The sequence below is a fragment of the Apibacter sp. B2912 genome (assembly GCF_009827835.1).
Lineage (GTDB): Bacteria > Bacteroidota > Bacteroidia > Flavobacteriales > Weeksellaceae > Apibacter.
In genome coordinates this window covers 576,716-634,386 of the sequence record NZ_WINV01000002.1, presented here as the reverse complement: position 1 = coordinate 634,386, position 57,671 = coordinate 576,716, and the positions used below count along the sequence as shown (strand labels likewise).

46 protein-coding genes (2 of these 46 running past the window's edge) are annotated in these 57,671 nt (G+C 29.1%); 16 read left to right on the top strand and 30 right to left on the bottom strand.

Annotation, left to right across the window (positions count from 1 at the left end):
* A protein-coding gene (locus tag GFV01_RS06070; protein WP_160565590.1) for an OstA-like protein crosses the window boundary here: on the bottom strand, positions 1–216 show its beginning. Its footprint begins 1,443 nt before the window's first position; 216 of the gene's 1,659 nt are visible here — the first part of the coding sequence; its start codon is at positions 214–216; its stop codon lies beyond the left edge, outside the window.
* The gene (locus tag GFV01_RS06065) at positions 217–669 is read right to left on the bottom strand and encodes a Fur family transcriptional regulator (RefSeq protein WP_105297069.1); all 453 of its coding nucleotides are present in this window, start codon (positions 667–669) and stop codon (positions 217–219) included.
* 367 nt (positions 670–1,036) lie between these two features.
* On the opposite strand from GFV01_RS06065, the gene msrA reads away from it, so the two are divergent.
* From msrA to GFV01_RS06050, 3 genes are all read left to right on the top strand, one after another.
* Positions 1,037–1,615, top strand: a complete 579-nt coding sequence (gene msrA, locus GFV01_RS06060) for a peptide-methionine (S)-S-oxide reductase MsrA (RefSeq protein ID WP_255448174.1) — start codon at positions 1,037–1,039, stop codon at positions 1,613–1,615.
* Positions 1,616–1,871: 256 nt separating this feature from the next.
* Positions 1,872–3,332, top strand: a complete 1,461-nt coding sequence (guaB, locus tag GFV01_RS06055) for an IMP dehydrogenase (RefSeq protein ID WP_160565588.1) — start codon at positions 1,872–1,874, stop codon at positions 3,330–3,332.
* Positions 3,333–3,409: 77 nt separating this feature from the next.
* The gene (locus GFV01_RS06050; protein WP_105297090.1) at positions 3,410–3,997 is read left to right on the top strand and encodes a hypothetical protein; all 588 of its coding nucleotides are present in this window, start codon (positions 3,410–3,412) and stop codon (positions 3,995–3,997) included.
* Positions 3,998–4,145: 148 nt separating this feature from the next.
* Here GFV01_RS06050 and GFV01_RS06045 read toward each other — a convergent pair whose 3' ends face one another.
* Positions 4,146–5,324, bottom strand: a complete 1,179-nt coding sequence (locus GFV01_RS06045) for an MFS transporter (RefSeq protein ID WP_160565586.1) — start codon at positions 5,322–5,324, stop codon at positions 4,146–4,148.
* Positions 5,325–5,607: 283 nt separating this feature from the next.
* Between GFV01_RS06045 and trmB the strand changes: the two genes are divergently transcribed.
* Positions 5,608–6,279, top strand: a complete 672-nt coding sequence (trmB, locus tag GFV01_RS06040) for a tRNA (guanosine(46)-N7)-methyltransferase TrmB (protein WP_160565584.1) — start codon at positions 5,608–5,610, stop codon at positions 6,277–6,279.
* A 141-nt stretch (positions 6,280–6,420) separates the two neighbouring features.
* On the opposite strand, the gene GFV01_RS06035 is transcribed toward trmB, so the two are convergent.
* A complete protein-coding gene (locus GFV01_RS06035; RefSeq protein WP_160542374.1) occupies positions 6,421–6,690 on the bottom strand; it encodes a F0F1 ATP synthase subunit epsilon in 270 nt (89 codons plus the stop codon).
* Between the two features lie 8 nt (positions 6,691–6,698).
* On the bottom strand, positions 6,699–8,213 hold the full coding sequence (gene atpD, locus GFV01_RS06030; RefSeq protein ID WP_160565582.1) for a F0F1 ATP synthase subunit beta: 1,515 nt from the start codon (positions 8,211–8,213) through the stop codon (positions 6,699–6,701).
* Positions 8,214–8,244: 31 nt separating this feature from the next.
* Between atpD and GFV01_RS06025 the strand changes: the two genes are divergently transcribed.
* Positions 8,245–9,273 (top strand): bifunctional riboflavin kinase/FAD synthetase, encoded by a 1,029-nt coding sequence (locus GFV01_RS06025; RefSeq protein WP_255448947.1) that lies wholly within the window; start codon positions 8,245–8,247, stop codon positions 9,271–9,273.
* Positions 9,274–9,314: 41 nt separating this feature from the next.
* Here the strand turns inward: GFV01_RS06025 and GFV01_RS06020 are convergent, their stop codons facing one another.
* The 4 genes from GFV01_RS06020 to porU all read right to left on the bottom strand — a co-directional run bounded on the left by GFV01_RS06020 (position 9,315) and on the right by porU (position 16,063).
* Positions 9,315–9,869 (bottom strand): FKBP-type peptidyl-prolyl cis-trans isomerase, encoded by a 555-nt coding sequence (locus tag GFV01_RS06020; protein ID WP_160565580.1) that lies wholly within the window; start codon positions 9,867–9,869, stop codon positions 9,315–9,317.
* Positions 9,856–10,869, bottom strand: coding sequence for a bifunctional oligoribonuclease/PAP phosphatase NrnA (locus GFV01_RS06015; protein WP_160565578.1), 1,014 nt, complete (start codon positions 10,867–10,869; stop codon positions 9,856–9,858). Before GFV01_RS06015 ends, GFV01_RS06020 begins: the two co-directional genes overlap by 14 nt.
* A gap of 88 nt (positions 10,870–10,957) precedes the next feature.
* A complete protein-coding gene (gene porV / locus GFV01_RS06010; protein WP_105297060.1) occupies positions 10,958–12,118 on the bottom strand; it encodes a type IX secretion system outer membrane channel protein PorV in 1,161 nt (386 codons plus the stop codon).
* A 66-nt stretch (positions 12,119–12,184) separates the two neighbouring features.
* Complete coding sequence (gene porU, locus GFV01_RS06005; RefSeq protein WP_160565576.1) at positions 12,185–16,063, bottom strand: type IX secretion system sortase PorU; 3,879 nt, start codon at positions 16,061–16,063, stop codon at positions 12,185–12,187.
* A 148-nt stretch (positions 16,064–16,211) separates the two neighbouring features.
* Here porU and gldJ point away from each other — a divergent pair, with 148 nt between their 5' ends.
* The 3 genes from gldJ to GFV01_RS05990 all read left to right on the top strand — a co-directional run bounded on the left by gldJ (position 16,212) and on the right by GFV01_RS05990 (position 21,351).
* The gene (gldJ, locus tag GFV01_RS06000; protein ID WP_370513732.1) at positions 16,212–17,882 is read left to right on the top strand and encodes a gliding motility lipoprotein GldJ; all 1,671 of its coding nucleotides are present in this window, start codon (positions 16,212–16,214) and stop codon (positions 17,880–17,882) included.
* A 77-nt stretch (positions 17,883–17,959) separates the two neighbouring features.
* The gene (locus tag GFV01_RS05995; protein ID WP_160565574.1) at positions 17,960–18,475 is read left to right on the top strand and encodes a Smr/MutS family protein; all 516 of its coding nucleotides are present in this window, start codon (positions 17,960–17,962) and stop codon (positions 18,473–18,475) included.
* Positions 18,476–18,507: 32 nt separating this feature from the next.
* On the top strand, positions 18,508–21,351 hold the full coding sequence (locus GFV01_RS05990; protein ID WP_160565572.1) for a M1 family metallopeptidase: 2,844 nt from the start codon (positions 18,508–18,510) through the stop codon (positions 21,349–21,351).
* Here the strand turns inward: GFV01_RS05990 and GFV01_RS05985 are convergent.
* Both GFV01_RS05985 and dctA read right to left on the bottom strand, forming a co-directional pair.
* Positions 21,323–22,498, bottom strand: a complete 1,176-nt coding sequence (locus GFV01_RS05985; protein ID WP_160565570.1) for a cysteine desulfurase family protein — start codon at positions 22,496–22,498, stop codon at positions 21,323–21,325. The genes GFV01_RS05990 and GFV01_RS05985 overlap by 29 nt on opposite strands.
* A 468-nt stretch (positions 22,499–22,966) precedes the next feature.
* Positions 22,967–24,268 (bottom strand): C4-dicarboxylate transporter DctA, encoded by a 1,302-nt coding sequence (dctA, locus tag GFV01_RS05980; RefSeq protein ID WP_105297054.1) that lies wholly within the window; start codon positions 24,266–24,268, stop codon positions 22,967–22,969.
* Positions 24,269–24,589: 321 nt separating this feature from the next.
* Between dctA and GFV01_RS05975 the strand changes: the two genes are divergently transcribed.
* Together GFV01_RS05975 and GFV01_RS05970 are read left to right on the top strand one after the other, a co-directional pair.
* Positions 24,590–25,516 carry a ribonuclease Z gene (locus GFV01_RS05975; protein WP_160565568.1) on the top strand — a complete coding sequence of 309 codons (927 nt, stop codon included), beginning with the start codon at positions 24,590–24,592 and terminating at the stop codon, positions 25,514–25,516.
* A gap of 118 nt (positions 25,517–25,634) precedes the next feature.
* The gene (locus GFV01_RS05970) at positions 25,635–26,978 is read left to right on the top strand and encodes an NCS2 family permease (RefSeq protein ID WP_160542365.1); all 1,344 of its coding nucleotides are present in this window, start codon (positions 25,635–25,637) and stop codon (positions 26,976–26,978) included.
* A 291-nt stretch (positions 26,979–27,269) separates the two neighbouring features.
* On the opposite strand, the gene GFV01_RS05965 is transcribed toward GFV01_RS05970, so the two are convergent.
* Positions 27,270–28,526: a glutamate-5-semialdehyde dehydrogenase gene (locus GFV01_RS05965; protein ID WP_160565566.1), complete on the bottom strand. Its 1,257-nt coding sequence runs from the start codon at positions 28,524–28,526 to the stop codon at positions 27,270–27,272.
* Positions 28,527–29,603, bottom strand: coding sequence for a glutamate 5-kinase (gene proB / locus GFV01_RS05960; protein ID WP_160565564.1), 1,077 nt, complete (start codon positions 29,601–29,603; stop codon positions 28,527–28,529).
* A gap of 259 nt (positions 29,604–29,862) precedes the next feature.
* Here proB and GFV01_RS05955 point away from each other — a divergent pair, with 259 nt between their 5' ends.
* From GFV01_RS05955 to GFV01_RS05945, 3 genes are all read left to right on the top strand, one after another.
* On the top strand, positions 29,863–30,186 hold the full coding sequence (locus tag GFV01_RS05955) for a zinc ribbon domain-containing protein YjdM (RefSeq protein ID WP_105297050.1): 324 nt from the start codon (positions 29,863–29,865) through the stop codon (positions 30,184–30,186).
* 300 nt (positions 30,187–30,486) lie between these two features.
* Positions 30,487–30,894: an Rrf2 family transcriptional regulator gene (locus tag GFV01_RS05950; protein ID WP_160565562.1), complete on the top strand. Its 408-nt coding sequence runs from the start codon at positions 30,487–30,489 to the stop codon at positions 30,892–30,894.
* A gap of 80 nt (positions 30,895–30,974) precedes the next feature.
* A complete protein-coding gene (locus GFV01_RS05945) occupies positions 30,975–31,625 on the top strand; it encodes an NAD(P)-dependent oxidoreductase (RefSeq protein WP_160565560.1) in 651 nt (216 codons plus the stop codon).
* Positions 31,626–31,755: 130 nt separating this feature from the next.
* Here GFV01_RS05945 and GFV01_RS05940 read toward each other — a convergent pair whose 3' ends face one another.
* Together GFV01_RS05940 and GFV01_RS05935 are read right to left on the bottom strand one after the other, a co-directional pair.
* Positions 31,756–32,400 (bottom strand): trimeric intracellular cation channel family protein, encoded by a 645-nt coding sequence (locus GFV01_RS05940; RefSeq protein WP_160565558.1) that lies wholly within the window; start codon positions 32,398–32,400, stop codon positions 31,756–31,758.
* A 179-nt stretch (positions 32,401–32,579) separates the two neighbouring features.
* Positions 32,580–33,068: a hypothetical protein gene (locus GFV01_RS05935; RefSeq protein ID WP_160565556.1), complete on the bottom strand. Its 489-nt coding sequence runs from the start codon at positions 33,066–33,068 to the stop codon at positions 32,580–32,582.
* 760 nt (positions 33,069–33,828) lie between these two features.
* Here GFV01_RS05935 and uvrA point away from each other — a divergent pair.
* Both uvrA and rpiB read left to right on the top strand, forming a co-directional pair.
* Complete coding sequence (gene uvrA / locus GFV01_RS05930; protein WP_160565554.1) at positions 33,829–36,651, top strand: excinuclease ABC subunit UvrA; 2,823 nt, start codon at positions 33,829–33,831, stop codon at positions 36,649–36,651.
* A 401-nt stretch (positions 36,652–37,052) separates the two neighbouring features.
* Positions 37,053–37,514 (top strand): ribose 5-phosphate isomerase B, encoded by a 462-nt coding sequence (gene rpiB, locus GFV01_RS05925; RefSeq protein WP_160565552.1) that lies wholly within the window; start codon positions 37,053–37,055, stop codon positions 37,512–37,514.
* 141 nt (positions 37,515–37,655) lie between these two features.
* Here the strand turns inward: rpiB and upp are convergent, their stop codons facing one another.
* The 8 genes from upp to GFV01_RS05885 all read right to left on the bottom strand — a co-directional run bounded on the left by upp (position 37,656) and on the right by GFV01_RS05885 (position 47,321).
* Entirely contained in the window at positions 37,656–38,315 is a 660-nt protein-coding gene (gene upp / locus GFV01_RS05920; protein WP_160542359.1) for a uracil phosphoribosyltransferase, read from the bottom strand.
* 82 nt (positions 38,316–38,397) lie between these two features.
* Positions 38,398–39,069 (bottom strand): DUF4919 domain-containing protein, encoded by a 672-nt coding sequence (locus tag GFV01_RS05915; RefSeq protein WP_160565550.1) that lies wholly within the window; start codon positions 39,067–39,069, stop codon positions 38,398–38,400.
* 337 nt (positions 39,070–39,406) lie between these two features.
* Positions 39,407–40,609, bottom strand: a complete 1,203-nt coding sequence (locus tag GFV01_RS05910; protein WP_160565548.1) for an NAD(P)/FAD-dependent oxidoreductase — start codon at positions 40,607–40,609, stop codon at positions 39,407–39,409.
* Between the two features lie 85 nt (positions 40,610–40,694).
* Positions 40,695–43,178, bottom strand: coding sequence for an exopolysaccharide transport family protein (locus GFV01_RS05905; protein WP_160565546.1), 2,484 nt, complete (start codon positions 43,176–43,178; stop codon positions 40,695–40,697).
* A 20-nt stretch (positions 43,179–43,198) separates the two neighbouring features.
* Complete coding sequence (locus GFV01_RS05900) at positions 43,199–44,005, bottom strand: polysaccharide biosynthesis/export family protein (protein ID WP_160562684.1); 807 nt, start codon at positions 44,003–44,005, stop codon at positions 43,199–43,201.
* A 25-nt stretch (positions 44,006–44,030) separates the two neighbouring features.
* Complete coding sequence (locus tag GFV01_RS05895) at positions 44,031–45,077, bottom strand: SDR family NAD(P)-dependent oxidoreductase (protein ID WP_160565544.1); 1,047 nt, start codon at positions 45,075–45,077, stop codon at positions 44,031–44,033.
* Positions 45,078–45,082: 5 nt separating this feature from the next.
* The gene (locus GFV01_RS05890; protein WP_160565542.1) at positions 45,083–46,204 is read right to left on the bottom strand and encodes a DegT/DnrJ/EryC1/StrS family aminotransferase; all 1,122 of its coding nucleotides are present in this window, start codon (positions 46,202–46,204) and stop codon (positions 45,083–45,085) included.
* Positions 46,194–47,321, bottom strand: a complete 1,128-nt coding sequence (locus GFV01_RS05885) for a glycosyltransferase family 4 protein (RefSeq protein WP_185150327.1) — start codon at positions 47,319–47,321, stop codon at positions 46,194–46,196. The genes GFV01_RS05890 and GFV01_RS05885 overlap by 11 nt, the downstream gene beginning before the upstream one ends.
* Before the next feature lie 413 nt (positions 47,322–47,734).
* On the opposite strand from GFV01_RS05885, the gene GFV01_RS05880 reads away from it, so the two are divergent.
* On the top strand, positions 47,735–51,349 hold the full coding sequence (locus tag GFV01_RS05880; RefSeq protein WP_160565540.1) for a T9SS type A sorting domain-containing protein: 3,615 nt from the start codon (positions 47,735–47,737) through the stop codon (positions 51,347–51,349).
* A gap of 176 nt (positions 51,350–51,525) precedes the next feature.
* On the opposite strand, the gene GFV01_RS05875 is transcribed toward GFV01_RS05880, so the two are convergent.
* The 7 genes from GFV01_RS05875 to GFV01_RS05845 all read right to left on the bottom strand — a co-directional run.
* Entirely contained in the window at positions 51,526–52,281 is a 756-nt protein-coding gene (locus GFV01_RS05875) for a glycosyltransferase (protein ID WP_160565538.1), read from the bottom strand.
* Between the two features lie 133 nt (positions 52,282–52,414).
* Positions 52,415–53,563 carry an EpsG family protein gene (locus GFV01_RS05870; RefSeq protein ID WP_160556311.1) on the bottom strand — a complete coding sequence of 383 codons (1,149 nt, stop codon included), beginning with the start codon at positions 53,561–53,563 and terminating at the stop codon, positions 52,415–52,417.
* A gap of 4 nt (positions 53,564–53,567) precedes the next feature.
* On the bottom strand, positions 53,568–54,533 hold the full coding sequence (locus GFV01_RS05865) for a glycosyltransferase family 2 protein (protein ID WP_160565536.1): 966 nt from the start codon (positions 54,531–54,533) through the stop codon (positions 53,568–53,570).
* 100 nt (positions 54,534–54,633) lie between these two features.
* On the bottom strand, positions 54,634–55,824 hold the full coding sequence (locus tag GFV01_RS05860; protein ID WP_160556316.1) for a 3-phosphoshikimate 1-carboxyvinyltransferase: 1,191 nt from the start codon (positions 55,822–55,824) through the stop codon (positions 54,634–54,636).
* Positions 55,821–56,147, bottom strand: a complete 327-nt coding sequence (locus GFV01_RS05855) for a nucleotide pyrophosphohydrolase (protein WP_160565534.1) — start codon at positions 56,145–56,147, stop codon at positions 55,821–55,823. Before GFV01_RS05855 ends, GFV01_RS05860 begins: the two co-directional genes overlap by 4 nt.
* A 252-nt stretch (positions 56,148–56,399) precedes the next feature.
* Positions 56,400–57,464: a hypothetical protein gene (locus GFV01_RS05850; RefSeq protein ID WP_160556321.1), complete on the bottom strand. Its 1,065-nt coding sequence runs from the start codon at positions 57,462–57,464 to the stop codon at positions 56,400–56,402.
* 7 nt (positions 57,465–57,471) lie between these two features.
* Positions 57,472–57,671: the end of an MBOAT family protein gene (locus tag GFV01_RS05845; RefSeq protein ID WP_160565532.1), read on the bottom strand. 1,240 nt of this gene lie beyond the right edge of the window; only the last 200 of its 1,440 coding nucleotides appear in the window; the start codon falls outside the window, past its right edge — the gene reads right to left on this strand; its stop codon occupies positions 57,472–57,474.

The following is a 57,671-nucleotide window of genomic DNA, read 5'->3' as shown; positions in this document are numbered from 1 at the left end:
TGCTTCTAAATGAGAAGTTTCGTGTTCTGCTATGACATGTCCTGAATAAACAATATTTCCGTTAAATACATGTTCATTCACTTCTTCCATGTCGGCATTGATAAGATTTATGGGTTTGGGATTATCCTTTTTGGAAGGAGCCGGAGGGGTAACTTGAGAAAATAAAAATACACCTGTGAATATAAAGAAAATAAAAAATATAATTTTTAAATTCATTTACTTGCTTTTCTTTTTTGCGTAAAAATATAAAGAATGACTTTCGATTTCAATATTAAATATTTTTTCTAAAGAATCTTTAATTGTTTGAAGTCTAGGATCACAAAATTCAATAACTTCTCCCGAATCCATCATTAAGATATGATCATGTTGCTTAGCAAAATATGATTTTTCATATAAAGCTTGAAGTCCTTCTCCAAATTGATGTTTTCGGACTAACTTGGCATCTAAAAGAATTTCAATGGTATTATAAATAGTGGCTCTACTCACTCTATAATTTTTTTCTTTCATTCTCATATACAGCCAATCGATATTGAAATGTTCATCCGTTGAATAGATCTCCTCAACGATAGCAAATCTTTCAGGAGTTTTTCTATGTCCTCGATCTTCTAAATATTTTATAAAAACATCTTTAACAATTTCAAAATTTTTATTTGCAGTATCTGTACTCATGTTATAGAATAGGTAATATGCAAATTTAGCAAATTAATTACCTTAATCATACTTTCTTATAACATAATTTAGAATGATTTCCTAAACAAAATAAATATTTTTTTTATGGAATAATTTATTTATTCAAAAAAAAATATAAATAAATCCTTTTGTTTGTCTAAAATATTTAAAAAAAAATAAATTTTAGTACAGTTTTTGTTTAATAAAGAATAATATTAAATACTTAAATTTTTATAACTGTTTTATAAATATGCAACTAGTTCTAACAAATAATATAAAAAAGCAATTATTTATTTTTTTTAATGCTATTAATTTACTTTTGTTTAGTTGTCAGACCAATCAATCACAAGAAAAGAAAACGGATATAATGAGAAAAAAATTAGAGAAAATTACATTAGGAGGAGGATGTTTTTGGTGTTTAAGTCCTTGTTTTGAAATGTTAAACGGTATTACTAAGGTAACGGCAGGATATTCCGGAGGAAAAAAAGAAAATGCTAATTATAAAGATGTTTGTACGGGCACTACGGGACATGCGGAAGTAATTGAAATTGAATACGATCCTGAAGAAATTTCTTTTTCAGAAATATTAGATGTTTTTTGGTTTTTACATGATCCGACTCAATTAAACAGACAAGGAAATGATATTGGCACTCAATATAGATCTGTTATCTTTTATAGAAACGAAGAACAAAAAATTCTTGCTCAAGAATCTTTAAAAAAATCAGAATCTTCTGACTTATGGAAAGGTAAATATGTGACAGAAATAGTACCTTTTAAAGAATTTTATCCGGCTGAAGATTATCACCAAAGATATTACGAACAAAATCCAAATCAACCTTATTGCAGCTATACCATTGCACCTAAAATCCAAAAATTTAAAGCGCGATTTAATTATAAATTGAAAGCAGAATATCAAAAAAGAAATGTGGATAAAAATCAAGCGTAAGAAATTCACAATGTAAAAAAAATGTAGTTAGAATTAATTTAAATTATTTTAATTATAGAAAAAAATATTTATAATTTTAATAAAAATAAATCTAAAATATCTATATCAATTTAATTTATTTTTATAAATAATTAGTCTTTTTATAAAAAATTACGTGTTATTTTATCATGTATTATTTTGATTATATACTTTTTTTAAAAAAAATTAAATTATTTTTTTAGAAAAAAAATTATATATTTGCTTGGCAAAAAACAATATGTCGCTTAGTTCTAAAATTGTAGAAGAAGCTATCACATTTGATGATGTTTTGCTTATTCCTTCTTATTCAGAGATTTTACCTTCTCAAGTAAATTTAAAAACCCAGTTAACTAAAAGAATTCAATTAAACATTCCAATAGTTTCAGCAGCTATGGACACTGTAACTGAATCAGTTTTAGCCATTGCTTTGGCCAGAGAAGGAGGTCTTGGATTTATTCACAAAAATATGCCGATAGATCAACAGGCTGTTGAAGTTAACAAAGTAAAGAGGTCAGAAAACGGCATGATCTCCAATCCCATTACCTTAAGTCGAAACCATACCTTACAGGATGCGCTTATGCTAATGAGAGAATATAAAATATCCGGTTTGCCTGTAATAGAAGAAGATGATACCTTAGTCGGAATAATTACCAATAGAGATATTAAATATCAATCGGATTTAAATCAGAAAGTAGAAGATGTCATGTCCAAAGAACATATTATCACTTCTTCAAAAAATACTTCTTTGGAACAAGCCAAGCAAATATTATTAAATAATAGGATAGAAAAGCTTCCTATTATAGATGATCACAACAAATTAATAGGGTTGATTACCATAAAAGATATTGATAATTTGTTGGAATATCCCAATTCATGTAAAGATTCTGAAGGAAGACTTAGAGTGGGAGCTGGTGTAGGAGTAGGAGATGATACCTTAGAAAGAGTCGAAGCATTAGTAAAAGCGGGAGTGGACATAATTGCGGTAGATTCCGCTCATGGACATTCAATCAATGTATTAAATAAAATCAGAGAAATCAGAGCTTCTTTTCCCGATTTAGATATTGTTGGTGGAAATATAGTTACCGCACAAGCGGCAAAAGATTTAATAGAAGCTGGAGCCAATTCATTAAAAGTGGGTGTAGGTCCCGGATCTATATGTACCACAAGAGTAGTAGCGGGAGTGGGAGTGCCACAATTATCTGCCATATATAATGTCTATGAATATGCAAATCAGCATCATATACCGGTAATTGCAGATGGAGGAATTAAACTTTCGGGAGATATAGTTAAAGCTATATCCAGCGGTGCATCCTGTGTCATGCTGGGATCTTTATTTGCCGGAACCGATGAAGCGCCCGGAGATGAAATTATTTTTCAAGGAAGAAAGTTCAAAAGTTATCAAGGTATGGGTTCAATTTCTGCCATGAAAAGAGGAAGCAAAGATCGTTACTTCCAATCGGGAACAAAAAAATTAGTACCGGAAGGAATTGAAGGGAGAGTTCCTTATAAAGGAAAGTTATCCGATGTGGTTTATCAATTATGTGGAGGAATTCGTGCAGGTATGGGATATTGCGGTACAGAAGATATAGTAAAATTGCAAAAAGAAAGTAAAATGGTTAAAATTTCTTCAGCAGGACTAAAAGAAAGTCATCCTCACGATGTTATAATTACTCAAGAAGCACCAAATTATTCTAATTAAAAAAAATATAATATTTTGTTAAAATTTTGGCATAGGTTTTGTCGTTTACTATGGTGTATAAAAATAATATAATAATTATGAAAAAAGTACTTTTATTGTTTACTATTTTTTTAGGTAGTATAGCAATATCAAATGCACAGATTGTAACTACACCACAAACTTCGGCTAACGTAGGTTCTACACCAATTCAAAAAGGAAGCTGGTTGACCGGAGCAGGTATTACAAATCTCGGCTATGATTTCGAAAACAAAGGATTTTCATTTAATTTAACTCCTAGAGTTGGGTATTTTCTTTCTCATGGAATAGCCGTTGGTGCAGCTATAGATTTCGGGGCAGTATTTCAAGACGATGAAAAACCTATTTGGAACTATGGGGTTATGCCTTTTGTAAGGTATTACTTCCCTGAAGGTGCTAAAGAAACCGGAAGATTTTTTGCTGAAGGTGATGTTGGATTCAAAGGAGCAGCAGTTAACGGAAGCTCAGACAGTGGATTTGCCTTTGGTGTAAATGTGGGTTACGCTCATTTTATTACCCGTTCTGTAGCGTTAGAAGGTACAATCGGATATAACTATGCAGCTGCAATTCAAAATATTAACAACGGAAACAAACAAAGTGGTTTAGGTTTTGGTTTAGGATTTCAAATTTATATTCCACAATCCAAATAATTTAGCTGCTGTTAAAAAAAATTAAAACTCCTAGAAAATAGGAGTTTTTTTTATGAAACAAAGTCAGTTGCCACCGGTTTAATGAATTAAATATTACTAGTTTATTTTATACTATATTTAATTACAAAAGAAATAAACTAACAATATATTATCGTTTTATTGAAAGTAAATGGAATATTAACATTATTATAGCGAAAAAACTACCTACACTAATCACACCGGTCCAATTATAAATTTCAAAAGCATAGGCGGAAATAAAGGTTCCCAGTGATCCACCGATAAAATAACTGGTCATATAAATAGTATTAACACGATTACCTGCTTCCGGGTGATTTGAAAAAATAATAGATTGATTAGTAATTTGGGTAGATTGCACCCCAATATCAATTAATATAATCCCAATAGTTAAACCCAAATAAGAATAACCTCCATAGTAGAATATAATCCATGAAAGTAAAATTAATAATGCAGTAAAAACAAGTATTGTATTTTTATTGAATTTAGATATAACTTTTCCCATGAGGGCAGCAGCCAGAGCTCCAAATGCACCTACTAAGCCAAATTTTCCGGCTATATTACTTGCTGTTCCGTCGCTTAAATGAAAATTTTCTTCAAGATGAAAAACCAAAGGAGTCCAAAAAGCACTTAAAGAAGCAAAACTAAGTCCTCCTCGTAAAGCGGCAGAGCGTAATGATGAATCTGTTTTAAAAAGCTCAACGAGTGAAAGCATTAACTTTTTATAATTTCCTTTAAAATTCGGGTAGATTTCCGGTAAATTAAAATATATCAAAAGATACACAACCCCCATTAATATAGCTGCGATATAAAACATTTCTCTCCATCCTAAAATATCGCCGATATATCCACTTAAAACCCTCGATCCCAATATACCGATGAGTAATCCGCTCATCACAAATCCAACGGCTTTAGGTTTATCTTCCGGAGCTGCCAAAGTTGCAGCCATGGGTATAAACAATTGAGGAATTACAGAAGTAAAGCCTATTATAAAACTTATGGGAAATAATAATTCTATGGAAGGACTGACAGCCATAGCTAATAAACTACCAATAATGAATATAAAATCAATAAGAATAATTTTTTTTCTACGAAACATGTCACCTAAGGGAATCAGAAAAAATAGTCCACAGGCATAGCCGATTTGCGTGAACATGGTTATACCGCTTATTTTTGATTCACTGACATTAAAATCTTTGGCCATTAAACCCAATAGTGGTTGGTTATAATAGTTATTTGCTACTACTAGTCCTGAACTAATAGCCATCAGCCAAAGTATTTTAGGAGTAAGTTTTGGTTGAGAAAGGTCCATTGGTTATTAATAGTGTTTAATTCATAAAAATATTAAATTAATTTTAAGTATATGAAATTTTTTATGAATGAATTATAAATACGATAATAATTGAAACTTTAATTTTAATATTTTAATGAATTTTAAAGAAATTTAAGAAGATTTAAAAGGAAACGTTTTTAGTTAGCAGATCTTAATTATATTTAGGGGTATTCATTTATTGTCACATTATGAAACTAGCTACCAATAAAGAAATTTGAAATGTGTACGAATATAGTTATTTTTGTACATTCAATACTAAATTATGGGCAAGGATAAACTTCGTAAATTTGCTGAAAACAAGACTTTTAATAATGTAATACAGCCTACGAGAGATGAAATACTTTCTAATTTTCATTATAAAGGTAAATGGAAAGAAGAATTTTTTAAAAATGATAATCCCATAATCATTGAATTGGGTTGTGGAAAGGGCGAATATTCCGTTGGTTTAGCGCAACATTTTCCTGATAAAAACTTTTTAGGAATAGATATTAAAGGAGCACGTTTTTGGAGAGGAGCAAAAACAGCCATAGAACAACAAATAAAAAATGTTGGTTTTTTGCGCACTCAAATTGAATTAATTGAACATGTATTTTCTCCCGGAGAAGTAGATGAAATATGGATAACATTTCCGGATCCACAAATTAAATATAAAAGGACAAAGCACCGATTAATAAATTCTATTTTTCTTGAAAAGTATAAAAGAATTATGAAAGAAGGAGGTAGTATCCATTTAAAAACGGATAGTGAATTTTTACATGGTTATGCCAACGGATTAATACATGGTTTGGGATATACCGTGTTATCTTCTCACCATGATATTTATGGAGCGCCGGAATACGAATTACCTTCTTACGTAAGAGAAATAAAAACTTTTTATGAGAATATGTTTTTAAAAGAAGGTAAACCTATCACCTATTTGAATTTTAAAATATAACTATAAACGGAATTTCATGCTATATGATTAACCTATTATAAATATCTTAACTAGATACTCTAAATGTAAATTATATATAATAAAAAAAGGATTGTTATTCAATCCTTTTTTATGTTATTATAATATTATTGTATAAATATTTTAATCACAAAGTATTATACCTTTATTATTATTAAATTCTAATAATCCGCTCTTAATAGTGAATGTTTGGTATTTGCCATCATTCTTTAATTTAGTAGCGTTGGAAGAAGAACTTACATTTTCAAGCTTAATGATTCCGGGTTCAAGAGTAGAAACAATAGAAGCATGGTTTTCCAACATTTGAAATTCACCCAATGAACCGGGAACTGTTATAGATGAAACTTCACCGTCAAAAATAACCTCTTCCGGAGTAAGTATTTGTATTTTCATCAAAATAATTATTTTTTTAGTTCAGCTAATAGTCTTTCGCCATGTTCAATAACTTCTTCGATAGTTCCTTTCAAGTTAAAGGCAGCTTCCGGATATTGATCTAATTCTCCGTTAAGAATCATATTAAACCCTTTAATGGTGTCTTTAATATCCACTAATGCACCGGGAGTTCCCGTAAACTGTTCTGCAACATGGAAAGGTTGTGAAAGGAATCTTTGTACTTTTCTAGCTCGATAAACCACTAATTTATCTTCTTCACTCAATTCTTCCATACCTAAGATGGCAATGATATCTTGTAAAGCTTTATATCTTTGAAGGATTTCCTTAACATTTTGAGCACATTCATAGTGATCATTTCCTAAAATTTCAGGAGAAAGAATTCGCGAAGTAGATTGTAGTGGATCTACGGCCGGATAGATACCCAATGAAGCAATTTTCCTGTCTAATACAGTAGTTGCATCCAAATAAGCAAATGTAGTTGCAGGGGCAGGGTCAGTTAAATCGTCTGCCGGAACATAAACTGCTTGAACAGATGTAATAGAACCGTTTTTAGTTGAGGTAATTCTTTCTTGAAGTGCACCCATTTCACTGGCTAAGGTAGGTTGATACCCTACCGCAGAAGGCATACGTCCTAATAAAGCAGAAACTTCCGATCCGGCTTGAGTAAAACGGAAAATATTATCTATGAAAAACAATACGTCCCTACCTTTTCCGGCTCCTAAACCGTCTCGATAATATTCAGCTAAGGTTAAACCGGATAGAGCCACTCTGGCACGCGCACCGGGAGGTTCATTCATTTGACCAAAAACAAAGGCAACTTTCGATGATTTTAAAGCATCAAAATCAACTTTTGAAAGGTCCCATCCGCCTTCTTCCATGGATTTCATAAATTCATCTCCATAAGAGATAATTTTAGATTCCAGCATTTCCCGTAATAGGTCATTTCCTTCACGAGTTCGTTCTCCAACACCGGCAAATACAGATAACCCACCGTGTCCTTTAGCAATATTGTTAATCAATTCTTGAATCAATACGGTTTTACCAACTCCTGCGCCTCCGAAAAGGCCAATTTTACCTCCTTTAGAATATGGCTCAATTAGATCGATAACTTTAATACCGGTATATAAAACTTCTGCAGAAGTAGAAATATCTTCAAAATTCGGAGAAGGCCTGTGTATAGGTAATTCATGGGTTTTGGGTACATCACCGATTCCATCAATAGCTTTTCCGATAACGTTGAATAAACGTCCGTTAATTTCTTCACCGATAGGAACCGTTATAGGTTTATTAGTTGCTATAACTTCCTGACCTCGATATAAGCCATCGGTAGCATCCATAGCGATACATCTAACTGTATCTTGACCTATATGTTGCTCAACTTCCAGTACTAGATTGGGTTCGTCGTTATCTTTAATAACTTCTAAAGCATCATATATATTGGGAAGTTGTTCTACGTCATCAAAAACAACGTCTATAACCGGACCTATTACCTGAGATATTTTACCTTTATTTTCCGTTACCATATAATTTAAAATTCAAATAATTACATTTCCTTTGTGGAATTACAAATATACTATTTTAAAGCTTATAGGCGTTGAAAAAAAACCAAAAAAATATCATATTTTTGCAGACAATTTGTTTTCATTACCGGTGAATATTTATACTAAAAATTTTAAAGTAGCTAAAGAAAATAAAATTATACTAACTTTAGGTATGTTCGATGGAGTGCATTTGGGCCATCAGTTTGTTTTAAACTATTTGCATGATATTGCAAATAAAGAGGGAGCTGAAACAGCAGTTATGACATTCAATCCACACCCCCGATTCGTTTTACAACCCACAACTGAACTTAAGCTTTTAACTACTTTAAATGAAAAAATACAACTTTTGGAAAAATTTAATGTGCAGCATTTATTTGTACAAGAATTTACGAAAGAGTTTAGCCGGTTAAGTGCCTTAGAATTTGTTAGAGATCTATTAGTATCCCAGTTACACATACATTCATTAGTTATTGGTTATGATCATCAATTTGGAAATAATCGGGATGGAAATTACGAACGTTTGCAAACATATTCCGAACAATTTGGATTTACTCTTCACAAACTTCCTTCAGTAAGTGGATATACTTCCGTAATCAGTTCGACTAAAATTAGAAATAAAATTAGCGAAGGTAAAATAGGTAAAGCAAACAAGTATTTAGGATATAATTTTTTTATGAAGGGCAAAGTGGTTACTGGTGATAAGATAGGAAGAACCATCGGTTTTCCTACTGCAAATATTGAAATTGATCCACACAAGATATGCCCAAAAAATGGGGTATATTATGTCAAAGTTAAGATTAAAGATGAATTTTTTTACGGGATGATGAATATAGGAATGCGTCCTACCATACAAGGTTTACAAAAACAAATTGAAGTTCATATACTTGAATTTGATAGGGATTTATATGGAAAAGAAATTGAAATTTATTTCTATGATAGAGCACGTGATGAGATCAAATTTTCTTCATTAGATGATCTTAAGGCTAGATTGACTTTGGATAAAAAAAATACACAAAACTATTTTAAAGATTTATATAATTAATTTTTCAAAATAAGTGTATCCGACTAAATTTTATAAGATAATCATTTCGATAAAGGTTTAACGTCGATTAAAGTAAGGGTTACTAAGAGGGGAACATTAGATCCAATTTTATTTTCATCACCATATAAACCATAGGCAGAGAAGGAGGGGAGGACTATTTCAGCTACATCTCCTTTTTCCATCATGTACAATGCTGACTCAATTCCTCTTATCTCTTTAAATTTTCCTAAAACTCCCTGCTTTTCACCAAACTCATCAAAAGAATAAATTACATCTCCTGAAAGTGTTTTTATTTCAGCAGAATATTTAATCCAGCTATTATTTTTAGGTTGTGAAGATTTTTTATGTGAAATAAATCGAATCCAAATACCCGAAGAAGTAGGAACAAATTTTAAATGTAAAGAATCCTCTCGTTTACTAATCCAGTTTTGCAAGAAATCCCTTTCCTTATCTTCTCTAGCTTTAGAGTTTTCTAATAATTTTTTGCCGTATGCAGATTTTGAATTAGTAACCGGAAGGAAAATTTCTTTTTTCTGACACGAGAATAAAATGCCTATACAAAATGAGTATATAATTGCAATGTTAAGAAATTTCATGGATTTCGTTTTCAATTATATTTTTAAATCTTGAAATAGAATCTTTTAAAGAAAGATCACTTCTGCCACCGGCAGCATTAATATGTCCACCGCCATTAAAATAGCTTCGAGAAAACGCGTTAACGTCAAAATTACCTTTGGAACGGAAAGAAATCTTAACAAAATCATTTTGCAGATCTTCCATAAAAAATGCAACAAACTTAATGCCTACAATGGAAAGTCCGTAATTAACAAATCCTTCCGTATCTCCTTTTTGATAACCCAATTCTAACAATTGATTTCTGGTCACATACAATATTGCAGTATTTTTATTAGAAATAAGTTCAATGGATTCTAAAACACAGCCTAAAAGTTTTAGTCGTTCCGGTGTATTACAATCAAAAATATTGGAAGCTATAAGATCCGGTTTTGCACCTTTTTCCAAAAATACGGATATAATTTTATGAGTTTCAGCGGTGGTATTTCTAAACCGAAAACTTCCGGTATCAGTTAAAATTCCGGTATATAGACAAGTTGCTATTTTTTCATCGATTTTCGATACTTCACCTAAGGCATCAATAAATTTATAAATCATTTGGCAAGTAGCCGGTTGAGAAGTATCTGAATATATATAATCAAAATTATCCGGGTTTTGATGATGATCAATCAAGACTTTAATGGCTCTTGATTCATTTAATTTTGTTTCCAATTGATTAATCCTTGAAGAAGTATTGAAATCAAGACAGAAAATTAAATCTGCATTTCTAAAAGCTATTTCAACGAATTTTACCCGATATTCACCTATAATAATATTTTTGGCTTCCGGCAACCATTTTAAAAATTTAGGAAATTCATTCGGTACAATTATCGTGGATTTTACTCCAAGGGTATGTAAAAAATGATATAATCCTAAAGAAGAACCAATGGCATCACCATCCGGATTCTGATGAGCCAAAATGAGTATATTTTTTTTTGTTTTTATTAATTGTTTTAATTCATTGAGTTTTTCAGGTGTAAACATCGTACTGTATAATTTTGGTAAATGTAAAAAAAATCACTCTTTTATACAGAGTGATTCTTACTATAGATTAGATATTTTAGTTGAAATTTTAATAATTGTCGTAAGCATTGGTTGCATCACCACCAAAATCCCACGTCAATCCAAATCGTAATGTATTGTCTAAAGCATTATTAACACTTGAAGTTGTAATCAGATAAGAAAAATCAATACCGAACGATTGATATTTAAGACCTGCTCCCAGTGTTACATATTGTCTTCCTCCTTTGTCAGGATTTTCGTAGAAATAACCGGTACGAAAAGCAAATGCGTTATTGAAAGTATATTCACCAGCAATACTGTACGTAATTTCTTTGCCCACATCTTTATTACTAAATGATTTAAACATTCCGGAAATAAAACTTTTATCGGGAACTTGATATGTTATGCTACCGTCGGGATTTTTAACTTCTTCGGGTGCAGGAACAAGTAATTTTGTAGCTTCAAAAGTCAATCCCAATTTATTATCGTCATCGAAATATAGGTCATAACCCACACCTAATCTTAAATTAGTAGGCAAATAGCTGGAATTTTCTTTGCTGTCAGAGTAATCTAATTTAGGTCCCATATTAAATAATCCCCAACCAGCTCTCCATCTTCCTTCATAATTGCCGAAAGAACTGCTTTTTTCAGATTGGAAATATCCTGTTACATCAACTGCAAATGTATTGGCAGCCTTTGTTTGGGCAGATGAATTATCAACATTGTTAAATAAATCGGAACGAACGTACCTTGCGGTAACCGCCATGGAATATACATCCGCTAATTTAAGTCCATAAGACACATCTAGTGCAAATTCATTAGGTTTAGAAATACCTTTTTCAACAATATTATTTCCCAATAATTCGTTAAGTTGGATTTCACCCATGTTGAAATAATAAATACTTGCGGCTAATGTGCTTCTTTCTTCTTCACCGAGGAATGTATAAAAAGTTCCGTTTAATAAAAATACATCGCTAGTTAGTTTATTCATATAGGGAGTATATGAAAGACCTACTCCGGAATAACTAGTTCCAAAAACATATTTTGAAGGGTTCCAAAATTGGGAGAACCCATCGGGTGACGTTGCCACCCCTTGATCACCTAAACCGCCAGAACGAGCATCCGGTGATATTCTTAAAAAGGGTGCTCCGGTGACTATGGCGTAATTTCTATTCTGAGCCTTAAAGGCGCTAAATAATAACAACGTCAGAATTAAAATTCTTTTTTTCATGAACTATTTGAGTTAAAATGATATAAATTTTTTTATTATAGCGTTTTTCTAATGCAAAAATAAATTTTATTTTAATATTACCAATTTTTCCACTTGAGAAACTGAACCCTTACAAAATTCAGATGTTCCTTTTATTTTTACACGATAAATATACACACCTTTTCCGATTTTATCTCCAAAATCATCCAATCCGTCCCATTCAATTCCGAATTTGTCGGTTCTGTATCCTTCGTTAAATGGCTGAGAAGTAACTGTTTTGTTAATAGTTTTAACTAATTTTCCGGATACGGTAAAAATTTGGACTTGAACATCAAGAATATCGGGACAATTATGTTCAAAATGAAAAAATGTTTTAGTTGTAAATGGATTAGGCCAGTTTAATAATTTTTTTATTATTAATCCCTGATCACCGTTATCAACAACTAAAAAATCTAAGGTAGCAGAAGATGAATTATTATTAATATCCCAAACTTTGAATTTAATTGAATGATTTCCTGTTTCAAGATTATCTAATCGATACCAAACTTTTCCTTTTTGATAATCTTTTAAATTCGGATTTAGACAAGGAGAAGATTCTCCCCCGGTATAAAAATCATTTAGAATAATGGTACCATTTACATTATTATTTAACACGCCCGTGATATCATGTCCAATTCCTAAACCGGTTGAATTAATACCGGTACTATCCGTAACACAGGCTAAAAGATACGGTGAGCGATCAGTTATTCCTCCATTGGCAAAATTTAGATTATTCATGTATAAACCTATTTTTGGGCCTTCCGAATCATTTATTCCATTGGGATTTATATCTCCAATTTTTAAATCATTTTTAAAATATAGGGCGTCAATTTCAGAATTATCGGCATATAAAAGTAATTTGCCATCACCGATATCATAATTAATATCTTTAGGAACGTAAAATTCTATTTTAAAATTTCCATCTTTTACTTGTGAACCTCCTTTATATATGGCATTAACCTGTTCTTTATATTCAAGAGGTGGTTTAAGTGAATTATAATTAAAATTATTTAGAGTTTTTTTATCCACAGGTTTATCATATAAAACAGTTTGGATATTTCCCGAAAAAGAGGGATCAACATCTCCATTTTCATTTAGTACTTGGCCTTCAATGGTAATGAAATCAAGGGCTTTTATAACACCCGAGAAATGGTCTGCATCCAATCCGTTTATTTTAGTGACCTTAATTTTACGTTTTGGGTATACCAATGATTGTGCGGGATCTCCGAACAAATTTATTTTTCGACTTTCTCCACTTAAGATTTCTTTTTTGGAAAGTCGAAGCGCTTCACCTAGAGCTATATATTGATTACTTTCAGTTTTTTTTGTGAATATGTTTTTCATGATTATAGGATTCATATTCAACCCATAATAGATTGATAGCGCCCTATTGGTTGTAATCATGGAATTTGCTCCACCATTTTTTTTGAGATATAATAAATCCCCTAAAGAATTTAAAGAAGGATTGTCCCATACGGAAACATCGCATGAGATAGTAATAAATAAAGGCAGTCGAGAAAAATCTCTGTTAAAATTAGACAAGCTGTTTACATCTTCTTTTGAAAATAGCCTATATTGAGAAAGAGATAATGTCCCGCCATGTCCAAAATAATTTATTACTAAATTACCATTGTTAAAAGCGGCTTTTATAGCTTCATTTACCTGTGGAAATCTGGCTCCACCTGTAGTGTAATCTGCATTATAAGAATCTATATATAATTTTTTAAGTGTATATTCTTTTAAAGATTTATCAAAAATATTTTGAGCAATAGTTTCTTCAATTTTTTTATGGAAATTGTTATCACTGTCAATGTCTACAATAACAGTGGCGTTTAATCTCCAATTTCCAAAAGGAGTACCTTGAGGAGCTTGTCCATTATCGTATTTTACACTTTTATCTACACACGCTGTTGCTTCGGATAGATTTTTTGCAATCATTCTTCCCACTGCTATATCTAATTGAGTAGCTGAAATATTGGCATCTTCTCCTATTAAATTAGCTTCATCATCATCCAATATCGTTATAAAATCATCTGTTGCATAAGAGTAATTAAGACCGGTGCTATTATAACTTTGATAGGTAGGAATTAAGTTATGTCCGGTTCCGGTTTTATTTTTATAATCATACGAGGCAGAGCCCAGTAGAAGCACATATTTTAATTTTCCATTGTCTTTCTTATATAAATAACGTAAAAAATCCCTTATTGCGATTAAATCTTGTCCCCCGGAGCTAAATTCATTATAAATTTGATTTACTGTAACTACTTCTACTTTTAATCGATTTTTAGATTGATGTAAATTTTTAATGCGATTTGCCTGAGAAACAAATTCAGGAACAGTTATGACAATATAATCTACATCGGAGATGGAATGTAAAGCCTGATTTGAAATTTTACCAACAACTTCCGGAATGTAGGCAGCTGAGTGCTTAAAGGCAATCATTTCGTTTTTAAAATTAGTTGATAATAGTTGATAGGAATACGTAAAAGCATTTGCTGATCGTTCCAGTTTTTTTGCGTTGACTACATCTGAAACATCCCAAACTTCGAAATCTTCAGAAGGAACAAAAGTAAATCCATATATTTTTCCATCTTCAATGGGATCAAATGTTCTGAAATTCATTTGACTACCATTAAATTTAAGCTTTTGCTTATATAAGACTTCAAAATAATCGGGATAAAATTCAGCCGAGGGATTGGCCGAATTATCAAATCCTAATGTAAATTTTAATTGATTATTAGTTGGAGTAATAGTTTGTGTTTGGCTTCCAATTGCAAAATCAATTTCATTAGGGGATGGCCTTAAAATCGATGAATATACCGGATTATCATTATACGACACATTTATTTTTCCATTAATACCGTTTCTTGATACCCAAGCATATTTCCAAGTTATGCTTGAACCCGGAACTAAGTCATGAACCGGAAATAGGATTTCTTTATAATTTTTCAAACCCAAATTTTCGTCCACCCATATTTTACCTAATTGATTTAAATTTAGTCTATCTTCTTCAAAGAATTGATGATCATCGTACTCTACATATACATTAGCGTTTGGTGTTTTGTAAGGATTGGATTGAATTCTTTTTCCCGAAGTTTGATTGACGTTAATAAAATAATATGCATAATCTTCATATATATTTTTTTTATGTCTAACCTTTGAATTTCTTATCCAATAGTCCGGTCCTTGCCCATAAAATAATATATAATCATCTGAATCAAAAATTCCATCATTTTCTCCTCGGACAAAAATGGCATTTTCTTTTAGGTTATCGTATCTGAACGATGAGGTTGGTTCCGGAAGCATTTTTCCTCCATTACCAAATATTCGTATAGTTTTGGGATCTAAAGAATTACAATTTATTCCTAAAGATTGTAATAAATTACGATCAATTTTATAAATTCCTGTTTTAGCTATTTTAATTTTATACCATGATCCGTTTTTTAGAACACTCTCAATATTCAAAAAGGAATCTGTAGATGAAAAATTTTTACTATACAAATTTTTTTTCTCAATGGTAAAACGTACCAGTTTAAAAATGGTATTGCCTGTTTTCTTTAATGTTTTAATGGTTACGGATATAAATTTTTGATCTCGTGACTTAGTAATTGACGCGCTAAAAATATCATTATCAGGAATGAAGTCCAAAGGCGTATCGCCAAGTTGCGATTTTTCAATAGGTTGCCATTGTAAATTGGTTAGATATACATCTCCATTAAAATCAGTTTTCTCGGCATAATATAAAGTAGGTATTCCTTCATCAATCGAATAGTTATCATTGGTAAAGAAAGGATATTTTTTTACTTGCTCAGTGGAATAATAAAAATTCTTTATACCGTCCCAATTAATCGTAATAGTTTGTGCCACAGGGATAAATGTGGACACTTGAATGAAAAACGCTATAAAAATGTATAAAAATCTTTTCATTTACCTCTAAATAACGAATAAGTAGAAATAATATTTTACTAAATATACAATATCTACAAATAAGTTAACGTTATTTGAGGTTATGTAATATAAAGTAGAAAAAATTTTTCTTTCAGTAATATTATATTATTTTTGCATGATCTTAATTATGAAAATAAATACAATGAGAATCGGGAAATTCATATTATTATTATCCGTTGTTTCTTCAATTTCCTTAGCATTAGTTAGTTGCGGTGGTGGGAGAACTAAACCTGGCGGTGGAACTAAAAATACGAAAAGTTTGACCGGATGGAAGGCCAATGATAGAAACGGCTGGTTTTATAGTAAAAAGAAAAAGACTGAAAAAGGTTGGGTTGGAATGGTATTCGTGGAAGGAGGAGCTTTTACTATGGGATTAGTTAAAGACGATGTAATGCATGATTGGAACAATACCCCTAACCGAATGCAAGTAAGATCTTTTTTTATCGGTGAAACTGAAGTAACAAATTATGAATATCGTGAATATGTAACTTGGTTAAAGTATGTATATTCACCAACGGATGAGAATTATAAAGATATTTATTATGGAGCCCTTCCTGATACTCTTGTTTGGAAAAATAAATTGTCCAGAAACGATGTTTATTCAGAAGATTATTTCAGGGCCCCTCAATTTGATAACTACCCGGTAGTTGGAGTAAGTTGGTTACAAGCTCAAAGATATTGTGATTGGTTGACCGATAGAGCCAATGAAAGAGAATTAATGAATAAAGGTATTATCCCAAAAGATTTTTATAGTAATCCGGCCAATAATGTGGGTTCAAATTCATTTAATGTTGAAAAATATAAATACAATGATCCTGAATTGGAAGGTATTGTTAATCAAGATAAAATCGCTAAACAAAGCGGTATAACCAGCAAAAATGAAAGAATTATTGCAGTTAATAAAAGTGCTCAAGGAAATTTAGTACAAAAATTCAGATTACCTACAGAAGCTGAATGGGAATATGCTGCACTGGCTGAAGCAGATAACAGACAGTATAACATCATTGAAGGTAAAGACGTAATGATCAATAGAATGCGTGCTAAAAAAGGAAGAAATAGAGGTCAATTCCTGGATAATTTTAAATCCGGTGGACAAGGAGATTATTCCGGTAGTGGAGGTTGGGCTAATGATGGGAATGCAATTACTTCCGATGTTAGAGCATATCCATCCAACCCTTTTGGATTGTATGGTATGTATGGAAATGTTGCTGAATGGACACAAGACGTTTATAGACCGTTAATAGATACTGATTTTAATGATTTCAACTATTATAGAGGAAACGTTTATCAACAATTTATTAGTGAAGAAGGAAATCCCGGAAGATTTAAAAAAGTTGATGACGGTTCAATTCAATACGATACTTTGGCAGACGGAAGAAAATTGTATAGAAATTTATCAGGAAAGTTTGAAACAGAGATTGTAGATGATGCAAGAAACTTTAGAGACGGAGATTTACAATCTTCTTTAGAATCTGGAGATGGTCGTGTTGATTCAACCGGTACTTTTAATTACTACAATTCACCTATTAGAAACTGGACCGTAGATAAAAGTGGAAGAGTAGTTTTAGATAAGGATTCCAAACAAAGAACTTCTCAAATCAGTAATGATTTAAGGGTTATTAAAGGAGGATCTTGGAATGATACCGCTTATTGGTTAGATCCGGGACAAAGAAGATATATGCTTGAAAATGAGTCTGCCGTATGGGTTGGATTTAGGGTAGCTCAAGATCATAAAGGTAAAGAATCTTCTTCTAAAAGAACCAAAAGAGGAGCCAGCAATAGAGTTCCCAGAAAATAATGTAAAATAAATTAAATAGTATAAACAAAACAAAGAAGGCTATCCTCAAGATAGCCTTCTTTATTAATTCAATCTATATGAAGATCGGGGATAAAGTTAAACTACTGGATGAAGAAGGAATTTTTACTATAAAAAATTTTATAGGAAATAAAGCAGTTTTACTAGATTCTTATGGATTTGAAGTTACTCATTCACTAAATAACTTAATTGCCTATGATAAATATGCAAATATGTATACTGAAGCTACCGATTTTAATGCTAAAAAAGAAGATGTATCTTCTAAAAAGACCAATAATGTAAAAAAAGAAACTATACAAGAAAGAATTATTGATTTGCATATAGGAAATATTGTTGATTCTTTTAAAAACATGATGCCTCATCAAATGCTTGAAAAGCAAATTAATAAAGCTATGGAGGAAATAAAATCAGCCAAGAAAGATAAGGTTAAGAAGTTAATACTTATACATGGCAAGGGAAAAGGAGTATTAAAAAAAGAAATTTATAAAATATTAAATAGTATGGATGATATTGAATATTTTGAAGCAGATATAATTAAATATCGTTTTGGAGCCGTTGAAATAAGGTTTAAATAGTAATCATCTCCTGTGACTTCTTGCTGTTAACTATGAAAATTCTAAGAATCTTATCGAATATAATTTTAGTAATTTTACCCGTATTGTGCTTTTCACAAAGTGACAAAATACTCATATCAGCAACCTTAGACAGCCTAACTAAAAATATATCCGTAAAACAAAAGATCGTTTTTTATAATAATACGGGTATAACTTTAGATAAAATATATTTACACGCAGCAGCTAATTCCTATTCTAATACTAATACGGTATTAGGAAAACGAAAATTAGAGGATAGAAATAAAACTTTATATTTTTCAAAATATATGGATAGAGGTCGAATCAATGATTTGACCATCTTTATAAATAAACGACAACCCGTTTTTTTACTTAGAGATTTTGAATTTTACGAAGTAAATCTTTTTTCTCCTTTATTACCCAATGATAGTATATCTTTGGATTTAAATTATAATATAAAAATTCCTTCCAATAGAATTACCGGATATGGATTTTCCTCGAAAGGTACTTATGTTTTAAAAAACTTTTTTATACAGCCTCTAGATTTTATCAATTCAAAACCCAAATTGGAGCCATTTACCGATACTGAGTTTAATCCCTATAGAAAAACCAATTATACTATTAATTTTTATTATCCCGTGGGTTTATATATGGATGGAGACCTTACAAAAGTAGGAGAAAATCAATTACAGGGAACATGCGGTGATGCTGTAACTATGATCCTTACTAAAAATAAACCGATTTCTTTTATTTATACTATAAACGGATCGCAAACCGAAGTAGTTATTGGATATTCCATTAATGAAAAATTTAAAGAAATTTATTATAAAAATATTAAACGCGAATTACTATTTTTAAATGAAAAATTAGGCAAACTACCCTCAAAACTATTAATTAGCTCTAAAATTAAAAAAGATCGCAATTTTATAGGAGTTGATGACATTAAATTATTGGGTTTAAAAGAATGGAAACTTTTTCCTGATGACGTAAAAATTGATCTTAAAATGTTTCAGCAAATAGCCTATTCAGTTATCAATCAGGTAATACAAGTGGATAAAAATAAATATCATTGGATACCTAACGGTTTGCTTACCTATTATCAATTAAATTATTTAAAGAAGTATTATCCTGACACTAAATTATTAGGTAATCTTCCTAAAGAACTTAGCATAATAAAAATTAAACCGTTACAATATTTTTTCATATCTAAAGTTCCTATAACCGATCGATATAAATTAGGTTACAGATATATAGCAACTCAAAATTATGATCAGCCGATAAGTGAAGATTTTTTAGAATTGAGCAATATCAACCAGTATATAATTAGTGGATTTAAATCGGGATTAAGTTTTAATTTTCTATCCGCCTATTTGGGAGCGGATCTTTTCGAAAATTCAGTTAAAAAGCTTATAGAAGAAGGAAAAGATCGTGAAATTACTTCATCAGACTTTCAAAGGATTTTAGAAACAAACTCTCAAAAAAATTTAGCATGGTTTTTTCAAAATTATATAGTTACCAATGATCGTATTAATTTTAAGATTAAAAAATTTTATGAGGATAAGTATGAAAAAGATACTATAAAAGTACGTATCACTAATAAAACTGCTTTACCGATTCCAATATTAATCACGGGAGAAAAAAACAAGAAGATAATCAATCAGAAATGGGTGTTTTCAACCAATAAAGATTCTTTATATTCATTTAAAAATGGAGAATATGATCGTTTACTTATAAATAAAAATTACCTGTTTCCGGAAATTAACGATAATGATAATTTATTGAATACAGAGGGTATCTATAAGAACAGAAAGAAATTGCAAATGAAATTCTATGCAGACGTTGATAATCCTAATTATACACAAATTTTTTATGAACCCAATATAAACTGGAACAATTACGATAAATTTATACTAGGATTACGTTTTTATAATAGTTCTCCATTTTCAAGACCTTTTGAATATTCATTTTCTCCAACCTATTCCACAGGAACCAAAAGTTTAACGGGTTCAGGTGCCTTAAATTACAATTACGATATGGAAGAGGGCTTATTCAGAAGAATGTCTATGGGAACAGGATATACTTATTATCATTATGATAAGAATTTGAGTTATAAAAAATATTCAGGAAATGTAAATCTTATATTTAAAAAGAGGCCCAGATCAGATATTAACAGAACCATAGGAATTTCATTTAATAGTGTTGAAAGAGAAAAAGATCCGTTTAAAATTCTTGAAAAAAATGATTATTCCCATTATAATCTGCTGGATCTGTCGTATTCGCATTCAGATAAAAGAATAATCAATGAATGGTATAGTAAAACGAACTTTCAACATTCTAATATTTTCAATAAAATAAGTACAGAAATATATTTTAGACATGAATATGCGCCGAATAAAAAAATAAGTTTACGCTATTTTGGAGGATATTTTATTAACAATCATTCCAATTCTACTTACTTCGATTTCGGAGTAGATCATATTACAGATTATAGTTTCAATTACATGGATTATTTAGGAAGATCTGCAACCGGCGGATTGTTTTATCAACAATATATAATGGCTGAAGGAGGGTTTAAATCCATGTTGGATAAATCAGCCAATAAATGGATTACTTCATTAAATGGAGAAATACATTTATGGAAGCCTTTTGACTTATATGCAGATATGGGATTGTATTCGAATAAAAAGAAATCTACGTATTTTATCTACGATTCTGGAGTTAAATTGAACATAATACCTGAATTTTTAGAATTGTATTTACCCATTCAATCAACATTGGGATTTGAACCGACAAAAAATAATTATTTATCCCATATTCGATTTACCTTTAATTTTAACTTAAGCGCGGTGGTTACCCATTTTCGGCGGGGATGGTATTAGTTAAATTCTTTTGTATTTCAGAAAGAAAATTGATCAAAACATCTATTTCCTCTTTTGTATTATAATGGCTGTATGAAATGCGTAACGTCGTTGTATTTTTTAATTCTTCTTCGGTATAAAGCTGCAACATGGTTTTTGACGGTTTAGAAGCTCCGGATGCACAGGCGCTTCCTTGAGAAACGGCGATACCTTTCATATCGAGTTGAAAACCAACTAAAGTATTGGGAAAAGGAAGTAAAATACTTAAAAGTGTATAGTTACTTTTAGTAAAATCTGTTCCATGCCCATTAAACAAAACCCCTTGTATATTTTTAGACAATTGATCAATCGTATATTGTTTTAAATCTTCAATTAGCCTTCTTCTTTCCTTTAATTCTTGCATAGCATAATCAAAAGATTTACCTAAGCCAACAATCCCGTAAACATTTTCGGTTCCGGCTCGTAAATTACGCTCCTGTGTTCCTCCGGTAATAATACCTTTTAAACCGCTTGATTTTCTTATAAAAGCCATTCCTATTCCTTTAGGACCATGAAATTTATGGGCGCTGCAAGAAGCAAAATCAATGGGTGTTTTAGAGAAATCTAAAGGATAATGAGCCATGGTCTGAACAGTATCTGAATGAAATAAAGCTCCATATTTTTTACATAATTGAGCAATACAATCAATATCCGTTAAATTTCCAATCTCATTGTTGGAATGCATTAAAGAAACTAATGTTGGAATTTTATCTTCTAGTAAATCTTCTAAAAAAGCAATATCCAAATCCCCTTTTTTATTCTTCAAAGGAAGAAAAACAACTTCAATTTCAGGATGTTTTTCTTTTAGATCTCTGATGGTTTCCAAAACAGATTTATGTTCTAAAGGAGAAGATATGATCCGTTTAATAGATAAGTTTTCTATACAAGAACGTAAAATTAAATTATTAGACTCAGTACCGCAGCTTGTGAAAATGATTTCATTAGGATTTACATGCAACCATTGAGCTATATTTTTTCTGACCATTTCTATTTTTGACTTACTTTCTTGCCCAAAGCTATGTATAGCAGAAGGGTTACCAAAATCTTCTTTCATAGATTGAATCATTGATTCAATAACTCTTTCATCTATAATGGTTGAAGCGGCACTGTCTAAATATATTTTTTTCATTGGTTAATTGCTTAATTATAATTCAAAAGTTGCTCGTATTCTATTTTAAATGCTTGAAGATAATTTATTTATCGAAATAAATTACTTCATAAGATTAACATTTAAAATATTAAATAAAAACTAACATTGTAAAACTTTTATATTTTCAATATTTTCTAATAATAAATTTTATTAATCTAAAATTTCAAATTTCTTTTAAAAAATTTAATATTATGCTAATCCATAGTATTACAAAAATAAAAAATATATGTTCATAAATTTACGTAAGCCTGCGTTAAAAAGAATATTTATAAATAAGTCGAAGTAAAAAATAGAAAGTTTACTAAGAAAGCCCTAGTAAATTATCTACCAGGACTTTCAAAACTAGTATATTTTATACAAATCTATTTTTAATTTATAATTTTACCAAAAAAATGATAATATTTATTTAACAAATTATATTTTTTAAAAATAAATTACAAATCACACTTAAGACTTATTGGATATTAATATGCTTTCAGCTTTATCGTAATTAAATTCATTTTCCCTTCTGGCAACAACAATAGTAGCCGCTGCATTACCTATTAAATTAGTTAAAGCTCTTGCTTCACTCATGAATTTATCAATACCGAATATTAATGCCACAGCTTCAACCGGTACATGTCCTACTACCGGAAGGGTAGCGGCAAGAGTAATAAAACCACTTCCTGTTACCCCGGCTGCACCTTTTGAGGTTAAAAGCAATACTAAAAGAAGCGTAATTTCTTGTTGTAAATTCAAATGCATGTCTAAAGCTTGAGAAATAAAAACAGCAGCCATGGTAAGATAAATGGAAGTACCGTCGAGATTAAAAGAATAGCCGGTTGGTATAACCAAACCAACGACAGACTTAGAACATCCTATCTTCTCCATCTTGCTCATAATTCCCGGTAATGCTGATTCGGAAGATGAGGTGCCGAGCACTATTAAAAGTTCCTCTTTAATATATTTAATAAATTTGAATATGTTGACTTTATTGTAATAAAGAACTGCTCCGATAACTCCGAAAATGAAAACAATACATGTTAGATAAAAACATAAAATTAACATTCCTAAATTACTCAATGCTTTCAATCCGTAAACTCCAATGGTATATCCCATAGCACCCATGGCTCCTAAAGGTGCCAGATACATAATTATTTTTATAATAGCAAAAAGTCCATCCAGGAAAGATTGCATTACGGATAGAACCGGTTTTGAAGATTTAGGTCCGATTTTCGTCATGGCAAAACCAAAAAGAATGGCAAATACCAACACTTGAAGTAAATTATTAGAAGCAATAGAAGCAATAACATTTTCAGGAATCATATCCAAAATAAACGTAATAATTCCGTGATCTTCTTTACTTTTTTCTATATAATGGGACATAGATGAAGAATCCAATGCATAAGGATCTACATGCATGCCGTTTCCGGGTTTTAGCACATTAACGAAAACCAAGCCGATGATTAAAGCTATTGTTGTCATAATTTCAAAATAAACAATAGCTGTTAAACCAACCTTACCCACCTTTTTAGTATCTTCCATTCCTGCAATACCCAGCACAATGGTACAGAAAATCAAAGGTCCTACAATCATTTTAATTAGCTTGATAAATCCGTCTCCTAATGGTTTTAGCATTTCACCAAGTCCCGTACTGTGTTGTTTAACTCCATTAACTATAATATCTTCACTTGGGAAAAAATATCCAATAAGAATACCTATAATTATGGCAATTATTACTTGTACGTAAAGACTTTTAAGTATTTTCATATTGTTTTTATTTTATTAAGGACAGTAATATATGAATAATATATTTGAATTGTTATAAATTGTAATTTTTTTCTTTAAAAAACATTTTTTGAAACTGTAATTGTATGAAATATAGTATTTTACGTTAATTTAATTAAGAAAAAATTCATTAAAAAATCACTTATTTTTCTTAAAAAATGCGTTAAAAATGAAAAAAAAGCGTAAAAAAAAGTGCCTTAAAAATTAATTTTTTATTTATCAAATGAAAAAAATCATGTATTTTTATGAAAAATATTAGTAAGGTAATAGTTTGTAAAAACTCAAAAATACAACTTAAAATTTATGAAACTTACTATTTTAGGATATAACTCAGCGGTTCCGACTGTTCGTACCAATCCTACATCACAGTTATTAGAATGTAACAACCAATATTTTCTAATAGATTGTGGAGAAGGGACTCAAGTACAACTTAGAAAAGCAAGAGTAAAATTTACCCATATAAATACTATATTTATTTCTCATCTGCATGGCGATCATGTTTTTGGTTTGATCGGGCTTATATCTTCCTTTCATTTATTGGGAAGAACTGAACCTTTAACCATTTATGGGCCTAAAGGAATTAAAAAATTAATTGAAATTCAATTACTATTAACTGAGAGTAGTAATCATTTTGATATTAACTTTATTGAACTGACTTCTTTAAAAAGTGAATTAATTTATGAAGATAATAAATTGTGTGTTTGGACGATTCCATTAAACCATCGTATTTACACCAATGGGTTTCTGTTTAAAGAAAAAGTAAAGCCGAGAAGGCTTAATATGGATGTAATTAAATACAATCCCGAAATTGAAGTATGCGATTATCATAATTTGAAATTAGGTAAAGATTTTATAACTCAATCCGGAGATATCATAAAAAATGAGTATCTTACCCTTCCTCCTAAACATTCTTACAGCTATGCTTTTTGTTCAGATACCAAATTCAGTCCCAATATAGTCCCGTTAATTAAAGGGGTAGATGTTTTATACCATGAAGCTACTTTTTTAGATGAATTAAGAGAATTAGCTTCTAAAACAGGACATACCACAGCACATCAAGCCGCAGAAATAGCAAAAATGGCAAACGTTAAAGTGTTAATATTAGGGCATTTTTCCAATCGTTATACCGATATATCCATACTAAAAGAAGAAGCCGGTCAAGTCTTTTTCAATACGATTTTACCCGAAGAGCTTTTAACTTTAGATTTTAATAAACTGATAATTAATTAAATAAAAAATGCAATTGATTAAATGAGTGGTAAGGCAGCCTTTACACACAAAAACACTAATCAATATTACTTATTTGTTAGTACTTTTGCTTTTTACTAAACTAAACTAAACTGATAACATGAAAACTTTTCTAGACGGATATTTTAAGCTATCCGAAAATGGTACAACTATTAAAAAAGAATTAGTAGCCGGGATCATAACTTTTTTAACCATGTCCTATGCTTTGATTGTCAATCCTAGTATTTTATCGGAAACGGGAATGGATAGAGAAGCTCTTTTTACAGGAACTACGTTAGCTATTATTTTTGCGACGTTGTTAATGGGAATATTGGCAAAATTGCCCATAGCACAAGGACCCGGAATGGGACTGAACAGCTTTTTTGCTTTTTCTGTAGTTTTAGGACTTGGATATTCTTGGCAATTTGCTCTAACAGCTGTTTTTATAGAGGGACTTATATTTATAATTCTCACTTTTTTGAATGTCAGGGAAATGATAGTTAAAAGCATTCCCAGAGTATTGAAAGAGGCAATTCCTGTCGGAATTGGATTATTTATTACCTTAATAGGACTAAAAGGAGCGAATATCATTGTTTCAGATCCCAATACTTTTCTTGCTTTAGGTGATTTTAAACAACATTCGGTATGGATTGCTTTTGCGGGATTGTTGGTTACGGCTGTACTTCATTCGCGGAATATAAATGGATCCATCTTAGCGGGAATTGTAGTTTCCACTTTATTCAGCTATTTGTTGGGGGACATACAATTACCTGGTTCATTGGTAAGCATGCCTCCTTCCATTGAACCTATATTTGGTAAAGCTGTCGAACCGATGTTTTCTTCTGAAGGATGGGACAAAATATTTTCAGTGGATATGTTGATTGTAGTTTTCACTTTTCTATTTGTTAATTTGTTTGATACGATTGGAACATTAATAGGAGTTGTATCTAAACTGGGATTCACGGATGAAGAAGGAAATTTTCCTCAAATGAAAAAAGCATTATTGTCTGATGCATTGGGAACGACGGTTGGAGCGATCTTGGGTACCAGCACGATTACTTCATATGTAGAAAGTGCTTCCGGAGTAGCCTCCGGAGGGCGAACCGGTCTTACAGCAGTTAGTACAGCTTTGATGTTCTTTTTATCTTTATTTCTAGCACCTATATTTTTATTAGTTCCGGCAGCTGCCACAGCTCCGGCTTTAATTATTGTCGGTCTCTTTATGATTTCTTCTGTTGTAAAAATTAATTTTAATGATATCACGGAAGGTTTACCCGCATTTTTAACCATAATTTTTATGCCTTTTACATTTAGTATAGCGGAAGGTATTGTATTTGGTATGCTAAGCTTTACTTTATTGAAAGTATTAGGAGGCAGAAGAAAAGAGGTTACTCCAACGGTTTATATTGTTTCGTTACTGTTTTTAGTGAAAATAGTTTTGGATGCTTCGAAGATTTTAGGATGAGATTGAAAAACGGTGATGGAAAAATAAATAATTTATAGAAAGATATATTTGGTTAAGAATTTATTCTACTAAATATATATTTTGTAATGGATGAATTAAATTTTACTATCTAATTAAAATTTAATTCATCCATTGCCTTTTATTATTTTCAAAATTTATATTTAATGAAATTTTTTACATATAAAGATAAATCATTCATCTTTTTTAAATTCCAATTTTTATACTGAATTTAAAAACCGAAAAGTTTATTAATTTAAGAAATAAAAATGGTATAGCTACTATCTAAATTATTTACGGTCTTATTTGACCTTTACCTTCTACAATCCACTTATAAGAACATAATTCATCCAGAGCCATAGGACCTCGTGCATGCATTTTCTGCGTGCTGATCCCTATTTCTGCACCCATTCCGAATTGTGCGCCATCTGTGAAGGCAGTAGAAGTATTAACATAAATACAAGCGGCATCTACCAGCTTTTCAAAAATTTTTATACATGATTTATTATCGCTTATTATTGCTTCGCTATGTTTGGATCCGTAGTTCGCTATATGTTCAATTGCTTCCTTAATAGAATTTACCGTTTTTATAGACATTTTATAATCCAAGAATTCCATTCCGTAATTTGCGGAAGTTGCTTTATGCAGTAAATTGGATGGATAAGAGTTTTCTAATTGAGCGTATGCAGGTTCATCCGCATAAATAACTACTTTTTTCTCAATTAATTTTTTACACAAATCGGTAAGGTCCTGTATTCTTTCCTTATCAATAAGTAAACAATCCAACGAATTGCAAACGCTAACTTTTCGGGTTTTAGCATTAAAGATGATCTCTTTTCCTATTTCTAAATTACCTTCCCGGTGGAAATAAGTATGACATACTCCTGCACCGGTTTCGATTACTGGGATTTTCGAGTTTTCACGAACAAAATTAATAAGCTCTTTACTTCCTCTTGGAATAAGAAGATCAACATATTTACATGCGTTCAATAATTGTAAAGTCGAAGAACGATCAGCGGGCAATAAATTACAAATATCGGGATTCAAACCCTCTAGTAGTAAAACCCTCTTAATAATCGAAACAATCGCTGTATTAGAAAAAAAAGCATCAGAGCCTCCTTTCAAAATACAAACATTACCCGATTTTAAACACAAAGAAAATACATCGAAGCTTACATTCGGTCTGGCTTCATAAATAATTCCTATAACTCCGAAAGGAACTGTAATTTTAGATAACTTAAGACCATTGGAAAGAATTTTTTCTGAAATTATTTTTCCTACAGGTGAGGGAAGAGAGGCAACTTTGCGAATATCTTTTGCTATATCTTGTATGCGTTCTTCAGTTAAAAGCAACCGATCAAATTTCGGATCGGAAGTAGACATCCTTTCTATGTCTTTCTTATTTTCAGAAAGAATAAAGGGAATAGAATTTTCAGTTTCTTTGGCAAGAACTTCTAAAACTTGGTTGATTTTATCAATATCAACTAAATTTAGTTCATTTACTGCTTTAACGGATGAGGTAAAAATATTTTGTTGAATAGTAGACATCATTTATTTTTCAATATATAAATAGTCGTAATGTATGATCGGCTTGTTGTTGGCCTGTCCTAAAATTTCTTTTGCTTTTACGCTGGAATAGGAAGATCGGCCTATTCCAATTTGTTTTCCGGTGTGATCTATAATGCGAACAATATCATCACTTTCAAAATTTCCGACTATCCGAGATACGCCTACAGGTAATATGCTGACGGCTTTAAAATTTAATAAAGCTTTTCTTACTCCTTCATTAATATGTATTTCTCCTTTAGCGAAACCTTCAGAATGGGCGATCCATTTTTTTACGCCCGAAATTTCTTTAGACGCGGGAATAAATCGGGTGGAAGGTGTGTCAACGCCATTTACAAGTCGAGAAATGATGTTTTTCACCCTTCCATTGGCAATAATAACTTCTATACCTTCTTCTGCTACTTTTCTAGCTATATTATATTTGGTTTTCATTCCGCCCCTTCCGGTAGTCGACCGCTTAGATTGTATATAATCCTCAATAGGATCACTTGAACTGTCTATTTCTTTTATGAGCTTAGATTCAGGGTCTAAAGGATCGCCGGTGTAAATTCCATCGATATTACTTAAAATAATCAATTTTTTGCAATCCATCATAGCAGCTATCAAGCCTGATAATTCGTCGTTATCCGTAAACATAAGTTCATTAACGGAAATCGCATCGTTTTCATTTACAATTGGAATCACATGATTTTCAAGCATAATATTCATGCAATTCCTTTGATTTAAATAATGCCTACGTGTAGAAAAATCTTCTTTAGTTGCTAAGATTTGTCCGCATAGAATCCCGTGTTGATTAAATAGGTCGTAATATCTATGAATTAATTTTACCTGTCCAACAGAAGAATATAACTGGCGAGCTGAAATACTGTCAAGTTTTGAATGGGTTTTAAATTCATTTTTACCGGACGCTACTGCACCGGATGAAACCAGAATGATTTCCGTATTATTTTCATGAAGTTCGGCAATCTGATCAACGATATCAGACATTTGGGTAATGTCAAGAGTTTCATCCTTACGGGTTAACAGCTGACTTCCAATCTTTACAACAATTCTATCTTTCATGGTAAATGAATTTGTCGAAATAAAACAAAGGTAAACTTTTTTATTTTGACTAAAAGAATCTTATAAATTAAAGAATAATTTATGTAGTTATAAAAAAACCTATATATACATGTTTTTTAAAATATGGAAAAATACTTGGTAAATAATTAGAGAAAAGAATAATATAAATGTAATAGTAAATTGAATATTTGTTCTCTGCGTTTAAATAAGTTATATTTGCATCCCAATTAAATTTAGTAATCTTTAAAAAGAAAAAATAATGACAGATGTTTTAAAGTGCCCAAAATGTTCAATGGAAAATGTTTATTTTGATGGTACTTCCTATGTATGCCCGGATTGTTTTTATGAATGGTCGGGAGAAGAATCGGCGGGAAATTCAATAGTTAAAGATAGCAACGGAGCTGAACTTCAAGATGGAGATGCGGTTACAGTCATTAAAGATCTTAAAGTAAAAGGTTCTTCTATGGTAATTAAAAGAGGAACTAAAGTAAAAAGCATCCGATTAACTGATAATCCGGAAGAAGTAGATTGTAAAATTGACGGTTCAAGTATTGTTTTAAAGACCTGTTTTCTTAAGAAATAGAATTTACTAATATATTTATACTTATGAAAGAGCTATTTTAATAGCTCTTTTTTTGTTGTATCTTATTACTGTAACATTTCTTTGAATCCCTATTTTTAATGTCTGTTATTATAAGCTCTGTATAACTAGTAAATAAAAGTTATATATCGGAGACTAATTCATTTTGAAATAGAGACAATACAAAATAATTAGAATAATAGTTTGCTAATTTATTTTAATAAATATTGAATAACTTAATAAATATGTAAATATTTTATAAAAAAAACTTATATTTGAACTGTAATTAAAAATATTACAGTAATGAATGACCGCCATTTTACAGTTTCCATGCATATACTTACTCTTTTGGCAAAAAATTTGGATCAATGGCTACCGTCAGCTTATATAGCAGGAAGTTTAAATCTTAATCCTGTTATAGTCAGGAATGAATTAACCAATCTTCAAAAACATGGTTTTATAGAAACAAAAGAAGGAAAGAAAGGGGGAAGTAGATTATTAAAATCTCCTGAAAAAATTGCATTGTCTGAAATTTATTTAAGTGTTTACAATCAATCGCTAGTAGGAAAACTTTTACCATCTCCCAATCCTTTATGTTGTGTTGGAAAAAAAATTAATCAAAACATTAGAGAATTGAATGAAACTATTGAAGAGGTAGTATTTAAAAAACTGGAAGGAGTAACTCTTCAAGATTTCAGTATGAAATTTTAGGGAAAACAAATATGGAAATCTCATTTATTATATGAAAATAAGTTATCAAAGAATTAATTATTAATATTAGTATACAAATTATGAAAAAAGTAGCATTAATAGGTGCCTCAGGATTTATAGGGTCACAATTAGTAAAAGAATTACTGAGCAGAGGGTACCAAGTAACAGCAATCGTTCGTTCGGCTGATAAAATTAAAAATGACGATAAAAATTTAAAAGTGGTAAGTGCAGATGTATTTAACACAGATAAATTAGCAGAAGTTTTAAAAAATAATGATGCAGTAATAAGTGCATATAATCCGGGCTGGACTAATCCGAATATTTACGATGATACAATAAAAGGATATCAATCAATAATTGAGGCTGTTAAAAAAGCGGGTATTAAGAGATTACAAGCGGTTGGTGGAGCAGGAAGCTTATTGGTAGCTCCGGGTAAAACCGTTGTAGATTCTGGAGCCATTCCGGATGAAATTTTACCGGGAGTTAAGGCCTTAGCATTAGTCTTAAAAGATCAATTTTTACCGGAAAAAGAGCTGGATTGGGTGTTCTTTTCACCTGCCGGAACTATTGAGCCGGGAGAAAGAACAGGAAAATATCGTTTAGGATTAGACAATCTTATTACAGATGATCAAGGGAACAGTAAAATATCAGTTCAGGATTATGCGAAAGCTATGGTTGACGAACTTGAAAATCCAAAACATCATCAACAAAGATTTACCATAGGATATTAAAAAAGGGAGTGTTTAAACTCCCTTTTTCTTTTTATATAGTAATATGTATATTTTAAATTTTTAAAATGAAATGGTCTAACTTCTTATTTAATTTATAAATTTAGGTTATAAAGTAAAGACATACTATGATTTAAAGTTTTTCACTTTTAAGTTTAGGGATTTGTAAATCCCATTTAACAGCTATATATCTTAATAAAACTACAATTCCGATAGTTACAGCACTAATAAATGGTAAATTAAAGTTGAAGAATTGAAGCGTTACAAAAAAAATTCCTCCAACTATACAGGGAGAAGCATAAATTTCACGTTTAAAGATTCGAGGGACTTTATTTAAAAGAATATCACGAATTACTCCACCTAAAACAGCTGTAATAGTTCCCATAATCACTATGACCCAAGAGTCATATCCTAACAACATAGCCTTTTCAGCGCCTACAACAACAAATAATCCAAGACCGATACTATCACTCCAAAAAAAGAAACTATTTAAATGATTAAGATGCTCACGTAGAAATATATAAAATAACAAAGAGAAAAGAGTACACCATACATAGATACTATTAAGCATCCAAAAAGGAGTAATACCCAAAAGAAGGTCTCGAAAAGTTCCTCCTCCAACGGCAGTAACAAAACCTAAAACAAAAGCACCAAACCAATCGCATTTTTTTGTTGCAGCACCCCGAACACCACTGATTGCAAAAGCAAATGTTCCTATAAATTCAATAATGTCAACGAAGCGGATTTGTCGAACTAATTCAAAAACGTATTCTTTCATGGTTATCAATTCAATTAAAACTTGCAAAATTACAATAATTAAGTTTTACTCGATTGCTTAACCTAAAAAATAAGTATTGTTTAAATAATTAATAACATTTAAGCATTTAAATAAACTCTGTCAAAAAATTTTATTATTTTATAAATATATATGAAAGGGTTCATTAATGAACCCTTAACTTATTGTTTATCTTGAACTATGATTTCCCAATTGCCATAACCATCTACATCTAAATAATAGTCTCCTTCACGTTTTCTAATAATTGTTTCACTTTCTTCTTTATCGGATGTAATAAAGATTTCTGGAATTCCTCCTTGTACCATGATATCATTACCTTCTTTTACAACATATACATTAAATATTCCCATATTATTAGCGCCTGAAGAATATTTATAAATTATTTTAGCTCCATTTCCTGATAGGTGAAATGATTCTGACTTTTTCTTACCGTTTCCTTTAAAAACTAAGACATCTTTATATACTAAATTTTTGGATTGTTCTATTTTTTGTTCGGTATTATTTAAATAGGCATCAGTTGATTTTTTGATAAAGAAGATTGGCATAATTATAAAGAAAAATATAGCTCCTATAAATGCTATTATCATTATAATTAAAGCTATTAAACAGCCTTTACTTTTTTTCTTCGTAGCTTTTCCGTTTTGATTCATTTTGCAATTTTAAAGTAGTTAGTTATAAATATGCAGCTTGATTTTAATTATACTCCTTACATATTCCTCTTATATACTAATTAAATATATTAATTTTATTAAATTTTAGAAGCTGCTGATCGGTATTGAATAAAGATAGGAGTTTATATTATTCTAATTATTTTATTTCATAGGCATATAATTTTAAATTTTTTTGCAAATATAAATTTAATTTTAATATTTACTATATAAATATATATTTATTAAAAAAAATAAACATAAAGTAAAAATTAAAAAAAATGTATCAGTTTATTAGTTGAACTATTTTAATAATTTTTAGCCATTTATATTTCAAATTTGTACAGATTGATCAGTATATAACCTTAAAAATATTTATGAAATTTTAAAACAATAAAAAGGATTAAATATACTATTAAACAAATATTTTTATTACCTATTTAATAGTATTTTTATATTTTTAATTAAGAAAAAATCTTTTTTATAAAAAATAATAAATTTTATGGGAGAATAATTTGATAATAATTTAAAAAATAGATTAGTAATAAAAGTTATTCATATAATCATGTATAAAAAGATTTAATTTATACGGATATAATTATATATATATTCTCAATTTATAATAATTAAAAAAGATTTGGTATGATTATTTGTGTAATAAATAGGTATAAAATACAGAAATCACTAAAAAAAGCAAATTTTCATATCTTTGCGCACTACTTTAATTTAAGTCAGTTTATCGATTAACTTGAGATAACCTATAATGAGTCAGGATTATATAAATATTTATGGAGCAAGAGAACATAACCTCAAAGATATTTCTCTTAAAATTCCCAGAAATCAATTAGTAGTAATTACCGGTTTAAGTGGAAGTGGAAAATCTTCCTTGGCTTTTGATACAATATATGCAGAAGGTCAAAGACGATATATCGAAACCTTTTCAGCCTATGCACGTCAATTTTTGGGAACTTTAGATCGTCCGGATGTAGATAAAATAGATGGTTTATCTCCTGTTATAGCTATTGAACAAAAAACCACATCGAAAAACCCACGTTCAACCGTAGGGACCGTAACAGAATTGTATGACTTTTTTCGATTGTTATATGCACGAGCTTCGAATGCATTTTCATACAAGACGGGTGAAAAAATGGTTACTTATTCGGAAGATCAAATTACTGATTTAATTTATAAGGATTTTTCAGGAGAAAAGGTGTTAGTTTTAGCGCCATTAATTAGATCAAGAAAAGGACATTATAGAGAGTTGTTTGCAAATCTTGCTAAAAAGGGCTTTTTACAAGTTAGAGTTGATGGAGAATTAATGGATATTGTTCCGGATATGAAGTTAGATCGTTATAAGATTCACGATATTGAGGTTGTAATAGATAAGCTGATTATAGATACAAAAGAGAATACCCAACGGATCATACAATCGATACGGTTAGCCATGCAATATGGAGAGGGTACCATAATGCTTTTGAAGCAAGGAGAGGAGCAGGGAAAATATTTTAGTCGTAATTTAATGTGCCCTAGTACCGGGATTTCTTATCAAATGCCAGAGCCAAATACTTTTTCTTTTAATTCTCCTAAAGGAGCGTGTGAGCACTGTAACGGACTAGGAAGAGTTAAGGAAATCAATATAAATAAGTTAGTGCCCAATCCCAAATTATCTTTTGATAAAAACGTTTTTCCAATTTTTGAAGAACTTAGTCATACCGGATGGATTTTATCTCAAATAGATGTTATACTAAAAAAGAATGGTTTTACAATGTCTACTCCGTGGGAAAAACTTTCTGAACAGGCAAAAGATGAAATCCTCTATGGAATAAATGATAAGGTTACCTTAGATTTAGATTATGCTCAAATTAAGAAGACCTATAAAGTAAATTTTGAAGGAATCATTGATTATATAACTCGTTTGTCCACCGGAAAAGATGAAGAAGAATCTCGAAAATTTAAAACTCAGGTATTTGAAGACAGAATTTGTCCGGTTTGTGAGGGAGCTCGTTTAAAAAAAGAAAGTTTATTTTTTAAGATTGATAACAAAAACATTTCGGAAATAGCCCATTTTTCTTTACAAAAATTAAGTGAATGGATTCATGAATTGCCTACAAAATTATCTGAAAATAACCAAATAATTGCTAAAGATTTAATTCAAGAAATTTCCAAGAGACTTAGTTTTTTAGTTGACGTTGGTTTAGATTATCTTAGTTTGGATCGGCCCTCGCAGACCTTATCCGGTGGAGAATCTCAAAGAATACGTTTGGCTACACAAATTGGTTCTCAATTGGTCAATGTTTTATACATTTTAGATGAGCCCAGCATTGGTCTACATCAACGCGATAATATTAAATTAATAGACTCTTTAAAAAAACTTAGAGATTTAGGAAACTCTGTTTTAATAGTGGAACATGATAAAGATATGATCCTAAATGCAGACTATGTAATTGATATGGGACCGTTGGCCGGAAAGGGAGGAGGTGAGGTAGTTTGGGAAGGAAAACCACAAAATATATCAAAAGCAAATACATTAACTGCAAAATATATTAATGGAGAGTTACAAATTCCCATACCCGAGGAACGAAGAAAAGGAAATGGAAATCATTTAAAATTGATAGGATGTACAGGAAATAACTTAAAAAATGTAACCCTCGATATACCTTTAGGGTCATTGGTTTGCATAACCGGAGTTTCCGGTAGTGGAAAATCTTCGTTAATAACTAATACATTATATCCTATATTAAACAAACATTTCTATCGTGCTGAAAAAGAACCTCTTCCTTATAAGAAGATAGAAGGCATAGAATTTTTAGACAAGATTGTAGATGTAGACCAATCGCCAATTGGTCGAACTCCAAGATCCAATCCTGCAACTTATACAGGAGTTTTTACAGATATACGAAACTTGTTTGCTCAATTGCCTGAATCAAAGATAAGAGGATATCAATTGCGTAGGTTTTCTTTTAATGTGAAAGGAGGAAGATGTGAAGTTTGTCAAGGTTCCGGATTGAAATTGATTGAAATGAATTTTTTACCGGATATATATGTTCATTGTGAAGCCTGTCATGGAAAACGATTTAACAGAGAAACTTTAGAGGTAAGATACAAAGGTAAATCTATTTCAGATGTATTGGATATGACCATAGATGAAGCTGTAGATTTTTTCCAGCCAATCCCTAAAATTCATCGCATCATTAAAACCTTACAAGAAGTAGGTTTAGGTTATATTACTTTAGGACAGCAATCAACAACCCTATCGGGAGGGGAAGCTCAACGAGTTAAATTAGCTAAAGAATTAAGTAAAAAACAAACAGGGAATACCATTTATATATTGGATGAGCCAACTACAGGCTTACATTTTGAAGATATCAGAATTTTAATGGAAGTAATTAATCGTTTGGTAAATTTAGGTAATTCAATTATTATTATAGAGCATAACCTCGATGTTATTAAGGCAGCAGATTATATTATTGACATCGGACTGGAAGGGGGAGATAAAGGAGGTAAAATAATTGCACAAGGTACTCCGGAAGAAGTAGTTAAAAATAAAAGCAGTTATACTGCAAAATTTTTAAAAGATGAATTATAATTATTGCTAAATTATTTATAAACAAATTGTGTGTTAATTGCTCCGGCTACCCCGTTCATAATTTACCTATTTATCTTAATTTCTATCAAGATTTTTAAAATTTGTTTCCGTGAAATAAAGAAATATTACTTTTCAATAGTATTAATTTTATTAACATTTATTTTTTTCTTAAGATAATTTTAAGAAATCAATAAAAAATTTTCATCAGATTTTTACTTGAGTTTTTTAATGTATTTAATTGTATTGTAATTTTTTACAAAATATTTTTTTGCTAACTTAAAGTTAAAATTATTTACAATTGTGAATAAAAATTAAAATTTCTGTTGGTAAACTGCTAAATAGTACTTATATTTGTTAAAGAAATCTTAATAAAGATTTAACTAAAACACACAAACAATATTATGAGTAAGAAAAAAATAGCAATAGGCTGCGATGAGGCAGCGTATGCTTTAAAAATTGTCTTAAAAGATCATTTAGAAAAATTAGGATATGAAGTCAAAGACTTTGGTGCTGAAAAAGGAGAGGTGGTTTTATATCCGGATGTTGCAGCAAAAGTAGCAAAAGCTGTAGCAGCAGGAGAATTTGAAAGAGCTGTGTTAACGTGTGGAACGGGTATAGGAATGGCAATAACAGCCAATAAAATACCGAGAGTTAGAGCAGCGGTTTGTCATGATCCTTTTTCTGCTGAAAGAGCAAGAAAAAGTAATAATGCACAAATTATTTGTTTTGGTGAACGAGTAATTGGTCATGAACTTGCGAAAAGTTTGTTGAATACTTGGTTAGAGTCAGAATTTAGCGGTGGCGGTTCTGCTCCAAAAGTTCAACGAATCTGTGATTACGAAGAAGAATATTTCAAAAAATAAATTTTGAAATTTTAAAAAAGATATTTTTATTTATTTTAAATAGTTATTAATAATTATTCAATCAAAAAAAGAGTAAGTTAAATTAAACGTTACTCTTTTTTTTATTTTATTATGTTCGCTAAAAAAAGAAATCTGCTTTATCTATTTGGATAATTTTTTTCCAAAAGCCAAATCACCGGCATCTCCTAATCCCGGTACGATATATTTATTTTCATCTAATTCATCATCAACAGACGCAATCCATAATTCTGAATTTTCAGGTAATTTAGTTTTAATGTAATCAATTCCCGGTTTGGAGCCTATGGCTGCAACAATATGTACTTTCTTAGGCTTTCCTTGACTTAATAAAACTTCATAAACATTTGCCAAAGATTCACCGGTAGCCAGCATAGGATCAGAAATTATTAATGTTTTATCTTGCAAAGAAGGGGTTGCCAAATATTCAACCACTATCTCAAATTCTTTATTACTGTTCGGATGATGTCTAAATGCGGATACAAATGTGGTTTCTGCTTGATCAAAAAAATTCATCATTCCTTGATGTAAAGGTAATCCCGCTCTCAAAATAGTACATAGTACAGGTTGCTGGATAATCAATTCTGTAGGCTTACTACCTAAGGGAGTAGTAATGTTAACAGTCTGGTATTCTAACGTCTTACTTAGTTCGTAACCTAAAATTTCACCTATTCTTTCCAAATTTTTTCTAAATCTCATTCTGTCTTTCTGAATAGTAACATCTCTTAATTCTCCTACAAAATGATTTAAAATGGATTTAGATTTACTGAAATCGTGGACTATCATAAATATTATTTTTGTAAATATAAGTTATTTGTACTAATAGTTTATAAACTAAGTGGTGATCTACAAAGAAGATTCAGTTATTCTATTTAACAGAAGGTTCTGCAAAAACCTCTATATAAATTTTATTTCTTTTATCTTTTTGATATTTCTGCTCTTTAGTCCAAATATCTAAGATAGTAGTTGAATTTAGCTTTTCTGAATTTCTACTATACATTTCTAGATTAATTCCCATATAATTTAAAAGTGCAAATTCATCACTTAATGAAATAACTTTAAGAGCGGTTTCCTTACTTTTTCCATCTCCATAATCAGCAATAGCTCTCATTAAAATTTCAGCTTGATTTTTTAATAGTTTTAATCTTTCTTCATTTTCTTTATTCTCATTATAACATATAATTAGATTTAAAATTACCGTAAGATTAACCGGATCATTTTTTAGTAATTCTTCTCCTAAAATAACTGCTTTAGTATATTTTTTAGCTGCTATTTGTTTCATGAATTTTAAATAATTGTTTTTTCCTTCCAAAGACTTAGTATGATATGAAGAATATAGTTTACCAAAATAAAGATAATACGATTTAACTTTCTCATTATGGTAGGCAGACGTATTATTTAAGAATTCAGATATTAATTGATCATAATAATAGGACGAATTCCTATCCGTTACATTATCTTTTATCGTTTCAAAATTTATTGATTGTGAAAATGACAAATTAAATACCAATAAGATTAAAATAGAATAGAAAGGTTTCATATAATTTGAGTATTAGTTAGTATAAAAATGAAATATAAATATTATTAGATTGTTACAAAATTATTTTATAAGGATATAATGTTTTTATTTAAAATGAACGGAAACTTAAAATTCATATTAGTTAAATAATTTTTTATTAGTAGAAGAGAGCATATAAAATGGTAGCTTGTCGGCACTAACTGATGTTTGGTATTTAAAATAATAAATAATTTATATGATAAGATCTTTCACATGTTTTAAATAGGTTTCTAATGAAATCATGGTTAAAATTTTTAAAATGCTTTTATAATAGTTAATTCAAATTTTATTTTTCAATTTACTAAATAAAATTTAAATTTCAATTTAATGAATTAAGATGTTGGCTTATGATATATGCTTCACTCCAACATGCTTGAAAATTAAATCCCCCCGTTAATGCATCAATATTTAAAACTTCACCCGCAAAATATAAATTAGGTATTAATTTAGATTGCATAGTGCGAAAATCAATTTCTTTTAAATCTACTCCTCCGGCTGTTACAAATTCATCTTTATGCGTATTTTTTCCATTAATGGATAATTGCGTATTGGTAAGTGATTCTGCTATTTTATTAATATCTTTTTTACTTAAATCGGCTAGATTTTTATCGTTAATTTGCAGATGTTCTAAAAGATTATTCCAAAATCGATGAGTTAAATGGTATAGTTTTACACTATAAATCGATTTTTTAGGATGGTTTTCTTTTTCTTGAATTAATGCTTCTTTTACCTTATCAAAAGTTTCAGAAATCCAATTTATCCGTACGACAAATTTATAATTAAGATTATATAATTCCCGGGCACTCCATGCAGATAATTTTAATACGGCAGGCCCACTTATACCCCAATGCGTGATAAGTAAAGATCCGAATTCCTTGTATTTTAATAAAGGTATATGTATTTCTGCTTCAGGAAAAGAAATTCCTTGTAAATTGTGAATCAGTGGATCATCACATAAAAAGGTAAATAAGCTAGGGACAGGAGGAATGATGGTATGACCTAATTGATTTAGGATTTTCCACATTTTTAAGGAACTTCCTGTTGCAACCACTAGGGCATCAGCATAATAAGTGGATTGAGTGGTAATTATTTCAAATTTATCATTTATTTTTTTTAGGTTAATTACAGTTGAATTGTAATTAATTTCAATATTTTTTTTGTTTGCTTGCTCTATAAATTTATCTATAATGGTTTGAGAAGAATTAGTTTCGGGAAATACTCTATTATCATTTTCAATTTTTAAATTAACGCCTTTTTGAGCAAACCATTCAAATGTATCAGATGGTTGAAAATGATTAAATACACTTAAAAGTTCTTTGGATCCTCTAGGATAGAACTTTACCAGTTTTTTAGGTATAAAACAAGCGTTAGTAACATTACATCTTCCTCCGCCCGATATCTTTAATTTCTGAAGGGGACTTTTAGCTTGTTCTAATATAATTGTTTCCCATTTATTGGAATTAATATTGGATGCTAAAAAAAATCCGGAAGCTCCGCCTCCTATAATGATAAGCTTTTTCACTTACGATTAATTATGTTATATACGAAAATTTTGAGGTAGATATATTTATAATAAAGGTTGGAATATGTTCCAACCTTTTTGATAATTATTTTTTAAATAAACGTTTTATTCGAGTAAATAATGAATTGTCATAGTTTTCATCTTCTTCAAAATACCCGTATCCATACCCATATCCGTACCCGTATCCATACCCATATCCTCTCGGATTAATATAATCATTAAAAATAATACCGATATGATTTACTTCATCATTATTGTATTTATCGTTAATACCTTTAAGTAGTTGTTTATATGTATAATTACATCTTGCTACATATATTCTTGCATCAGAAAGAGACATAAGATCATATGCATCGATAACTAAACCAACCGGTGGAGAATCTATAATGATATAATCATACATAGTTCTTAATTTTTTAATCAGTTCTTCATTTTCCATACTAATTAATAATTCACCCGGATTTGGAGGTATAGGTCCTGCCGGAATAATATCTAAATTTTCATATTCTGTTTTTTTAAGAATTTCATCTAAAGAATTGGTACCTGAAAGATAAGCTGATAATCCAATTTTATTACTAATATTAAAATCATCGAAAATTCTAGGTTTTCTTAAATCCATACCAACCAATACCGTTTTTTTACCGCTTAAAGCTAAAACAGACGCTAAATTAATTGCTATGAAGGTTTTTCCTTCACTACCTATTGAAGACGTTATTAAAATAACTTTTCCACCTTTAATCTCTTTTTCATTATATAAAAACCTTAAATTGGATCTAATAGCCCGAAAACTTTCAGATATACTTGATTTTGGTCTTGCCAAAACAGCTAAATTATTCTCGGTATTTTTGGGTCCTATAGTACCAATAATTGGAATTTTAGTAACCGATTTCAAATCTGAAATTAATTTTATTTTGTTATCTATTAGTTCAATAATAAAAAGCAAAATAAATGGAATAAATAATGATATTCCTATAAATTTATATTTATTCTGTTGAATGTTGGGAGTAATGGGGGCTTGTCCGGTATTTTTTGCTTTATCTAATACAGTAATATCTGAAATTGTAGTGGCTTTTCTCATTTCTGCCTCAGATAATTTATCCAAGAGTGTATTATAAATTCCGTCATTTAGTAAATAACCTCTTTGAGCATTTATGAACATTCGTTCTTTTTCAGGTAAAGATTCAATATCAAGTTCTAAATTACTAATTTGACTAGTAACATTTTTTAATTTGGTATAAAGATCTTTAGATGAACTTTCAAGTATTTTTATTACATTATTCTTTGCATTATCAATTTTAAAGTTTATTTCATTAATGGGTTCAGAATTTTCTCTATAAATTAATAATAAATCTCTCTTTTCAAGTTCTAAAGTTTGAACTTTATCAATTAGTCCATCTAAATTTGTATCCGATAATCCTAATATTTCACCGTTACTATAGAAATTTTTATTTAATATCGATTTTTTTAATTGATTAAAAGCATCGATTTTCGATTTTAATTCTTCTCTATTAAGGTCTAATGCTTGAATTTTTGATAATAACACATTAGTACTTACATCACTATTAGAAAATATTTTATTATCAACCTGGACTTTTTGAAATATTACTGTCGCACTATCTAATTTCTTTTTAGTAATTATAAGTTGCTTTTTAATAAACTCAATGGTATTTAAATTAACTTTATTTTTATCTTCAAGTCTTCTTTTAATAATTTCTTCAACAGATTTATTTAAAAAATTAATAGTTCCATTAAGACTGAGACCTTTCTTAGTAATAATCATGATGGAAGGAAGATCTTGATCAAAATCTATGGAAACTAATGATTTTATTTTAGATACAGAAGAATTGATGGATGAAAGATAGAAATAATAACTAAGGTCTTTGAAATTATCACCGAATCTTCCTCCATACTCCGTATTTTTTACGACTTTAAATTTTAAATTATTAGTTTTAACCCAAGTATTAATAGGAACTATAATTTCTTTAACGTATTTATCTTTACGTAAAAAATAACTTTCATTTGTGTAAAGGAAACAAGTATCATTTAGATTATCTGGAAAAGTTAGTTTGAATTTATTATTTGGAAGTACATCTACTTTAACATCATAATATAATGCTTGCGCATAACTTGTATCTACTGTAATTTTAAAAGGTACATCTACATAATCGATTTCAGTGGTTTTTATATTACCTTTCAAATAATAATTTATATATAGATTTAGTGATTTAACTAAATTTTCGTTATGTGTTCTAGAAGTCAATAATTTTTTATAGTATATACCTTGTGTAGCACCGGAATTTCCTCCCCATATAAAATTTATGGATTGATTAGGAGCTAAAACGCTCGAAGTACCAGAAGATATGCTAACTGTCGTAGATGATTGATAAAATCTATCGGAAAAGCGATTGACTAAAAAAGCAATGGTCCACCCAATGATGAAGGCTACTAGAAACCAATACCAGTTTTTAATCAATCTTCGGATAAACCTTTCTAAACTAAAAAAATTTTTTTCTAAAAAATCAGAGCTTTTGTTTTTGTGATTATTATTTTGATGTTCAGAGGTATTCATAAATTTCAATTAGTAATTTATTATAAAGTTTTAAAAAATAAATATGTTGTAATTGCCTGAATACCTACAGATAGAAATTGGGTCACATCTCCAATAGTAGTACCTCCACCTAATCCAGATATTTTTTCTTTTAATGGATCGATAATAATTTGATCTCCAGATTGCAAATAAAAATAGGGCGAATTGAGAATATCATCATGAGTTATATCAAGAACTATATTCTTTTTTCCCTCAGGATATTCTCTAATAATTCTTATATGTCTTCTATCAGCATATCTAGTTAAGTCGCCGGATTTAGCTATTGCTTGTAGTAAATCCACTCGGTTTGATAATTCTATTTTTTCACCTGGAGTATTTATTTCCCCTACCATATAATATTTGATAGCACCAATATTCATCCTTACTTCTGCTTTGCCTTCATTATAAAGCACTTTATTTAATTTATCTTGAACTAGATCTGTAATTTCTTTTAAAGTTAAACCATATACATAAAATTCACCTAAACCATATATTGATATGTAGCCATTGGCATCCACAATTAATCCACTCGATCTTAATCTACTATCTCCAGTGTTAGTTGCTCCTTTAAATACAGAAGTATTCTCTTCGGATAAAAACAAGGAAGCATTTTTATCGGAGGTAATAAGAGTCATTGCTAGTATATCATCTTTTTTTACCCTGTAGTTTTCATATATTACCGGAACCAATCCATATTCATTAAAACGTAAATTTTCACTTGGTTGGAGGTATTTTAAGTCTTTTACTCCAATACAAGAACATAAAAATAAAGCGAAAAAAATAAGAAAAATAATTTGATTTAATTTCATATAATAACTTAAGTTACAAAAATAATTATTTTTTTAATATTTGTATAAGATTTGATATTTCTGTTTTAATATTACTCGAATTATAATTATTTAAATCTATTTTTTTATAAATAGAAATATCTTTTTCAATTTCTTCATACGGTAAATATAATTCTTCCTCAAATTTTTCAAATTTAGGTATGATATTTAGATAAGATATTTCTGGCGTATAATTAAGCTGTAATTTTTGTAATAAATTGAATAAAAGTTTAGTTATACTATAGGGTTTTCCCATATCTAAGACATAAATACCAGAAATATTTTTAGAATCAGCAATTTCAATTAATCCTTTTGATGCTTGATATTTTGAAATAAAATATCGTTTCATGTTTTTATTAGTTATAGTAATAGGTAAATTGTTTTCAATTTGATATTTAAATATAGTAAATACAGAGCCACTACTATTAAAAACATTTCCGAAGCGAATAATTTTAATTTTAACACGATTATTTATTTCATTTTGAAAAAAATTTTTTAATAAATATAATTCTGCTAATCTTTTAGATATTCCCATATTATTAACGGGATTGACAGCTTTATCAGTTGAAATGAAAATAAATTGCTCAGAATTAGGATTATTTAAAACAATTTCTAATAAATTTAATGTTGCGTTTAAATTTACAGATAATGATTCTTCACAATTATTCTCTAAGATGTCTATATGTTTGTATGCCGCTGTGTGATAAATAATTTGAATTGGGAATAATGAGAATATTTTTTTTAAAAGTGTTTTATTTCGAATATCTCCTAAAATCAGATACAAATTATTATTTTCTATCGCTTTTCTAAATTTTAATTTAAGTTTAAAAATAGCATATTCTGAATGATCTAGTACTATAATTTTTTTTATATTTTGTTCAAGTAATCGCTCAATCAATATACTCCCTATGGATCCTCCTCCTCCTGTTATAAATATAATTTTATCATTTAAAAATGATGATTCTTTAAAAGAATAGTCAATTTTTTTATCAAATAAACTTTCAAATGAAATATCTTGATTTTGAATTTTGATTATATCTTCTATTTTTGACATCTTAACTACTTAAAACCATTATTTATTAAATCTACAATTTTATCTAAGTCATTACTATTTAAATGATCACCGGATGGAAGACAAAGTCCGTTTGAAAATAATTTATTTTCTAAATTTTTATTTCCATAATATAAAAAATTTTTAAAAACTTTTTGTTTATTTAATGGATTCCAAACGTATCTGGATTCAATATTATTTTTACTTAGTATATTTTTGATTTTTTTATTTATAGAAGGGGGGAAAATAAATACACTTAACCATCTATTAGTGAAATTATTTTTTAACTCTTTTTGATAATCAAAATTAATTTTATTTTCAAAATTTGAGAAGTAATAATTAAAAATTTCTCTTCTACGATTTACTTTTTTTTCCAATTTATCAAATTGTTTGCTACCCAAAGCTGCAAGAATATTACTTGTTGAATAGTTATATCCAATTTCATTGTGTTTATAATAATCAACTTTTTCCTTTGCTTGAAAAGCTAATTTTTCTGCATATTTATAACTTTTTTTATTGGGTAATATGAGAGCTCCTCCTTGAGAAGTAGTTATAATTTTATTTCCATTGAAAGATAAAATTCCATAGTTGCCAATCGAGCCTAAAGGCTTATTATGGTAAAATGAACCTAATGCCTCTGCTGCATCTTCTATAATAATGATTTTATTATTTTTACAGATATCTATAATATCTTTCATTTGTGCTGGCATTCCGTAAATATGAGCAATAATTAGAACTTTAGGTTTTATACCTTTTCTTTTTAAATCTTCTATTGCGGACTGAAGAAATCCAGGAGACATATTCCATGTTTCATTTTCGGAACCGATAAACACAGGAAAAGCTTTTTCATATAAAATGGGAAAAGCTGTAGCAGCAAATGTGAAATTTGAACATAATACAAAATCACCGTCTTGAATACCTGATAATTTTAGTGCTAAATGAATGGAAGATGTTCCACTATTTGTTAATAAAACATTTTTTTTAAAATATCGTGATAATTTATTTGAAAAATCTTTAACATAGGAACCATATGGAGAAATCCAACCGCTATTTAAAGCATCTATAACACTATTTATTTCTGATTGATCTATATGTGGAGGAGATAAATATATTTTCGTATTATGAATCACTTTTTATAAGATTTATTTTTTTATATAATAATAATGGAAGAAATGAAAAGATAATACCTAAAGAAAGAATAATTGCAAGTAGTAAATGAACTTCAATATGCCTTAAAAAATATGCGACTAAGATAACAATAGCATTTTCAATTACAATTATAATTGAAACTTGTTTATGTGATAAACCCAAACGCAAATATCTGTGATGCATGTGATTTTTATCAGCTTTAAAAGGAGAATGACCTTTAAATAACCTAATTACAAATACACCTAAAGTATCAATAATAGGTATAATTAATATAGCAATTACAATTGCAGGAGCAGTTTGTATCCAATAAACAGGAGCTCCATAAGGATATTGCAACAAAAAAAGATTAAGGAATTTAATTCCCATAAATGAAAGCAAAAATCCTATAATCATAGATCCTGTATCTCCCATAAATATCTTATACTTCTTTGAAAAATTAAATCGGATAAAAGCTAAAAGGCTTCCAATAATCGTTAAAGATAAAACTATCATAGGATGATTGATTGCGCCTAATCTCCAAAAAGTTACTATAAATGCACCACATACTAATATTGCAATGCCCGAGGCTAAACCGTCTATTCCATCAATCAGATTAAAAGCATTAATTAGAAATATAAAGACTATAACTGTAAATAAAATACTAAACCAATAAGGAAGTAAATTTATACCAAAAATACCAAAAAAATGACCTATTCTAACATTAGAACCAACTGAAATCATCAGTGCCGTTACAATTTGCGCATAAAATTTTTTGTTCGGAGAAACGACTAGTATATCGTCCATTAATCCTATAAAGAAAAGAACGATTATAGCAGAAAATAAAAATATATAGGAAGAAAATAACTCGTAAGCACAGATGGATGACATAATGGTAACAGAATAGAAAATAGAAATTCCACCTAAATTGGGAGTTTTTCTTATATGAGAGCTTCTTTCCTTTGGAGTAGCCATAAGATTTTTTTTATAAGAAACTCTTATAATTTTTGGGATTGACACATAAGTTAATAAGAAAGATCCTAAAAATCCTATAATACACTTTAGATAGAAACTGTCAATACCTAAAAAATCTTTAATACTTCTTATATCAAATCCTTCCATATTATTAAGTCATTTCGTGACTTACAAAATCGCGTAATTCTTAAAGTAAAAACAAAGATATATTTAAATAATTAATATATCGAAAGTTTTTAAATAGAATTTTATAGTTTTTTATTCCTAATCAAATTTATTATAATTTTCGACATATTTTATTTCAAAAAATAAATTAAAAATATTTATATGATAACAATATAATTTAAATAACAAAGTTTAATTATTAATTATATATTTAAAACGTTTATTGTATGGTAATTATGTAATAATTTTAATGAATAATATAAAATATATTAATAAAAATATTAATTTAAATATAAAATCAAAAATAAATAAAAATGTATATTTGTCAGAACAATATTAAATAATCAAGTAAAATGAGGAAAATTTATTGGCTTTTTATTTTTTTATTTTCAATAATGAAAGCCCAGGTCAAGGTAATTGATCTTAGTACAGGCCGTAATGACGACGGCTCTGTTATGCCAATTGAAATCGAAGATCCGGATTGGAAATGTATTCGTCCGGATGGATCAGAACACGTTGCTCGTACAAGGCATACCTATTCAGGTTGGTATTATCCGCAATTCAAAGATAATACTTATAATGAGCGATGGATTACGGGAGCGCCGGGAGATCCCGGCGAAGGGTATTTTATTTATAAAAGTAAATCTTTTGTGGTACCTAAAGGAAATAAAGCTGATTTAGAAGTTCGTTCATTAGCTTATATGAGGCAATGGACATATTTAGTTAAGGAAAATACTAATAGCACGGAAACAGAGACGTTACTAACTCAAACTACGTGGATGAATGATGGAGCTAAAGGGTGGTTTAATTCGAGAAGTCCATTAGCAGAGGCAGAATTAAAACCGGGAACATATCACATAAAAGTTAAAGTTTATGTCAACAGCAGTAGAGCAAGACAATCTCTAAACGTTGCCTCAAAAGTATATATATCTCCATCAAATGAAAAAGATTATACTTTGGCGCCCAACAGTTATATTTTCGATATCGACAAAGCGAATAAAGAAAATCTAGGTGGTCTTTCAATTCCTGTAAAAAAAGCTTTTGCAGTTTGGGAAAATAATAAGTTTTTAGATAAACCTATACCACAAGGAAAATTATTTGCAGATTTACAATGGCAGGATGTGTATGGATTAGTTGAAAAAATTGAAGTTATAAATTCATCAGATTCTGATAGGGAAAATGCAAAAATAAATGTTAATATAGATAAAAGGAAAGGAAAAGGAAATGCTATAGTAGCACTTCATGTTGGTCCTAATGGTAATAGTTCAGATCCTATATACTGGAGTTGGCATATTTGGGTAACAGACGATCCTACTAAAAATGCTCGCACTAATAATAATAATCCTAATGGACAAACAAGAATGGTTTCCACTTTTATGGACCGAAACTTAGGTGCATTATCCGCAAGCTTTTTAGGAAATGATTGGACACGTTCAGGGGGACTTATGTATCAATGGGGAAGAAAAGATCCATACCCGGTATTTTTATATTTAGATGGTTATGCTCCCGAAATACATTTAGGTGAAAAAGGTTTTGTAAATAGATGGAATTATGGTAATCATATGAAAATGGAAAGGCCATATGAGACAGATGTAAATAAGAATATTCAAGCTAGTATTCATAATCCAGTTAAATTTTTTTATCCATTGAAAAAAGAATATACACAGAATTGGGATGATAGTTTGAAAATATTTAAAGCTACAGTACATAATGTTAGCTGGTTGTCCAATAACATTTCTGTTAGTAATAACGAATCTACCTTAGATTTATGGGGTGATAATTCAAAAGGTGCACGAAACTCAGCAGGTTGGGTGGTTGCTCAAGCTCAAAAAACACCATTTGATCCATGTCCATCCGGATGGAAAGTTCCGTCTTATGCTAGCCGTACAAGCTATGACAGATATAATTCTAGTCCATGGGGAAAATATCCTACCATTGGATATAAGGGTAAAAATAATTCAAAATTATGGATGGAACCTTTTGGTCAAAAATTAGACTTAATAAAATATAAATTTACTAATGGTTACGAGGATGATACTATGTTGCCCGTTGATAAGTATCCTGGAATTAAAATTTATCCCAGTTTAGGATATGACTTTAGTGATGTACCGGGTTATGATATAGGAACATTTCCATTAGTAGGTCACTATGTAGGATACTATGGATATAATCCTGCTAGGGGGCTTACATTCCAAGATCAAAATAGTGAATTAGCTCTTTGGGGGGCAACTTTAGAACAATATGGTTATGCAAAAAGATTTTCCTTAACAGCAAATGCTTTAGAAAAAGGCGCCGGAAAATACTTACTTGATCCGGAAGGATCTGGAGGTGGAACTACATATAATTTAAATGCTGTTAGATGTATTAAACAAGATAGGGCTGATACATTTTTGTTTGATACAGAATATCTTAAGGGAAAAACCTATTACAGTGAAGGGATGGATAATCCTAATACATATTTGTTAACTCAATCAAATCGTATTCAAGAAGTTAATATTCCTGTAAATAAAGCTTTCTCAATATACAATACCTATTTAACTGATGGTGAATGGCCTCAAGGCGAGTTATCATCTAATGTATATTGGACTACTAATAAAGATTTAATAAAAACTATATCTTTATATAATACAACAGGAAATAAAGAAAATTCTCAAATAAAAGTCCAAATAAATCCTAATCAATCAGGAAATGCTATTATATCAGTACATGTAGGAAACAATAGAAATTCCAAAGATCAAGTATTATGGAGTTGGCATATTTGGGTTACTAAAAATGAAGTAAAAATAAATACCTATACAACGGAAAAACGATTTAGTGATACTAAAACAAAATTAATTGATTATAAAAGATTCTTAGTATATGAAACAACATCCGGTTATAAACCTTCTACTACCGAATTTATGGATCGTGATTTAGGAGCATTAGATGCTAATATTACTAAAACGGATTTCGTGGGTATGCACTACCAATGGGGAAGAAAAGATCCAATTCCAAACTTCAAAAGAAATTCTAAAGAAAATTATACTCTTTATATAGGAAACACAGTAAACGGAAGACAAGATTATACTCCTATGACATCCGATGAATACGATAATAGTGATTATATAGGACGTAAAGAATTTGGTTCAACAAAAGAAGCATTGCTCTTTACAAGCCGTAATCCTTTATCTTTTATCGTTGATTCTAAAAATACTTGGACACCCTATGCTTTACTAAATAATGGAAATGAACTTTGGGGTAAAGCTAAAGAGAAATCTCCTTTTGATCCATGTCCTGGAGGATGGAGAGTTCCTGAAGGTGGAAATATACAACCTGCATCTCCTTGGTATAAAGAAGGTACTTATTATTTTAAAGGTGATGCTTTCTATGAGAAAAAATATAAAGAACTTGAAGGCAAAAATATTTCTTTATACATAGATAAAGAAAAAATAATAAACGGCTCAGGTTTTATATTTGATAGACCGGATTATAAATTAGGAATGTATCCTGCAGCAGGTTTTAGAGTGGTTAAAGATAATCGAAAATCATCAATTGAAAATTTTGGTATAGAATCATCCTTGTGGACAGCATCCATAGCTAATTGGTCAAAATCCGCTTATTCAAATGCACATCTTTTTTATGCTAATAGTTCTAATTTAAATATATTAGGATTTAATAATATTGGTCAAGGTCGTTCTGTTCGTTGTGTAAAAGATACACGAAGCGTAAATACTTTTCATAAAGTAGTAAATAATGTCAATGAGATTTTTACTGTAAATGATAATGAAAACTTAGACGATTCTTACATTCAAATATATCCTAATCCAAATACAGGTTTATTTTCAATCAATTTGAAAGATATTACTGAAGGAACAATACAAATATTAAACATTAATAATAGTGTTGTTTATTCTAAACAATTTAATTCATCAGATATTGAAGTAAATATTCAAGGACAACCTTCAGGAATATATATTGTAAAAATTCAATCAGGCTCAAAAATTATTACTAAAAAAATTATAAAAAATTAAAATTTCTTATTGCTAATAATAAACTCTCTAATATAAAATATTAGAGAGTTTTTTTATTGAAATTTTACGAAATTTGCTAAACCAGCTTATTTAAGGATTTTGAAATACTTGATATAAATCTTTTCTATTTTTAAATATATAAATAATAGAATATATTTTATATGATGATTGAAAATTTATATTAGTTTATATTTTTTTAAGCCATTTATAACCCAATGAGTTGTATAATATAGTGATTTATATAATGGTAATTTTAAAAACTTATAATAAACTAAAAATTGAAGTTTTAGCATTAGCCATTTATTTCTAGAATATGAATTTTGGCGTATTCTATAAATTACCAAAGGTAAGTTTAGAGCACGAAATTTACCTATGACTTTTGAAAGATTTAAAATCATAGCATAATCTTCTCTTTTATGAACGTCAGGAAAATATATTTTACCTGTTTTATTTGAATCATAAATTAATGTTGATATAAATACCGGACAGTTAAATAATAAACGTTTATATGAGACCATATCTTCCGCGACAAAATCAGCAAGACAAGGGTTTAAATTTTCGTCAACTCTTTTATATGAAGTATATACAGCTTTTTCATTATTTTGTTTTAGAAAATTAATTCTTTTTTCAAGAGCATTAGGAAGCCATAAATCATCACTATCTATAAAAGCTATATATCTTCCGCATGCATTTTTTAGACCGTAATTGCGAGCTATTGCAGCACCCTGATTTTTTTCTAAAACAATAAGTTTTATTCTACTATCAGTATATTTTTTAATTATTTCAACAGAATTATCAGTGCTACAATCATCAATAATTATCCACTCCCAATCAATATAAGTTTGTTTTAGAACAGATTCAATCGTATCGCCAATAAAATTTGCCGAATTAAAATTAGCTGTAATTATAGATACAGAAGTAAGATTATTCATAATTTAAGGATTAACAGTTAATTGCATGCTTACAATTAATTTAAGATATAAGAAGAATTTTTTATAAATTAAAACATCCAATTAATAAATTAGGATTTTATATATTTTTTTAATATTATTTTTAACAATCATACTAATTATCATTAGCAAATTCTTGAGGTATAAACTTTTTAATATTTATATTTTCATTAAATATATTAGACATTTTATCAAAGCCTAAATGGACAGAATTAGGCCACATTCTCCAACTCATTAAATAAAAATAAAGTATAAAAAAGTAATAGTAAAAGTATTTGTAACTTTTATTACAATATTTAACAATCATAGCTATTAAAATAGACCAAAAATCACCATATGCCGCTGGAAGTCTTATTGAAAAAATTGAATTTTCACGTAAAGAATAATAAATAAAATAGTGAGTGATGATTAGATTTCTAATCATCATATAATTTTTATCGGAGGTAGTTTTGCATATATAATTGTCATTGAGTAAAAGTATGACTAAAAAAATAAGTTTTACAAAATCATTTAGCCCCCATCCGGTTCCTTCTAAACTTCTATAAGAATAGAAGCCCCCGGTTGCTTCTGAAATAATGTCAGAAGAGATATTTGAGAATAAGTTTTCAAAAATTAAATACGGTTTAAATGGCGATATAAGTACAGCGAAAACAATGATTAATATACAGTTAAATGTTGATAATTTAAATTTAGCAATCCAGTAAGCAGGAATAAATATTAATGTAGTTTTATGAAAATAATATCCAATAAAAATACACAATAAAAATTTTACTAATTTTCTTTTTTCAATATATTGATAGGAAAATAAACACAATGCTATTGATGCAGCTTGTCTAATATGTCCACAATCACTAAAAAAGTAATTGGGCATAAAGAAATACATTAACGATAGCATCGGATAGGGAGAATATTTGTAATAGGTATATGTTTTTAATGAGATTGATATTAAAGCATATATAAATAATAATAAAAAAAATGGCATTTTAAAATATCCCAAAATTTTTGATATTAATGCATATGTTACTTCAATATCAGCATTAAAAATTTTATTCCATGTAATATATTTATTAATATTTAAATATATTCGATAATAGGGCCAATAGTCTGCACCTTGAGCCACACGTATTCCTGCAAGAAAAATAAGAAGTGAGCAAATAATTATATAAGGTACTTTAATCGTTGCCTTTAGGCCATTATTCGATATTTCTAAATATGAAAAAAATGTAATTATAAAGAGAATAATATAATATACAGGATGAAGCATTAATTCATAGTTTTATTAATTGTAATAAATAAAATACTATTTTTTTAAGGTTTAGTGAAAATAGATAATTTTTACCGAATCGTTTATATTGAAAAATTTGCCATTTAGATATGTTTTCAATTTTTAATATTTTTTTTAGTTTATCAAACATTTGTTTTTTAACACCATTATCATTTACAAATGCATAATAAGCTAAAAAAGAATAAAATCCTTGGAATATAATAAATTTTTTCCATTCATCTATATTTTTCTTATAATTACTTTTAAAAAAATCCTGTTTAACCATTTCAATGGCATCCAACATATTAATTCCTTTAATTGTAAAATTTCTTGTTATAGAACCATTTCTAATAAGGTAATAATAGAAAAATTTATTAGTTTTTGCTACTGTTTTTGCTTTTAAAAATAAACGAGGTATCGTAGCAACATCTTCAAAATGCAAATTTGATGGAAAAGATATTTCATTAAATAATTCTCTTTTAAAAATCTTGTTGCATGCAAAACAAGACATTTCTCCAAAAATTGTGAAATCTTCTGAGAGGTCTATTTTTTCAGGCAATTGATGTGACTGAGGTAATTTTTTTATAATGTTCCCATATATATCTACATTTTGTAAACTGCATACAACTATTTCCGCAGAATGATTAATTGCTAAATTATACATATCATTCATCATGTTTTCATCAATCCAATCATCGCTATCGACAAAGGCTATAAAATCACCTGAGGAATTTCTGATCCCATTATTTCTGGCTTCACTTAATCCTTTATTTTTTTGAATTATTGATTTTATATTGTGATATTTTAATACATATTCATCAATAATTAATTGCGATTTATCGGTAGATCCATCATTAATAATAACGATTTCTATTTCTTTACATGTTTGATGAATTAATGAATCTAAGCATCTACGAAGATATGCTTCAACATTATAAACGGGAACAATTATAGATATTTTATAATTCATGAATTATCAAAAACGATCCAAAGGTAGTATATTTAAAATTATTATATAAAATAGATTTGGTCAAAAAAGGGTGTTATGATAGCATATTCATAAGTAAATATTACTTTATTCCATAATATTTCATATCATGCCAAAATTCCACATAAGACTTTTCAACTACATTTGGATATAATATTTCTATTGGAAATAATAGTTTAAGAGGAGCAAAACTCATAGCCATTCGGTGGTCATTGTATGTTTCAATTTTTTGATTTTCATTAAAAATATTGACTTTATGAAGCTTAAAAGAATTATCAGTAATTTCAACACTTCCTCCACATTTTTCGATTTCATTTTTAAGAGCGATTAATCGATCAGTTTCCTTTATTTTCAGAGTTTCAAGACCAGTTATTTTGATTGGTATTTGCAGTCCAAAAGCAGTTAATGCAACAGTTTGGGCAATATCCGGACAATCATTCATTTCTAATTCGATATATTTTGGATAATCAAAATGGTCGATTTTAAATAAGGTTATTTCATCGTTTGCAAATAAAGTTTTTATACCAAAATATTTTTGATAAATATCAACAATTCTTCGATCTGCTTGTAAAGAATCTTGAAATAAATATTTAATATTTATTCTAAAATTATTACTTAATGCACAAACTGCATAATGATATGAAGCGGATGACCAATCACTTTCAATTATAAAATCTTGTTTTTTAATTTCATTAATTGGGAGTATTGAAATTTTATTTTCATATAGAGTAGCAGAAATTCCTATTTTATTTAAAATCTGCAGAGTCATAGTTATATAAGGTTTAGAAGTAATTTTACCTTCTAAATTTATAATTAAACCGTTTTTAAGTTTTGCTCCAATTAAACATAAGGCAGTTATATATTGGCTGCTAATATTAGCAGGTAAATTAATAGTATCACATATAATTCTTTTTCCCATAATTCTTAAAGGAGGATATCCTTCATTTTCAAGATAGGAAATATGAGATCCTAAAAAATTTAATGCATCTACTAAAATCTTTATAGGTCTTTCTTTCATCCTGTCTGAACCGGTAAGTATAACGGTTTTATTTTTTTGAATTGCAAAATAAGCAGTTAAGAATCTCATTGCTGTACCCGCATGATGTATATCAATCAGTGGTTCTTTAGAAGCTAAAGCTTCTACCATCTTTTGGCTGTCTTGACTTTTAGATAAATTTTGTAAACGAAGTGGATCGTTGTATAATGAATTTAATAATAATACACGATTGGTGATACTTTTTGATCCAGATAGATTGATAGTTACTTCTTTCATTTTAATTTTTTATTATTAACATGTCTTTCACTATCACGACGAGTAGTTGCAACCAACTTTTTTTGAAAGGCATTTTCCAAATCAATTCCTGTTTGATTAGCTAAACAGGCTACAACGAAAATTACATCCGCTAACTCTTCACCTAAATCTTTATTTTTATCTGATTCTTTTTCTGATTGATCCCCATATCTTCTTGATATAATTCTAGCAACTTCACCTACTTCCTCGGTTAATTGTGCCATATTTGTCAATTCACTAAAATATCTAACACCATATTTTTTTATCCATTCATCGACCTGTAATTGTATATCTTTTAAGCTCATTTTGATAAACTTATTAAAGTTAAGTTATTAATTATAAATAATATATATATCTTAAAAATTAAAATTATAAGTATTGGTATGTAATTAATAAATACATTGAATATTTAATTAATTATGTCTTTTATTTTAATAAAGTAAAGTATATAAAGATTAATAAACATTATATCTTTACCTTTGAATTAAGAGTTTTTAATTATTGATATTAAGTTTTTCTAAATCTTATTTCATTTAACTAAATTAGACAACTTTTTATTAAAACTTATTTATTATCCTATATAATATTGGTTTTATATCTAATGCAAACTTTTTTGAAAATTTTTCAGCTCCATTTGCATTTAGATGTAATGAATTAAAAAAATATTTTTTTTGGTAACTCATTGTATCATTTGAATAGTTAATAAATGGTATATTATATTTTTTGGAAATGTTTGTATATATTTCCATAACTTCAGCTCTGTTTTTAATGAATTTTTGTCCTTCAATATATTCAGGTGTGTATACAAATAATACATAAATATTTTTTTGAATTAACTCAGTAAGAATTTTTTCAAATAAATGTATCCCTTTTTTATTTATTGAAACTTCTAAATGTCCTTTAGAAAATAAAGCATTATCAAAATCACTATTCCAATTTAAATCACGGGGTAGATATCCTTTAATTCTTTTTTCGGGTTTTATAATATTTTCATTATTAATAATCCTAGATATTTCTTCATTTAATGAGTCAGAATTTTCAAACTTCTGCTGTGAAATATTTTGGATAAAAGATAGAAATTTAATACGCCCTAATTCTAAAGCCTTATTAGAATAAAATGAGTCAACATATCTCAATAATGGAATTTTATAATCAAAATAGCTAAAATGAGGAAATTTGTAAACAGAAAGTTGCTCTTCAATTTCTTTATGTTTAGGCCAAAACATATAGGGAGAAAATTGATCGGGTTGATATATACCTATTGGATCACTAAATAATAAATCATCTAAAGAATAAATAACTACTTTTGGTTTTTTGTTATATTTTAAAAACTCAATATGCCTTAAATTTTGTAGCCATATATGTTGTCCGGCCATTCCGAGATTATAAGCAGTTGTATGAAATTCGTCTTCTAAGATTACTGGATTAATATGATTAAGAGCTCTAGAAGAACCATAAATTACTATATCTGAATTAATCCTACCATTATAAATATCTTCCCATACTGAAAAGTCACCAGCACCAGATGCTCTAATTTTTTTTGATATAATAAAGTCACTTAAATAAGCCAAAAATATTATGGGTAGGAGGAAAGCTAAAATTCTATAAATAAACTTCTTCATGTATTTACTAAAACTGAAAATATATAAACTCTTGAGAATTTTTTTGACCAAAAACAAGCATTAAAATAATAAGGATGTAATAAAATCCCCAACGAATACAAGTTTTTGATTTATAAAATAATTTTTCAATAGCATAATTATTTTCTCTTCCTTTCCATTCAACTAAAATTAAAAGTAAAAGTAGAGGAAATAAACTTAGATTAAAAA

Excerpts from the sequence above, each read along its gene's own strand:
- GFV01_RS06065 (WP_105297069.1), bottom strand. The coding sequence starts at position 669 with ATGAGTACAGATACTGCAAATAAAAATTTTGAAATTGTTAAAGATGTT.
- msrA (WP_255448174.1), top strand. The coding sequence starts at position 1,037 with ATGAGAAAAAAATTAGAGAAAATTACATTAGGAGGAGGATGTTTTTGG.
- guaB (WP_160565588.1), top strand. The coding sequence starts at position 1,872 with ATGTCGCTTAGTTCTAAAATTGTAGAAGAAGCTATCACATTTGATGAT.
- GFV01_RS06050 (WP_105297090.1), top strand. The coding sequence starts at position 3,410 with ATGAAAAAAGTACTTTTATTGTTTACTATTTTTTTAGGTAGTATAGCA.
- GFV01_RS06045 (WP_160565586.1), bottom strand. The coding sequence starts at position 5,324 with ATGGACCTTTCTCAACCAAAACTTACTCCTAAAATACTTTGGCTGATG.
- trmB (WP_160565584.1), top strand. The coding sequence starts at position 5,608 with ATGGGCAAGGATAAACTTCGTAAATTTGCTGAAAACAAGACTTTTAAT.
- GFV01_RS06035 (WP_160542374.1), bottom strand. The coding sequence starts at position 6,690 with ATGAAAATACAAATACTTACTCCGGAAGAGGTTATTTTTGACGGTGAA.
- atpD (WP_160565582.1), bottom strand. The coding sequence starts at position 8,213 with ATGGTAACGGAAAATAAAGGTAAAATATCTCAGGTAATAGGTCCGGTT.
- GFV01_RS06020 (WP_160565580.1), bottom strand. The coding sequence starts at position 9,869 with ATGAAATTTCTTAACATTGCAATTATATACTCATTTTGTATAGGCATT.
- GFV01_RS06015 (WP_160565578.1), bottom strand. The coding sequence starts at position 10,869 with ATGTTTACACCTGAAAAACTCAATGAATTAAAACAATTAATAAAAACA.
- porV (WP_105297060.1), bottom strand. The coding sequence starts at position 12,118 with ATGAAAAAAAGAATTTTAATTCTGACGTTGTTATTATTTAGCGCCTTT.
- porU (WP_160565576.1), bottom strand. The coding sequence starts at position 16,063 with ATGAAAAGATTTTTATACATTTTTATAGCGTTTTTCATTCAAGTGTCC.
- gldJ (WP_370513732.1), top strand. The coding sequence starts at position 16,212 with ATGAAAATAAATACAATGAGAATCGGGAAATTCATATTATTATTATCC.
- GFV01_RS05995 (WP_160565574.1), top strand. The coding sequence starts at position 17,960 with ATGAAGATCGGGGATAAAGTTAAACTACTGGATGAAGAAGGAATTTTT.
- GFV01_RS05990 (WP_160565572.1), top strand. The coding sequence starts at position 18,508 with ATGAAAATTCTAAGAATCTTATCGAATATAATTTTAGTAATTTTACCC.
- GFV01_RS05985 (WP_160565570.1), bottom strand. The coding sequence starts at position 22,498 with ATGAAAAAAATATATTTAGACAGTGCCGCTTCAACCATTATAGATGAA.
- dctA (WP_105297054.1), bottom strand. The coding sequence starts at position 24,268 with ATGAAAATACTTAAAAGTCTTTACGTACAAGTAATAATTGCCATAATT.
- GFV01_RS05975 (WP_160565568.1), top strand. The coding sequence starts at position 24,590 with ATGAAACTTACTATTTTAGGATATAACTCAGCGGTTCCGACTGTTCGT.
- GFV01_RS05970 (WP_160542365.1), top strand. The coding sequence starts at position 25,635 with ATGAAAACTTTTCTAGACGGATATTTTAAGCTATCCGAAAATGGTACA.
- GFV01_RS05965 (WP_160565566.1), bottom strand. The coding sequence starts at position 28,526 with ATGATGTCTACTATTCAACAAAATATTTTTACCTCATCCGTTAAAGCA.
- proB (WP_160565564.1), bottom strand. The coding sequence starts at position 29,603 with ATGAAAGATAGAATTGTTGTAAAGATTGGAAGTCAGCTGTTAACCCGT.
- GFV01_RS05955 (WP_105297050.1), top strand. The coding sequence starts at position 29,863 with ATGACAGATGTTTTAAAGTGCCCAAAATGTTCAATGGAAAATGTTTAT.
- GFV01_RS05950 (WP_160565562.1), top strand. The coding sequence starts at position 30,487 with ATGAATGACCGCCATTTTACAGTTTCCATGCATATACTTACTCTTTTG.
- GFV01_RS05945 (WP_160565560.1), top strand. The coding sequence starts at position 30,975 with ATGAAAAAAGTAGCATTAATAGGTGCCTCAGGATTTATAGGGTCACAA.
- GFV01_RS05940 (WP_160565558.1), bottom strand. The coding sequence starts at position 32,400 with ATGAAAGAATACGTTTTTGAATTAGTTCGACAAATCCGCTTCGTTGAC.
- GFV01_RS05935 (WP_160565556.1), bottom strand. The coding sequence starts at position 33,068 with ATGAATCAAAACGGAAAAGCTACGAAGAAAAAAAGTAAAGGCTGTTTA.
- uvrA (WP_160565554.1), top strand. The coding sequence starts at position 33,829 with ATGAGTCAGGATTATATAAATATTTATGGAGCAAGAGAACATAACCTC.
- rpiB (WP_160565552.1), top strand. The coding sequence starts at position 37,053 with ATGAGTAAGAAAAAAATAGCAATAGGCTGCGATGAGGCAGCGTATGCT.
- upp (WP_160542359.1), bottom strand. The coding sequence starts at position 38,315 with ATGATAGTCCACGATTTCAGTAAATCTAAATCCATTTTAAATCATTTT.
- GFV01_RS05915 (WP_160565550.1), bottom strand. The coding sequence starts at position 39,069 with ATGAAACCTTTCTATTCTATTTTAATCTTATTGGTATTTAATTTGTCA.
- GFV01_RS05905 (WP_160565546.1), bottom strand. The coding sequence starts at position 43,178 with ATGAATACCTCTGAACATCAAAATAATAATCACAAAAACAAAAGCTCT.
- GFV01_RS05900 (WP_160562684.1), bottom strand. The coding sequence starts at position 44,005 with ATGAAATTAAATCAAATTATTTTTCTTATTTTTTTCGCTTTATTTTTA.
- GFV01_RS05895 (WP_160565544.1), bottom strand. The coding sequence starts at position 45,077 with ATGTCAAAAATAGAAGATATAATCAAAATTCAAAATCAAGATATTTCA.
- GFV01_RS05885 (WP_185150327.1), bottom strand. The coding sequence starts at position 47,321 with ATGGAAGGATTTGATATAAGAAGTATTAAAGATTTTTTAGGTATTGAC.
- GFV01_RS05880 (WP_160565540.1), top strand. The coding sequence starts at position 47,735 with ATGAAAGCCCAGGTCAAGGTAATTGATCTTAGTACAGGCCGTAATGAC.
- GFV01_RS05875 (WP_160565538.1), bottom strand. The coding sequence starts at position 52,281 with ATGAATAATCTTACTTCTGTATCTATAATTACAGCTAATTTTAATTCG.
- GFV01_RS05870 (WP_160556311.1), bottom strand. The coding sequence starts at position 53,563 with ATGCTTCATCCTGTATATTATATTATTCTCTTTATAATTACATTTTTT.
- GFV01_RS05865 (WP_160565536.1), bottom strand. The coding sequence starts at position 54,533 with ATGAATTATAAAATATCTATAATTGTTCCCGTTTATAATGTTGAAGCA.
- GFV01_RS05860 (WP_160556316.1), bottom strand. The coding sequence starts at position 55,824 with ATGAAAGAAGTAACTATCAATCTATCTGGATCAAAAAGTATCACCAAT.
- GFV01_RS05855 (WP_160565534.1), bottom strand. The coding sequence starts at position 56,147 with ATGAGCTTAAAAGATATACAATTACAGGTCGATGAATGGATAAAAAAA.
- GFV01_RS05850 (WP_160556321.1), bottom strand. The coding sequence starts at position 57,464 with ATGAAGAAGTTTATTTATAGAATTTTAGCTTTCCTCCTACCCATAATA.